31 protein-coding genes are annotated in these 42265 nt (G+C 45.6%); 20 read left to right on the forward strand and 11 right to left on the reverse strand.

The genetic code is table 11. The features are described from left to right. Nucleotides 1-211 precede the first annotated feature (211 nt). From GJ688_RS16280 to GJ688_RS16295, 4 genes are read left to right on the forward strand one after another with little or no spacing between them, the layout of a single operon-like run. Nucleotides 212-3442, forward strand: a complete 3231-nt coding sequence (locus GJ688_RS16280; protein WP_155477593.1) for a helicase-related protein — start codon at nucleotides 212-214, stop codon at nucleotides 3440-3442. A 10-nt stretch (nucleotides 3443-3452) separates the two neighbouring features. Beyond that, nucleotides 3453-4070 carry a DUF4391 domain-containing protein gene (locus GJ688_RS16285; RefSeq protein ID WP_155477594.1) on the forward strand — a complete coding sequence of 206 codons (618 nt, stop codon included), beginning with the start codon at nucleotides 3453-3455 and terminating at the stop codon, nucleotides 4068-4070. After that, nucleotides 4063-6006 (forward strand): site-specific DNA-methyltransferase, encoded by a 1944-nt coding sequence (locus GJ688_RS16290; RefSeq protein ID WP_155477595.1) that lies wholly within the window; start codon nucleotides 4063-4065, stop codon nucleotides 6004-6006. Before GJ688_RS16285 ends, GJ688_RS16290 begins: the two co-directional genes overlap by 8 nt. Continuing rightward, nucleotides 6007-9195: a type III restriction-modification system endonuclease gene (locus tag GJ688_RS16295; protein ID WP_155477596.1), complete on the forward strand. Its 3189-nt coding sequence runs from the start codon at nucleotides 6007-6009 to the stop codon at nucleotides 9193-9195. It abuts the gene before it with no gap. Nucleotides 9196-9584: 389 nt separating this feature from the next. On the opposite strand, the gene GJ688_RS16300 is transcribed toward GJ688_RS16295, so the two are convergent. After that, nucleotides 9585-13349: an AAA family ATPase gene (locus GJ688_RS16300; RefSeq protein ID WP_155477597.1), complete on the reverse strand. Its 3765-nt coding sequence runs from the start codon at nucleotides 13347-13349 to the stop codon at nucleotides 9585-9587. A 258-nt stretch (nucleotides 13350-13607) separates the two neighbouring features. Here GJ688_RS16300 and GJ688_RS16305 point away from each other — a divergent pair, with 258 nt between their 5' ends. After that, nucleotides 13608-14018, forward strand: a complete 411-nt coding sequence (locus tag GJ688_RS16305; RefSeq protein WP_155477598.1) for an HI0074 family nucleotidyltransferase substrate-binding subunit — start codon at nucleotides 13608-13610, stop codon at nucleotides 14016-14018. A gap of 53 nt (nucleotides 14019-14071) precedes the next feature. Here the strand turns inward: GJ688_RS16305 and GJ688_RS16310 are convergent, their stop codons facing one another. Then, the gene (locus GJ688_RS16310; RefSeq protein WP_155477599.1) at nucleotides 14072-16804 is read right to left on the reverse strand and encodes an ATP-binding domain-containing protein; all 2733 of its coding nucleotides are present in this window, start codon (nucleotides 16802-16804) and stop codon (nucleotides 14072-14074) included. Between the two features lie 471 nt (nucleotides 16805-17275). On the opposite strand from GJ688_RS16310, the gene GJ688_RS16315 reads away from it, so the two are divergent. Beyond that, nucleotides 17276-19297, forward strand: a complete 2022-nt coding sequence (locus GJ688_RS16315; RefSeq protein ID WP_155477600.1) for a P-loop NTPase family protein — start codon at nucleotides 17276-17278, stop codon at nucleotides 19295-19297. Nucleotides 19298-19455: 158 nt separating this feature from the next. Here the strand turns inward: GJ688_RS16315 and GJ688_RS16320 are convergent, their stop codons facing one another. Further along, entirely contained in the window at nucleotides 19456-19656 is a 201-nt protein-coding gene (locus GJ688_RS16320; protein WP_170292088.1) for a hypothetical protein, read from the reverse strand. A 728-nt stretch (nucleotides 19657-20384) separates the two neighbouring features. Here GJ688_RS16320 and GJ688_RS16330 point away from each other — a divergent pair. Both GJ688_RS16330 and GJ688_RS16335 read left to right on the forward strand, forming a co-directional pair. Then, complete coding sequence (locus GJ688_RS16330; RefSeq protein ID WP_155477603.1) at nucleotides 20385-23660, forward strand: DEAD/DEAH box helicase; 3276 nt, start codon at nucleotides 20385-20387, stop codon at nucleotides 23658-23660. 91 nt (nucleotides 23661-23751) lie between these two features. Further along, nucleotides 23752-24801 (forward strand): SWIM zinc finger family protein, encoded by a 1050-nt coding sequence (locus GJ688_RS16335; protein WP_155477604.1) that lies wholly within the window; start codon nucleotides 23752-23754, stop codon nucleotides 24799-24801. Between the two features lie 295 nt (nucleotides 24802-25096). Here GJ688_RS16335 and GJ688_RS16340 read toward each other — a convergent pair whose 3' ends face one another. From GJ688_RS16340 to GJ688_RS16350, 3 genes are all read right to left on the reverse strand, one after another. Then, a complete protein-coding gene (locus tag GJ688_RS16340) occupies nucleotides 25097-25249 on the reverse strand; it encodes a YvrJ family protein (protein WP_170291680.1) in 153 nt (50 codons plus the stop codon). A gap of 144 nt (nucleotides 25250-25393) precedes the next feature. After that, entirely contained in the window at nucleotides 25394-25618 is a 225-nt protein-coding gene (locus tag GJ688_RS16345; RefSeq protein WP_155475465.1) for a DUF2922 domain-containing protein, read from the reverse strand. 112 nt (nucleotides 25619-25730) lie between these two features. Then, complete coding sequence (locus GJ688_RS16350; RefSeq protein ID WP_155477605.1) at nucleotides 25731-25955, reverse strand: DUF1659 domain-containing protein; 225 nt, start codon at nucleotides 25953-25955, stop codon at nucleotides 25731-25733. 301 nt (nucleotides 25956-26256) lie between these two features. On the opposite strand from GJ688_RS16350, the gene GJ688_RS16355 reads away from it, so the two are divergent. From GJ688_RS16355 to GJ688_RS16370, 4 genes are all read left to right on the forward strand, one after another. Continuing rightward, on the forward strand, nucleotides 26257-26805 hold the full coding sequence (locus tag GJ688_RS16355; protein WP_207708831.1) for an SEC-C metal-binding domain-containing protein: 549 nt from the start codon (nucleotides 26257-26259) through the stop codon (nucleotides 26803-26805). Nucleotides 26806-27322: 517 nt separating this feature from the next. Continuing rightward, nucleotides 27323-29062, forward strand: coding sequence for a DUF262 domain-containing protein (locus GJ688_RS16360; protein WP_155477606.1), 1740 nt, complete (start codon nucleotides 27323-27325; stop codon nucleotides 29060-29062). Nucleotides 29063-29078: 16 nt separating this feature from the next. Continuing rightward, nucleotides 29079-29564, forward strand: a complete 486-nt coding sequence (locus tag GJ688_RS16365) for a hypothetical protein (RefSeq protein ID WP_155477607.1) — start codon at nucleotides 29079-29081, stop codon at nucleotides 29562-29564. Nucleotides 29565-29807: 243 nt separating this feature from the next. After that, a complete protein-coding gene (locus tag GJ688_RS16370) occupies nucleotides 29808-29969 on the forward strand; it encodes a hypothetical protein (RefSeq protein ID WP_155477608.1) in 162 nt (53 codons plus the stop codon). Between the two features lie 542 nt (nucleotides 29970-30511). Here the strand turns inward: GJ688_RS16370 and GJ688_RS16380 are convergent. Then, nucleotides 30512-32299, reverse strand: coding sequence for a methyl-accepting chemotaxis protein (locus GJ688_RS16380; protein ID WP_155477610.1), 1788 nt, complete (start codon nucleotides 32297-32299; stop codon nucleotides 30512-30514). Between the two features lie 402 nt (nucleotides 32300-32701). Here GJ688_RS16380 and GJ688_RS16385 point away from each other — a divergent pair, with 402 nt between their 5' ends. Together GJ688_RS16385 and GJ688_RS16390 are read left to right on the forward strand one after the other, a co-directional pair. Then, nucleotides 32702-32845, forward strand: coding sequence for a hypothetical protein (locus GJ688_RS16385; protein ID WP_155477611.1), 144 nt, complete (start codon nucleotides 32702-32704; stop codon nucleotides 32843-32845). 64 nt (nucleotides 32846-32909) lie between these two features. Next, nucleotides 32910-33149, forward strand: a complete 240-nt coding sequence (locus tag GJ688_RS16390) for a hypothetical protein (RefSeq protein ID WP_155477612.1) — start codon at nucleotides 32910-32912, stop codon at nucleotides 33147-33149. A 150-nt stretch (nucleotides 33150-33299) separates the two neighbouring features. Here GJ688_RS16390 and GJ688_RS16395 read toward each other — a convergent pair whose 3' ends face one another. After that, the gene (locus GJ688_RS16395) at nucleotides 33300-33494 is read right to left on the reverse strand and encodes a hypothetical protein (RefSeq protein WP_155477613.1); all 195 of its coding nucleotides are present in this window, start codon (nucleotides 33492-33494) and stop codon (nucleotides 33300-33302) included. A gap of 307 nt (nucleotides 33495-33801) precedes the next feature. Between GJ688_RS16395 and GJ688_RS16400 the strand changes: the two genes are divergently transcribed. The 6 genes from GJ688_RS16400 (at nucleotide 33802) to hepT (ending at nucleotide 37250) form a co-directional block, all read left to right on the forward strand. Further along, nucleotides 33802-34599: a hypothetical protein gene (locus GJ688_RS16400; RefSeq protein WP_170292089.1), complete on the forward strand. Its 798-nt coding sequence runs from the start codon at nucleotides 33802-33804 to the stop codon at nucleotides 34597-34599. A gap of 200 nt (nucleotides 34600-34799) precedes the next feature. Next, nucleotides 34800-35180 carry a ParA family protein gene (locus GJ688_RS16405; protein ID WP_155477615.1) on the forward strand — a complete coding sequence of 127 codons (381 nt, stop codon included), beginning with the start codon at nucleotides 34800-34802 and terminating at the stop codon, nucleotides 35178-35180. Nucleotides 35181-35320: 140 nt separating this feature from the next. Continuing rightward, nucleotides 35321-35539: a hypothetical protein gene (locus GJ688_RS16410; protein WP_155477616.1), complete on the forward strand. Its 219-nt coding sequence runs from the start codon at nucleotides 35321-35323 to the stop codon at nucleotides 35537-35539. A 5-nt stretch (nucleotides 35540-35544) separates the two neighbouring features. Next, entirely contained in the window at nucleotides 35545-36126 is a 582-nt protein-coding gene (locus GJ688_RS16415) for a hypothetical protein (protein ID WP_155477617.1), read from the forward strand. A gap of 253 nt (nucleotides 36127-36379) precedes the next feature. Continuing rightward, nucleotides 36380-36799, forward strand: coding sequence for a type VII toxin-antitoxin system MntA family adenylyltransferase antitoxin (mntA, locus tag GJ688_RS16420; protein ID WP_155477618.1), 420 nt, complete (start codon nucleotides 36380-36382; stop codon nucleotides 36797-36799). A gap of 25 nt (nucleotides 36800-36824) precedes the next feature. After that, a complete protein-coding gene (gene hepT, locus GJ688_RS16425) occupies nucleotides 36825-37250 on the forward strand; it encodes a type VII toxin-antitoxin system HepT family RNase toxin (RefSeq protein WP_155477619.1) in 426 nt (141 codons plus the stop codon). Between the two features lie 259 nt (nucleotides 37251-37509). Here hepT and GJ688_RS16430 read toward each other — a convergent pair whose 3' ends face one another. The 3 genes from GJ688_RS16430 to GJ688_RS16440 are packed head-to-tail and all read right to left on the reverse strand — an operon-like array spanning nucleotide 37510 to nucleotide 42076. Further along, nucleotides 37510-38802, reverse strand: a complete 1293-nt coding sequence (locus tag GJ688_RS16430; protein WP_155477620.1) for a Wadjet anti-phage system protein JetD domain-containing protein — start codon at nucleotides 38800-38802, stop codon at nucleotides 37510-37512. Nucleotides 38803-38805: 3 nt separating this feature from the next. Beyond that, nucleotides 38806-41679 carry an AAA family ATPase gene (locus GJ688_RS16435; protein WP_155477621.1) on the reverse strand — a complete coding sequence of 958 codons (2874 nt, stop codon included), beginning with the start codon at nucleotides 41677-41679 and terminating at the stop codon, nucleotides 38806-38808. Next, nucleotides 41672-42076 carry a hypothetical protein gene (locus tag GJ688_RS16440; protein WP_155477622.1) on the reverse strand — a complete coding sequence of 135 codons (405 nt, stop codon included), beginning with the start codon at nucleotides 42074-42076 and terminating at the stop codon, nucleotides 41672-41674. Before GJ688_RS16440 ends, GJ688_RS16435 begins: the two co-directional genes overlap by 8 nt. Nucleotides 42077-42265: the final 189 nt, after the last annotated feature.

Genomic DNA, 42265 nt, shown 5'->3' on the forward strand with positions numbered 1-42265 from the left:
TTATTGATGCCTCCAACATAAGCATTATTCTACTTATACTTTCGACATAATTATGAAAAAACCTTTAAATAACATTTATTACCATGCGATTACTAGTTAACCGAACACGAATGTAAGTTCAAGATATCTGAAGTAGATGCGTGGGTGGATAGAGGCAAAAGTGCAGAGATTGAGAAATAAATGAAAACCATTGTAAACGAGGGGGAAACATATGCAAATTCTTGATAACGTGAATAAAACCGTCAAAGACGACTTGGCGGCAACACTATCGAAAGGTGATAAGGTCTCGATAGCTGCAGCTTGTTTTTCAATATATGCTTATGAGGCACTTAAAAAACAACTGAACGGTATTGACGAGTTGCGCTTTGTTTTCACCTCGCCAACATTTCTGCAAGAAAAGGTCCCAAGGAGAAAGCGAGAATTTTATATTCCGCAGCTTAACCGAGAGCGTTCCCTATACGGAACTGAATTTGAAGTAAAACTTCGTAATGAACTGACTCAAAAGGCAATTGCTCGTGAGTGTGCTGAGTGGATACGGAAGAAGGTTAGTTTCCGTTCCAATGTGACAGGTGGAACCATGGGGAGTTTTTTAAGTGTCGTTAAGCCTTCCGAATCAATAGCGTATTCGCCGTTGAACTCATTTACAACCTCGGATTTAGGCTGCGAACGTGGAAACAATATAATGAATCTCGTTAACCGAATTGAAGCTCCTCTTGCGGACGAATATGTTAAGATGTTTGAACAAATATGGAATGACAAGAATCTGCTTCAGGATGTAACTGATCAAGTCATCGAAGGCATAACTGCAGCATATAACGAGAATTCTCCCGAGTTTGTTTACTTTGTCGCTATCTATAATATTTTTAATGAGTTTCTGTCCGATATTAGCGAGGATGTGTTGCCGAACGAAGCCACAGGATTTAAGGAATCAAAAATTTGGGGAAAGCTGTATGACTTCCAGAAGGATGCTGTTCTTGCTATAGTTAACAAACTTGAAAAGTTCAATGGATGTATTCTCGCAGACAGTGTTGGTTTAGGTAAAACCTTTACTGCTCTCGCTGTCATCAAATATTACGAGCTTCGCAATCGTAATGTACTTGTACTCTGCCCCAAGAAGCTTGGTGACAACTGGCGTACATTCAAAGAGAATTACCTTAATAACCCCATAGCGGAAGACCGCTTACGGTATGACGTTCTATATCATACTGACTTATCTCGTGAGCGTGGCTTTTCTGGCAGTATAGACCTTACTAAACTCAACTGGAGTAATTATGATCTTGTTGTTATTGATGAGAGCCATAATTTCCGCAATGGCGGTGATTATTCTGGACGGGGTGACACCAAGCGAGAGAACCGTTATCTGCAACTGTTAAACAAGGTTATCCGTAAAGGCATCAAGACGAAGGTGCTTATGCTTTCGGCGACTCCTGTCAACAATGGTTTCTCTGACCTGCGGCATCAGATCGAACTTGCTTATGAGGGAAATCCTGCACTGATAAATGACAAGCTGGATGCTGCAAAGCCGATTGATGTTATATTCCGCAACGCTCAGGCTGTTTTTAATAAGTGGAGTAAACTCGACCCTGAGGAGCGAACCACAGAAAATCTTCTGCGCTCTTTGGATTTCGACTTCTTCACTATGCTTGACAGCGTTACAATAGCTCGTTCGCGCAAACATATAGAGAAATATTACGACATGGCAGCGATAGGCAAATTTCCTGAAAGGCGTAAACCACTTGCTTTGCGACCAAAGCTAACAGACCTGCCTACGGCTATCGATTATGACGAGATTTATGATCTTTTAATGAAGCTTAACCTCGCTGTTTACGTACCGACCGATTTTTTACTCGACAGTAAGCGGGCCAAATATATTGACCCGAGCGTGAACATTGACCGTGCCGGACGTGAAAGTGGTATCCGTCGTTTAATGTGCATTAATCTTCTAAAGCGACTCGAAAGCTCTGTTTACTCTTTCCGTATTACGATCGAACGTGTGAAGAGCTTGATTGATAGCACTATCGCTACCATTTACGCTTATGAAAGCGGAAGTAAAAAAATTATAAATGCACAGGAAATATCCGAAAATGAATTCGACAGTGACGACCGCAATACGGATTTCTTCGAGAGCGGTGGCAAGAAGGTAGACATTGACCTTAGCGATATGGACTATGTCTCATGGCGTGAAAGGTTATCTGCAGATTCGGATATTCTCGAACTTTTGTCGACGATGATTAAAGATATTACACCCAAACATGATACAAAGTTACAGACGCTCCTTAACCTGATCGCTGAAAAAGTCAGGAATCCGTTTAATGAAGACAATAAAAAGGTACTGATTTTTTCGGCATTTTCGGATACCGTGGATTACCTCTACGCACAAGTCGCACCAATTATTAAAGAAAGTTTCAGACTTAACGTGGCAATGATAACCGGTACGACCGATGGCAAAACTACTGTGAAACTGAAACATACCGATATGAATACAATACTTACGCTCTTTTCACCGGTGTCAAAGGACAAGGCTCTGCTTATGCCTAACAACCATAATGAAATAGATATTCTTATTGCGACGGACTGCATCTCTGAAGGTCAGAATTTGCAGGACTGCGACTATTGTGTGAACTACGATATACATTGGAACCCGGTACGCATTATTCAGCGTTTCGGCCGTGTCGACCGTATCGGAAGCCGCAATGAAACGATTCAACTTGTAAACTTCTGGCCTAATATTGACTTGGACAAGTACCTTGAACTAAAAGGACGGGTGGAAGCCCGTATGAAAGCATCGGTGATGACTTCTACGGGTGACGATAACCCGATTGATCCAGCGGAGCAGGGTGATCTTGAATACCGTAAGGCACAGCTCAAAAAGTTGCAAAATGAGGTAGTAGATATTGAAGAGATGCAATCGGGTGTTTCAATTATGGACTTGGGCCTTAACGAGTTCAGGCTTGACCTGCTCGAATATGTCAAAAACCACGACAATTTAGATACAGTTCCATTTGGTCTTCACGCTGTCGTAAAAGGTAATGAAGACACACCGAACGGTACAATATTCGTATTGAAAAATCGAAATGCAAATATAAACGCACAGAACAAGAACCAATTGCACCCGTTTTACATGGTTTATGTCCGTGATGGCTCTGTCATTCATATCGATCACTTGCAGCCGAAAAAACTGCTCGATGCTTTTCGCAAGCTATGCAAGGGAAAAGCAGAGCCGAATCGTGAACTCTGTGGACAGTTCAATTCCGAGACAAAGGATGGAAGGAATATGCGGCATTACTCAGACCTTCTGTATTTTGCCGTGAAATCGATTGTAGAACTGAATGAGAATGACTCCATCGATGGCTTCCTTTCCGGCAAACAAATATCCCTTGCTGCAAACACGATTGACGGTTTGGACGATTTTGAACTGGTCTGCTTTCTTGCAGTGAAGTGAGGTGGGATAGATGTTCGGACTACCAAAATCTACGGAGATTAACAAGCTGCTCCCAAAGAAGGCTGTGTTTTACAAGTTCAAGCCAAACCCAGCCGACAGAAAGCTGTTTGACGAGCAAATAAGCCGCCTTGCGATAGTAGCGGAGATTTCACCGCAAACGGTAAGCGTTCCAGCGAGTGCGGATGTTTCAGCGGTGTATATCATTCTCGTCACACTGAAAACCGACGAGTGCGATAAGAAGAACATCGTTCTCCTATCTAAGTTGATTGATCAGCGTATGGTGTTTGCCCTGCAATATGAAGACACAATGCGTCTCGCTGTTTACCGTGCCGAGCGAGTGCTTATGTCAGAGAGAAAAAAGTTTGACGAATGGAAGCTCAACCTGCGAGGGCTTGACCTTGGTGTAGTATGGGAAAACATCATTGCTGAAATCGGCGGTATTGACCTCACGAGTGGCAAAGGCCTTGATGATACCATCGTAGCGAATGAACGTAAGGAAAAGCTGACAAAACAGATCGCCGCACTTGAAAAGAAGGCGATGAACGAAAGGCAGCCCCGCCGTAAATGGGAGCTTGCGAATGAAGTAAAAAAACTGAGAGCGAAATTGGAGGAAATAGTAAATGGATAAACTGAAAATGCAAACCCCAAACATTGCTGATGGCAAATTCGCCGCGCTTGCTGCGCTGTTCCCTAACGCCATCACCGAAACTATAGATGAAAACGGTGAGGTTGTTCGAGCGATTGACGCAGATGTACTTGCGCAGGAGATAAATAACCGAGTTGTTTCGGGTAAAGAGGAACGCTATCAGTTCACCTGGCCAGATAAAAAGAAGTCTGTGCTTTTGGCTAACGCACCAATTGCAGCAACTTTGCGTCCTTGCCGTGAGGAAAGCGTGGACTTTGTCAACACCGAAAATCTTTATATAGAGGGCGATAACCTTGATGTGCTGAAACTGCTCCGTGAGACTTATTTAAACCGTGTAAAGATGATATATATCGATCCACCCTATAACACAGGAAAGGACTTCATTTACGAGGATGATTTTGCTGAGGAAACTGGTGAATTCTTACGCCGCGACATGCAATACGACGAGCAGGGTAACCGCCTTACGCCAAATCTTGATAGTAATGGGCGTTTTCACACCGATTGGCTGAATATGATTTATCCACGGCTACGAATTGCGAGAGATCTACTGACTGATGATGGGGTTATTTTTATTTCTATTGACGATAATGAAGTGGAAAATTTAAAGAAAGTTTGCAACGAGGTGTTTGGAAGCGTAAATTTTGTAGGACAAATAGTAGTAAAAAGTAATCCTCGGGGCTCACAGTCCGAATCTCAGTTAGCTGGGTTACACGAATACATTATTGTTTTCTCAAAAAACATTCAACAGTCGGCTATTATCGGACATCAACTTTCTGAAGAAATGGAAAGTGAATATAAGTATTCAGAAAATGGCAGAGCATATAGACTTCTTGGTCTAAGACAACGTGGTGGATTCTGGCGCAGAAGTGAGCGTCCTAATTTGTATTTCCCTATATTTGCAAACCCTACGAATGGCAATGTTTCATTAATACAGAACTCCGAATATACCGAATCAGTTTTACCAATACAACCCTCAACAGGCGATGATGGCTCTTGGCGTTGGAGTAAAGAGAAAATAAAAACTTCAATAGACGAATTGATTGCAAAGCCGGTGCGTCGTAATGGCGAAGATGTTTGGGATATTTTCCAAAAAGACTTTCTTGACAGAGGAGCAGAAAGGCGCACAAAAGCAAAATCATTATGGGAGGAGAAAGAGATAAATTATCAGAACGGAACAATAGAGGTTAAGGAATTATTGGTCAGCGGTGCCTTTGATTATGCAAAGCCCGTTTATTTAGTTAAACGCTGTATTGAAATGTTAGATACAAGCGATAATCCAATTATCCTCGACTTCTTTTCAGGCTCCTCCACCACGGCTCACGCGGTAATGCAGCTCAACGCAGAGGACGGTGGCAAACGGAAATTTATTATGGTACAACTTCCAGTAATCTGTACGAATGATAGTGAAGCCTACAAAGCTGGATTCAAAAACATTTGTGATATTGGTAAGGAGCGCATACGTCGCGCCGGAAAGAAAATTAAAGAAGACAACAAGGACAAGGAAGGCATTGAAAATTTGGACACAGGCTTCCGCGTCCTTATACTCGACAGCAGCAATATGAAAGATGTGTACTATACTCCTGTAGGGTACGCTCAGATGAGCTTTGACTTAGAGGGTTTCATGGATAATATCAAGCCTGACCGTTCTGATGAGGACTTGCTCTTCCAGGTTATGCTTGATCTTGGAATACCGCTTTCGGCAAAAATCAAGCAGGATGGTAATACGTTTAATGTAGACGATAATTACCTGATTGCCTGCTTTGGGAAGGTTGATACAACCCTGATAACAGAGATTGCAAAGAAAAAACCGTACTACGCCGTATTCCGCGACAGCAGTTTTTTGAACGATAGCGCAATGGTCAACTTCGAGCAAGTGTTTTCCACCTACAGCCCGAGCACGATAAGGAGGGTACTGTAGATGAAATTCAAGTTTAAAATACAGCCTTTTCAGACAGAAGCTGCCGAAAGTGTAGTCAAGGTTTTTGCAGGCCAGCCAAACTACGGTATGAGCAAGTACCGACTTGACCTTGGTAAACGCAAGGGAACAATCATGCAAAAATCTGGGGAATCAAGCTTATTTGGTGAGACAGAGGAGGAAAAGCGGAATAGGCTTGCAGATAAATACTATAATACACGCGACGAACTGACTGCTGAAGAAACTGAAATTCTTGAAGCTGCTTACCGCAATGCCGACGTAGAACTCACGGCAGAGGAGTTGCTGAAGAATATACGTGCCGTCCAGACTGATAACAACATTAAATACTCGACGGGACTTGCCGCTGGGCTTGGCGCGGTATCTCTTGATGTCGAAATGGAAACAGGTACGGGCAAAACATATGTCTATATAAAGACAATGTTTGAACTCCACAAGGCATACGGATGGAGTAAGTATATCGTTGTTGTTCCGAGCATCGCTATCCGTGAGGGAGTAAAAAAATCATTCGAGATGATGCAGGAACACTTTATGGAATTATATGGAATTAAGGCTCGGTTTTTTGTGTATAATTCCTCGAATCTGCATCAGCTTGATGAGTTTTCGCAAAACTCCGGTATAAATGCAATGATCATTAATACACAAGCATTCAATACCACAATGAATGAGGATAAGAATGTCGAAGGCAGGAGCGGTAATGAGGCTGCTCGTATTATCTATACCAAGCGGGATGAGTTCGGTTCACGTCGCCCGATTGACGTAATCAAGGCGAACCGCCCGATTATTATTCTGGACGAACCGCAAAAAATGGGTGGAGTAGCGACGCAGAATGCATTGAAGAAAAACTTTAACCCACTGTTTTCGCTGAACTATTCTGCTACGCATAAGACATCCCATAATCTCGTTTACGTCCTTGATGCGCTTGACGCTTACAAAAAGAAGCTTGTTAAAAAAATTGAAGTAAAGGGCTTTGAACTAAAAAATCTCAGCGGTACGAACAGATATATGTATCTTACCGGCATCATTATCGACCGAAAGAAGCCGCCACGTGCCCGCTTGGAGTTAGAGGTAAAACGTGGCAGCGGCATTAAACGCGAAACACTAATCCTCGGCGTAGGTGACAGCCTGTATACTGCTTCAAACGGATTGGAGGAATATAGAGGTATTTCAGTTGCTGAAGTAGACCCGATACGATCCTTGGTTACGTTCTCTAATGGCGATAGCTTGGCAGCGGGTGAGGCAAGTGGAAATGTCAACGAGGACGATATCCGCCGTATCCAAATCCGTGAGACGATAGCTTCGCATTTCGATAAAGAGGAAAAGCTGTTTGAGCAAGGTATAAAGTGCTTGACTCTCTTCTTTATTGACGAGGTAGCAAACTACCGCCAATATGGTGAGGATGGAGAGGAAATCCTCGGCGAATATGGACGTATTTTTGAAGAAGAGTACACTGCAGCACTGAATGAACGAATGACCTTATTTCCTGCAGCGTATCAAGCGTACTTGCGGGAAATCGAAACCTACGAAACCCATCGAGGCTACTTTTCGATAGATAAAAAAGGGAGATCTGTGAACAGTACGGTCAAGCGTGGAAGCGAATTCTCGGACGATATTTCCGCTTATGATCTCATTCTTAAGAATAAGGAACGCTTGCTCTCCTTCGAAGAACCAACGAGGTTTATATTCTCGCACTCTGCACTTCGAGAGGGTTGGGATAATCCGAATGTATTTCAGATTTGTACATTGAAGCATTCGGATAATGCGACGGCAAAGCGGCAAGAAGTCGGCCGTGGCCTGCGGCTTTGTGTCAACAGTACTGGCGAGAGACAAGATCTTGACGTTTGCGGGGAGACACTTGTTCATGGAATAAACGTTCTGACGGTTATCGCAAGTGAAAGTTATGCAGGATTTGTTGCGGATTTACAGAGAGAAATTAAGTCCAACCTTTATGAGCGTCCGACTAAGGTAAGTCCCGAATATTTTGCCGGTAGGAATATCAAGATTGGAGAAGATACGCACACCATTACAGCTGCAGAGGCAACGGCCATATACCATTACCTTGCTTGTAACTATTATGTTAACGATACTGGCGGGGTTACAGATACCTACCGACTTGCCGTTGAAAGTGGGAATTTGGCTCCTCTTAAGCAGGAACTGGCCCCACTTGAAGAAAACATCCATAAGCTTGTACAGTCAATCTTCGACCCAAGTATCTTGAATGATATGACAGGAAATGGACATGAAACGAAGGTCAAAGATAACCCGATAAATGAAAACTGGAAAGACTTCAAAGAACTATGGGATCGAATCAACCAAAAATATGCTTATACTGTGGAATTCGACAGTGCGGAGCTCATTCAAAAATCTATTGCTGCCATAAATAGCGAACTGCGGGTAGCCAGTTTGACATATAGATTAATAAAAGGCGAGCAGACAGTCACAGAATTCAATGTAAAGCATACTGAAACAAAAAAACTTGATCGTGCGCAGGGTAGTTCTGCTGAGTATGATCTTATAGGGAAGATCGCTGAAGGCACGACTCTGACGCGCAAGACGACAACAGCAATTTTGAATGGCATCTCACGTGAAAAATTATGGATGTTCCGGGAAAACCCCGAGGAGTTTATTACAAAAGTCTCAGGCATTATCAACCGGCAAAAAGCATCAGTTGTGGTGGAACATATTACCTACACACCGAGTGCAGAGGGACCATACTCGCAGGCCATCTTCAATATGGGTCGAGCCTCCGATGAATATGCAAAGGCATTCAAGGCTAAGCATGCAATTCAGGATTACGTCTTTACGGATGGAACATCAACTGAAAGCGTTGAGCGACGATTCGTTGAGGATTTAGATACTGCAGATGAAGTAATAGTTTACGCGAAACTGCCGAGAGGGCCACGAGGGTTTTATATCCCAACTCCCGTAGGTAATTACTCCCCAGATTGGGCCATTTCGTTTAAAAAAGGTACTGTGAAGCATATTTTCTTTATCGCAGAGACTAAAGGTAGTATGAAATCAACAAAGTTCGGTGAGATGAGTCGTACTGATGAAATTGAAAAAGCTAAGATTTCATGCGCAAAGAAACTGTTCAATGAGATTTCCACAAGCGGTGTTAAGTACCATGATGTGGATAGTTACCAGACTTTGCTGAATGTAATAGAATCACTTTAGGTAAAACAAAAAAAGCCCATAATTTCGGTAAGAACACCGATGTTATGGGCTTAACATGCATGCATAAGGCTTGTGGTACTTGCTATTTCATTATAGCTACCATTTCCATACGTAATTAGTTTTTATAGCAAGAATAAACCTTTGTTGATCCGCATTATAAGGGTTTCTCTCAAAATTCGTATCGATCCCTTTTAGAAGCAGAAGAGTTTGGGATCTACTGCGAAGTAAACGGATCAGCAAGTACGATTCTCCGTTTTTGTAAGCAAGTGGTGAATATAGTCGGGCTGAGTGATGAGGATTGGGAAGTGGAAATGACGAATAAATAGGTTAAAATGCGTGGAGGGATAATAAAAGGTAGGGCAATTCAGTGAACGCCCTACCTTTTTGCATCAGTCATCGTCTTTTAATTCTTCAATAATCCGCTGTATCACCGCCGAGTCAATTCCACCCCGGGCGTCGTCCTCCGTTATGATAAGATTCCCGCCCTCTTCAATAGGAAAGATTCCCTTGGCTCTGTACCAAGCAAGCTTCGCTTCCCACCGTCGCTTATAGGCCGGATCGTGAAGCATGCCAAGATGTTCCCAGTAGTATATCGTTCCTGAATCATCATCTTCGATCGTAAAATCCGGAAGTTTCACGTCATCATCGATTTTTAATTCCTTTTCATAGGTGTAGTTTAGGTTGTGCATATGCAGAAGATCGGCGATGATCACTTCCGATTTCGAACGGACCAGCTCCCCACGGACTGTTCGATGGATTAGGCGGTCCTCTAAGTATATCCCTTTGAAGTTAAACATTTTTGGGGCTTCAAAGAGATTGGTGTAGCGCCGAGCCGTTTCGGAGTACTTGCTCGATGCATACTTGAGCATTTCCGTTCGGGGTCCCTGATGCAGGATGACGATTCTATTTTTTTGCCGGGTGAGGGCCGTATACAAAAGCTCTGGGGACAAGAGCTGTGAATGTTTCGGCATGATGAAGATGACAAGGCCAAATTCACTGCCTTGGGATTTATGTACCGTCAGGGCATAGGCCAGTTCGAGGAGGGGATTCCCTTCATCGCTAAAGTCAGAAGATTTAAATTCGTACGTATATCCCGGTTGAGAGGCAAACTCAACGTTGAAGTGGCTAGCATTTTTCGCAAACTGTCCGACGACTAATCCAATTTCCCCATTGGCGATGTAGCGAAGACCGTCTTTCGGATAAATATAATCTCTGCCGTGATTATAGGTGTTAATCACCTTATCGCCATAGACCAGTTTTTCTGGCCCCATGGGTTTGGGGAAGTACCGGTTAAATCTTTTTTGGGCAGAAGCCATTTTTTGTTTTCGAAAGGTTTGGTGGATGAAGCGGTTAATTCGTGTAACACCGAAGATAGAGTTGTTTACGGGGGAAAGAATCTGCCAGTTTTCCACGCCTTTGGCCGGGGAATGTTTTCCGTTTTCTTTCAGGTCCGTTTGAAAGGAGATATATTTGCCGTCGATGACTCCGCCGAGCGAAATGTCAAACTGGCGCTCATCCGTTTCATCGGTTAGGTTTAGTTCTTCAATGATCACCTGTTTTAATATCTCCGGAAGCTCTTCTTCTCGTTCCCATTGGATAAAGCGAAGATGCTCAGAATCGTTAAAAGAAAAACCGGGATCAAAAAGTTCATCTTCCGAGGGAGCTACCTTCTCTTGGGCAAACCATTGGGCGAGACGGAGGTCAGCGCGAAGGTTTCCGCCAGTGTCGTCATTTTTACTATCCACATCATTGTCGTCTTTGTCTTCGCTTTGGCGGCGAGGGATGGTTAACTGGCCGTATCCATTTCCGACTTTTGGGAAGGTCTGATTATTATTTTCCGGTGTTAAATAGGAAACGATATCTACGAAGGGACGCCCGGTTCCGATCGGAGGAAGTTGCTTGGGGTCACCGGCTAGGATAAGCCGCTTTACCCCTTCCATCGACTCAAGAAGAGCGCCTAACATATCTTCCGTTAACATGGAGGCTTCATCTACGATCACTGTCTCTGGAGTTGGTTCGCCTTTTTCATGTCGCAGGAAAAAGCGGCAGGTCTGGTAATCATAGCGCTTACGACGGCCCAAAAATTGTGCAACTGTATAGGCTTCGATTTTTGCTTCCTTTGCGACGGATTCTAAGCGGACACGGGCTTTTCCGGTCGGAGCGAGTAGGAGAACGCCGCCCTGGTGAATTTGCGCCTGCGATATGAGGACGGAAAGCAGCGTCGTCTTTCCGGTCCCGGCCGGGCCGATAAGTACAGAGAACCTCGACTCGGCCAGTTCCTTTAAAATCGCCGATTTTTCTATGCGAGCCTGTTCTTCGAGAGGATCCAGTTCGGTATCATCGGAATCGTTGTGACCATCGGTTTTATCCAGCTGGTCATTAAGCAATTGCCGCCAGTCTGCGTGGATGCTGTGGCGCTTTCCTTTCGTCCGTTTGCGAATCTTATCGCGAACAAGCGAGCCGATTTCTTCGTAGCGTTTTAGTTGATAGGCCCGTTCCCCGACTGCCATCTCCACAAAGACGATTTCTGGAGAAAAGCCAGGTTCTATGATGGCGATGATGTCATTATGAACGTGTTTTAATGTAGGAATCGGCAGGTTTTGAATTGCTGCAATCACGTCTGATTTGGGAAGGAGACTGTGACCGCTTTCGGCGGCCTCTTCCAGGATCTGAATGGCTGCGGCGCGGATTCTTCGTGGATCAAAATCAGATTGTAAGGCCGATGGTTCTGGGATTGGATATTTTGTTTGGATGCTTTCGTCTGGGAGCATCCCTTTATCGATGGTCCAGAAAGAAACCGGTTCGAGGAGGAGCCGGGTTTGCTCATAAATCAGATAGGGATTCTCGATGATCTGTTCATCGGTAGTAGCTAATCCTTGCTTTCTTCGGAGTTCCGGAATATAGAGCAAGCAGGCTTGAGCTATCGTCAGGTTGAACCGGCACAGCAGTTGAAAGAGGCTGCGGCGCGTAGGTGGTAATGACTGCCACGCCTTTTGAAGTTCAGGCCCGACATTTTTGACGAGGGCAGGCGGCAGCAAGGACGAGGGATCACGGAACAGCTGATCGACCAAATCCCAGATCGACTGATCTTCTGTAAGGTTTTCATGGAGAGCTTGGGCGACGAAGTTCCCCAGTTTAATCCCAAACGCCGTAAGGCATGCACCTAGACCGGGGAAGGGGCCGCGAGCCTGCCAAATTTCCGAGATGCGCTCGTCAATCCATTGCAGACATTGATCCCAAGGGCCCTCAAACTCTTTTTTGATGGCATGAAGCGCTTCCGCACAGGTGATGAGGCATTCGATTGCTGTATCTTGACTAACATGTTCGCTGGTATAGGAGAACTCCAGCATTTTTTCTACCGGCGCAAAGGCGATCATGGGGGTATAGTCGAAGTCAGGCTGCTCTTTTACGCGAGCAAAGATTTCTTGATAAGGGAAGATAAAACCGTCGGTAAAGTCGGGACGAATGCTGTGCTGTACCATGGTCTCCCAAAGAGACGCTCCGAAGTCATTAGAACCATTGGTCTCATATTCGATGGCTTCACCGATGTGGTTTATTCGGCCAATCCCAATGATAACCCGCCGGTGATCTTCCACAAAGGGGACTTGTTTCGCGTATAAAAAACAGAGAGAGCCCGGCTGTAGGTGACTGTGAAAGCAGTCGAGAAGTTGTTTTTGGTTCGATTTTTCTTGCCACCAGTTATTTTTGAAGTTCAGTGGCGGTTCTCTGTTTTCATCTAGCTGTAGAGGATAAACCGATTCAAGCTCGTCTTTGCTCACTTTGAGCATCCAGCGAAAGGGGACGGACGCGACAGAATAGGGGGGATATCGAAGTGGAGTAGGCCGAAAATGACCGTGAGTTTGCCTATTGAATTCAGCCAGAGGATGCTTGGCGATTCTGTGATATTCAAAGTCGGCCATAAACATTCCACGCTCGAGCGCACAAGGAGGCCATTGTTCGTTCGGGAGGTCGGCGATGCTCTTCCCAGCAACGGCTAATTCTTGGGCATCATCTTTTTCTTCGCTGATTCGTTTCAATCGTAGACAACTGGTATTTTCTTGTGGATGCGTACATACGGTTCCGTTCCATCCACCGTCATGCCATGGAACTCTTACGGAAAGGTGCATGAATGGAAAGGGCATTTGATGGTCCAATGATGACACCCCTTTTATATGAAGTAAAGATAAGATGTGGTCCCATAATGGTATATTACAAAATAATTCCAAGTAATGCTAGCAACATCTTTAGTTTATCCTACCACCGGTGTTCTGGGCTTGCATTGATACTTGGAGCAGGTTTAACTACGTTGAACACGTCAACTATGCCGAGTTCCCAGGCGAAATATTTCTGTGATGGGGTAAAAGCTTATAAAAGCGACTTGCTGACCAAAAGTATAAGGGGGGAGAGAATTATTGAACCCAAAAGAGATGCGCTGGCGTCAACGGTTTGAGAATTTCCACAAAGCCTATGGTCAGTTTCAAGAGGCGATCGTAGCTTATGATCAACTGAATTTGCTCGAGAAAGAAGGTTTAATTCAGCGGTTTAAATACGCCTTAGAATTAGCTTGGAAAACATTAAAGGATTATCTCGAGGCCAAAGAAGTCATAGCCAATTTCCCCAGGGATGTGATAGAGGAAGCATGCCGCTGTGAGCTGATTGGAGACGGTGATACATGGACGGAAATGTTAGAAAGCAGGCGTACCCTTATCTATACGTTCAATGAAGAGCGGCTTAACTTGGCTTTATATCAAATCAAAGGCGATTACTATAAAGCTTTATCCCAAGTTCATCAGCGGCTTCAAAACGATTTCGAAAGGAAATGATAAGACGAGTTTTGGGCCGTTTCAAGTTTAGGGGACTTTTTTTCGCCTCCATACTACACATTTTCCACCGTAATCCCCCGATAAAATTTCAGACATATATACGCCATCGTCTCTACGGCCCAAAGGTGGAATTCATCTGGCGAAATGAACTCATCGCTCTTTCGCTTGAAAAACAGTTGAATATATCCGGAGTATTTTGTACGTTCTAACTTTGTTCCCGCTTTTTTCTCCAGGGAAGATCCATAACGCCTCGTGATTATTTGGCAATAGTGCTCATTTCGGGAACGGTCTTTGCACTCAAGGTGGATTCCTACCGTTAAAGCTTTTTCCCGCTGCTGAAATGACCATTCAAAATATACCCCGGAGGTATTGGTGGAAATTTGATAAGAAGTAGAGTGAGTACCTGCAGGAGGTAGCTTCAGTGTAATTTTTTGCTGTGTGAGCTTCTGCTGGAGCAACTGTCGTAAATGTTCAAAAATATTTACTTGCAGTGCGACGGGATTGAGCTTTTCCTTAACGGCTGGGATTACTTCAGGGGGAACGGAGGAGCCAAGACTGGAAGACAGGCTAGCAGGTACGAGGGGTGAAGGAGGACCGATATGTACGATCATGAGTTCATGAAGTGCCCGTGTGAAGACGAAGTGCAAACGCTTTCTGTCTTCATCGGTATCTTTGTAATTCGTACTGGAAACATCCCAGGCGATGACGGCATCTAATTCTAATCCTTTGGCCTGATAACTATCGATAATCAGGCAGGGGGTGTTTCGCTCCGATGTCTGTGAAGAGGCAAATGTATAGGTGTTAACGCCATTGGGCTGATGCTGCAGCTCTGCATAGACTTGCCGGCTTTCCCGAATGCTCCCTGTGATGATGGCGATCCAGAAGTGCTGTTTATGCGTAAGCCATGTTCGAATCGTCCGATGGGCGGTGATGATTGCCTGCTCAAAGGTTTCGGCTTTTTGATACATCGGGGCTAACCCTGAACGGGGAAAGGGATTGCTCTTTTGGGTATTTTCCGGGAGGACTTGGTTGGCTAAGGTGGTAATTTCCTGGGTGGAACGGTAGTTGGTCGTTAAGGAGAAAAACAGCGCTTTTTTCTCTCCGAAGAAGGGAAGATCGCATAGCCCATGCCAAACGTTACCGAGGCCGCGGTGGGGAACCGTATTTTGGGCAGGATCCCCGACGAGCGTAAACCGTGGTTTGTTCATACAGAGCGAAAGGGTTTGAAGCTCGAGCGGATTCATATCCTGGACTTCGTCAATGGCGATGTGTTGAAAGGTCCGGTGGCTTCCATTCAACCATAGGTGGATATAGCAAATGGGGGCAAGGTCTTCGCGGCGAATTTTTCCTGCTTTCAACAAATCGATTGTGAGTCCCCAATCGGACACCGGTTGATGTAAATACTCTTGACCGATTAAAGATATTAGGAAATCCATATAGACCCGGATAGGAGATGGACGAGGGAAACCATCCAGATAGGGATGCCACCTTTTATGGAATTCATCGATGGCCTCAGTAGCTTTTTGCTCATCCTCTTCGAGCGGGTTTCCGGTGAGGACAAAGCTTGAAAAGCGTTTATGGATGAACTCTTGAATTTTTTTGATGCGATGAGTAAAGGGTTGGGTAGGAATTTGCTCTTCCCATAGACGCAATTGTTCTTCTCGAGTAAGCATAAAGATGCCTCGATATGTTGGAAAAACGATGTCTCTTACATAGGTAACATATTCTTTGTGCGTATAAGCGACGAGGAACGCTGCAATTCGTTCCCCAAATTCCAGAGATCCCTTAACGCGGGAAGTGGTGATCGAATGGTTAATCCAATGGGTAAGAATCTGCGGATGGGGAATGTCTGTAGATAAGATTTCATAATGATCTTCCATCAGAACCACAGCTAATTCGGTGACCGATAGTACGAAGTCTTCATAGGTAGCCCATTGAATTTTTGACGGAGTAAAACCCGGCACATTGATGCCCGCCATATACTGAGACAGTAAACGCGTTGGGCTTATCACGAGTGTTTGCTCTAAGGCCAGTTGATTGTTGAGATATAGGTAGGCCAGGCGGTGTAGAAGCACTGCGGTTTTTCCGGAACCGACCGTCCCTTGAAGAAGAATGCTTCGCCCAAATGGGGCAGAGATGATCTTCATCTGTTCGGCTTGAACGGTGGCAATAATTTTCCGGGCATGGGGATATGTATTGCTCCGCAATACTTCATTTAAAAAAGAATCGCCTGATTCAGAACGACTGAGGTTATGAACCTCGAGGAGCATGCCCTTTTCGATGCGAATCCGACGTTTTAGGGATGTACACCCGGATATCGGTTTGCCAAGATTGTTGTAATAACGAATTCGCCCGATACCGGCTTGAGACCGTATCGCTGCGGCAAAAGGACTGTGCCATGAGGTGAGTTGGAATTGAATCAGTGGATTTTGATCGAAAGACATGAGTGTTTTTTCTAAGCTTTCCCGAGTGCGCAGATCCTGCTCTGTCACATATACTATAAGTTTCGTGTTATGACCGTCTTCGAGAAAATCGGCACGCATCAAATAGGGCGATTGAGAAAGGCGCTCGACAAATTGTTGTAGGGAAAGGTGATCTTGATCTTTCTTCCGTAGCCAACGGTTGGTTGTCTCATCGTAGGGGTTATCCATGATCTTAAGTTTTTCGATTTCTGCTCCATGTTGCTTTATGATTTTTTGGAGCTCCGACTGTACTTTGGACAGTCGGGTCTGCTCTTCAATAAACGGAGACGTTTTTTTCCCTTGCTTGCGTTCAGCTTTCGGCATGGGCGAACTCCCCTTTGCAAAAGTGGAGTAAAAAGCACAGTGACCGTAAGGGATTACCTTGAGGGATTATATTATAATTTATCCATAATTTTCAATATTCTTTCTGAGCTAGAGTGTTAGTTTGTAAAGCCCTGTCGCCGATCCTATGGAACGCTGATATAGATATGTAGAAAACAAAAAAGAGGTTTTGCTTGTGAGCAAGACCTCTTTCCTATTTTACATATTTCCTATAGCCTCGGTCGGTAGATGCCGGTTGCAAACGCGCTGTATATCCGTCTCACGATGGTACACGGGAAGAGCTTAATGTAGTGCTCCACTTGGATAGCCCATACCAACAGTCTTGAAATGGATAAGCCGTCATAAGATAAATACCGGAAAGGTTTGTCTACTATCGTACTGTACTGCCGAAGTTAGCTACCCTAAGAATAGTGCTTTCAAACGGTACGAACGAGACGAAAGGAGCCAATGAACATGGAAGTAAGCAGCCAGAGAACCCCCATAGAAATCAGAAACTCCTTCATTCCGTTGCCATCAAAGGAAGAAGGATATTCAACAGTCCTATTACTTGGCGTCACTGGGGCAGGAAAAACAACGTTGCTTCGCCAGATGATTGGATCGCACCCAAAGAAGGATCGGTTTCCTTCAACTGCTCCGGGAAAAACCACCGTATGCGATATGGAACTGATCATTCAAGAAACAATTGAATACAACGTCATTGTCACATTCTTTTCCATTGAAAAAATCCGAACGTACATAAGCGAGTGCTTGATGAACGCAGCAAAAGCCCACATAGAAGGGGAATCAGACCATAAGGTTGTGCAACGTTTTATCGTTCACCCGGAAGAGCGATTTCGTCTGAACTATATCCTAGGAAACGTTAAACTGGAAAAAGACCAGGGACTGATAGACGACGATGATGACGAGGATGGAAATGATGATGATTTTGATGAAACGGAAACCACTTCAAAGATACGGCGAGAACAAGAAGAAAGGCTCAAAGTTTTAATTGATGAACTAAAATCCAAAAGCACAGATGCTTGGAATAAACTTCAAGGTTCCTTTGACGGTGATGGGAGTCCAAGCGGTACGGAACAACTGGAGCTGTCCTTTTCAAGCGATGAAGAAAAGTTTTTACGGTTTGAGGAAACGTTTTCAACGAGCCCTACCTTTCGTATGATCCTGGAAAGCGTACTCATTGAAGTGAAGAAAAGGTTTGACTATATCACCACCGGTAACTGGGAAATCGGCCCAGAGGAATGGCCGGTGTGCTGGACCTTCACCAGCACAAATCGAAGTGAAGTCATTGATATTCTGAAACGGATCACCGGGAATCACAAGTCCTACCATGGTGAACTACTTACTCCACTTGTCCAAGGCGTTCGGCTCAGCGGGCCTTTCAAACCGATTTGGCATGACGAAGGTTATCCAAAGCTTGTTTTCATGGATGGGGAAGGACTATTTCACCAGGCCTCAGACAATACAGCCCTGCCGACGGAACTTATTAAAAAAATTGAACAAGTAGACGCCGTACTGTTAGTAGATAACGCCACACAAGCGGTCACGCCGGGTCCAACCGCGCTCATCAAAGAAATGGTCTCCAGCGGGCAAGAAGATAAGTTATTTATTTGCTTCACTCACTTTGATGGCGTCAAAGGGGATAGTCTACCCGGTGTTATGGCAAGACGGGAACACGTGCTCAGTTCTCTCGAAAACGGCATCACCCACATCGCTGCGTTATGTGGACCATCGGCGATTCGAAGCCTTCGGCACCGTCTGGATGAAAGGGTATTTTTCGTCGGTTCCATTCAAAAAATCGTTTCGCCTAAAGGAAATGCAGCCACTGTAAGCGAGCTGCGAAAGCTAATGAAATCCCTTAGCCAAGCAGGGTTAGTGCCCCAAAAGGAGATTGGGCGGAACGTACAAAGAGAGATTATCTCTATTGTCGATGAGCATAAGTTACATCTGCTCTTTCGCCGGAATATGAAAGACTTTTATAATAAGTGGGATGGGATCCTTGGCTTAAACGTCAACAGCACATATCGAAAAGAAAACTACACACGGATAAAGGCGATGACAAAACGGATAATGAATACTGAGTATGGATACGACGGACTATACCCGGCCACGGATATGCTAGATAAGGCTAAGGAGACGATCGCTCAGTTTATCGATGAGTATGTAACTTTCCAGGATGGAGCCTCGGAAAAAGATCAGGATGCGCTCAAATCCGAAATGAGGCGGGCGATCAGCACGCAGTTAAATCGATTTGTGATTGAGGAATTGATTCATGAACCAAAGCCCGACTGGACCACTGCCTATCAACGCAGAGGCACCGGATCTTCCACACTAAGGGCGAGAGACGTTAAGAAAATATTCGAAAATGTTATTGGTGAATTGGTCGAAGAAGATGACCCGCTGTTCTTATCGGTAAGGGATATTCTTTTTCAGGAGATCCGGGATGTAAATACGACGGAAGGCGCGGATAAGCCGTAAACAAATCGCCAAAGAGAGAACGCAACCTAATCTATGGGAATGGCCGCAGCAAAATAGAATATTCAATATGTGCTTCCAGACCATGAAGTATGGGGCTCCCCTCGGGAATAAATAAGCTCGCCGTAATCCGGCGGGCTTTTAAATCATTTGACTATATTTTACACGACCCCAATAATCGCCGCCGTTGCCGTCAAATGAAAGGCCGCCATCCCGAGCAGCCGACCCTCCTCCGGGTAGGTAATAAAGGTCAACTTGACAAGTACGTCCGGTATGGCCGTCGAACCAGATGCGGATGGCTGTGTGATGTCGCTGGCCGATGACTTTGATGATGACGCCAAATGATTGGCGGAAAACAACATTATTTTACTAATGGATGGTGTGAAGATCTGTGAATTGCTTCTAAGAAGAATGCTTACCAGTTTCTAAAGTCATTTATTTTTCCCTGTAAAAGTGCTAAACGTAAATGGATTCTTACTTCGCTGATGCTGGAGTTACCTTAAATCCTTTGACTTCAAGCAAACGGATCATATGAGCTTCCCGTCGTTTCTCTTTCTCTTGACAAAAACGTTCGAGGTAGTCTGCGCCTAGCTCGATATATGGTTTTTTGGTCAGAAGAATATGAAATATGATGCGAAGTATTGTATGACCCAAAGCTACGAGCGCTTTCTTTTTGCCAAGTCGCTTTATCCAATTCCAGTAACGAGCAGACATCGAGTATTACGAGTTACAGAAGCTGCCTGCTCATTGATGCCTGGAATTGTGTCCTCCGTGTGAAATCTATGAACCGGAATGACAACCTGAAAAATAAAAATTTTATCCGGACTCGCAGTCCTATATCCTGTGCTTCAACGGTTGCCTGAACAGTTTTATTTGCCTTCAAAACCCTGCGTATATAATAAGGGATCGAAATGAATTTAAGTAAAAAAAGGAAATTTTTTGGCAATGATATGGAAATAAAGTTCATTATACAATTGAACTTGCCTGGTTTTTTCTGAATATAGAGTAGGTGTATGCATAAATAAGTCGAATGAAATAAACATCTACAAAAAGATTTACAAAAAGGTCTGACTACAGAGAGGATAGGGCTATGATTATCCTGCACGCCGGTTTTTATGATGAACAGTTATTGCTCTGGGGAGAAAGGCGACCCGATGACGACTGGCAACCGTTGAAACGTCGCGGGCGAAAACCGAAAGAGCCACGGCTGGAACCGTTTCCCTTTGATGTGGGTGCAGCCCATCTGGGAGATATTTTGAAGGCAGCTGAGGATGGGTGGCCAAGGGGGGGCTCCCTCCATGCATTACCTAAAAAGGTAACCCTCTGGGTTCCTTCAACAGAAGCAGGGCCGATCCCCTCGAGCTCGCTCATGGGGGATGTGCCAACCGAAGACACCATCGCGCTCCGGCCATGGAGTCTTTCCGCCCTCGCCTTCTCCGGCGGGGATATGGGGAAACTGCTCTGCGCTTTTGCCGAGAAATCCTTGTGGACGCCGGGCGTGATCATCGGTGACGATTTGCGGTACTGGACGGAGGCGAGCCGTTTTGCTGCGGTCTTGATCGCGAAACAACAGTACTTGCCGCAGATAGAGCCGGTTGGTGATGACTATCAAGCCCTTTGGCGCCCGCTCTATCTGGGAGAGAGTGCCGCCCAACGGTTGCAGTTGGCTCACGCCATGCCCCCCGTTTGTCGAGCGTTGACACCGGGAGACCAAAACGGTGAACCGGATCGGTCTTCCCTCGCGGTGCTGACGGAGTTTACCGGCACATTGGTGGATCTCTGGGCAAGAGAGCAGGATCTTTCTCAAAAACCGGCGATCGCGCCAGGTGCGGTGGGCAAGCCAAAGACGGTAAAAGCTTCAAAGGGACAGACCGGCACCGTTCATGATGCATGGATAGAAGCGTTGACTGGCCCTAACCGGATCCTTCGAGGAGACAAAGATGAGATTAAGCGGCTCATCGAACAGAACTATGATTGGCAACGCCGTCTCTACCAGCTGGCATCGGCACCGATGCGACTCACCTTCCGCCTCGAAGAGCCCCAAACGGGAGTTATCCCTGACGGCGGTAGCGAGAGCGGCATTAGCGATAGAGACATTAGTGATAGTGGCCTTCGCGAACGTGGCAGTAAGGAAAATTCCCGTAAGGCAGTAAAAAAAGCAGCCCCTGCAGCGCCTGCAGGGTGGTACGTTCGTTTCTTGCTGCAAGGACGCCATGATGGAAGTCTGCTTTTTCCTGTTGAATCAATCTGGAAAAAGACCTGGCGTTACAAGCTGCCATTGGAAGAGAGAGGCAGCGCCTGGACTCCTGGTCAAGTCCGGGAACTGGCACTGCAGGCGCTTGGACAAGCTTCCGGCCTCTGTCCCCCCGTCGAACAAAGCTTGCATGACCCGGCGCCGGCCGGGTTTGAACTGGACACCGACAAGGCCTATGCATTTCTCACGAACGATGGGCCTGCGTTGGAGGCAGCAGGATTTGGCGTACAGCTTCCAGCGTGGTGGACGCCGAAAGGAACGAAGATGCGCCTGCGGGCTCGAGCCCATGTTCAGAGTCCTTCCTTGCAAGGGGGAGGGGGGCTGTCCTTGTCCGATCTCGTCCAAGTGGATTGGCAGCTTCTATTGGGGGACGACTCGATCTCGGTCACAGAGTTGCAAGAATTGGCCCGGTTGAAATCACCGCTCATCCAGTACCGGGGACAGTGGATTCAACTGGATGCGGCTGAGATGGCTAAAACGCTGGACTATTGGAAGAAAAAAAGCGCTCACCCAAGCACGGTGCGCGATGTTATCGAGATGACGCTCGGCGTCAAAGAGATTCCGTTGCCCATTGACCTCGAAGGCGTAACGGCAGAGGGGGAAATGGGGCAACTGCTCGATCAGTTGCAAGGGAATGTGCCCTTTGCGGAATTGCCGGAACCGGAAGATTTTCACGGTACCTTACGGCCCTATCAGCGACGGGGCTACTCTTGGCTCACCTTTCTCCAACGATGGGGACTGGGTGCCTGTCTGGCTGATGACATGGGCTTGGGGAAAACCGTTCAAACACTGGCTCTGCTCCAGCGCTATCGTCAATCCACTGCGGAACCTCGCCCTGTACTGCTGATCTGTCCCACCTCGGTCATCGGCAACTGGCAAAAAGAGGCGGCCCGGTTCACGCCGGATCTGCCGGTCGTCGTCCATCACGGTGCTGACCGCCGGCGGGGAGACCTCTTCCGGGAAGATGTCGACCGGTCAGCGCTGGTCATTTCCAGCTATGCCTTAGTCCAGCGGGATTTGGAGGCGCTGCGTTCGGTGGAGTGGGGTGGAATTATTCTGGATGAAGCCCAAAACATCAAAAATGCCGAAACGAAACAAGCGAAAGCGTCTCGCAGTTTGCAGGCGGGATTTCGCATCGCCTTGACAGGGACGCCCGTGGAAAACAACGTCGGCGATCTCTGGTCGATCATGGAGTTTCTCAATCCGGGATTCTTGGGGGTAATCAGTGAATTTCGCCGCAAATTCTTTTTGCCCATTCAAAAATCTCGTGATGCCGAAGCGATGGAGCGCTTGAAAAAATTGACGAGTCCCTTTGTGCTGCGCCGCCTCAAGAGTGATCCGTCGATCATCCGCGATTTGCCCGATAAGCTGGAAATGAAAGTCTACTGCACACTGACGAAAGAACAATCCTTCCTTTATGCAGCAGTTCTGCAGGATGCCATGGAGGAACTCGAAGGCAGTGACGGAATTCGGCGCAAAGGGATCATCTTGCGTTTGTTATCGCTGTTCAAGCAGATCTGCAACCATCCGGCACAGTTTTTAGGTGATAACTCCGATCTCGGCGGTCGTTCCGGAAAACTCGCGCGGTTGACAGAAATGGTGGAAGAAGTTCTCGCTACGGGAGAGCGGGCGCTCATCTTCACCCAGTTTACCGAGATGGGTCACATTTTGAAAAAACATCTGGAAGAAACCTTCGGTCGAGAAGTGCTTTTCCTGCATGGCGGAGTACCCAAAAAGCGGCGCGACGAAATGGTCGAACGCTTTCAAAATGCAGCCGATGGACCGCCTCTGTTCCTCTTGTCGCTCAAAGCCGGTGGAACCGGTTTGAACCTGACCCGCGCCAATCACGTCTTCCATTATGACCGCTGGTGGAACCCGGCGGTTGAAAATCAGGCGACAGACCGGGCGTACCGCATCGGACAAAAGAACAACGTACAGGTGCATAAGTTCATCTGTGCCGGAACGATGGAAGAAAAAGTCGATGAAATGATCCAGCGGAAACAGGAACTGGCCGAACAAGTCGTAGGCACCGGGGAAGATTGGCTGACCGAACTGTCCACTGCGGAGCTACGGGATCTCTTCGCATTGCGCGGCGAAGCCCTCGGTGTGTAAGTGAGCGCGAGCATGGCGATGCAAATAAGTAAGAGGGAATCAGGTCAAGCAAGTAAGGTGAAAGCAAGTAAGGTAAAAGCGAGGTGATATCATGGGCCGTTGGGATGATTTTTATTATCGTCCATCGAAGCCAAAAGCGGTGACCGGAGGCATCAAAGCACAATCCCAGCGCGGTGCCATTGGCAAGAACTGGTGGACTCGCCAGTGGATCCAGTCCTTAGAACGGTTGATGGACAGTGGACGGCTGAGCCGCGGTCGAACTTATGCGCGAAAGGGACAAGTGCTCTCTATCGACATTGACAACGGGACGATCCATGCGAAAGTACAAGGTTCCCGCACAACGCCCTATAAAGTGCGCATCCAAATGCGGGCCTTTACTGCGACGGAGTGGAAACAGACCGTACAAATCCTGTCAGAAAAGGTAGTCTATGCGGCCAAACTGCTTTCCGGTCAGATGCCGGCGGATATCGATCAGGTTTTCCAGGAAAAGAAACTATCCCTTTTTCCTTATCGAACGGATGACCTGAAGACAGACTGTTCCTGTCCCGATTGGGCTAATCCTTGTAAACATGTTGCCGCAGTCTACTACCTGCTTGGAGAGGAGCTGGATCGGGATCCGTTTTTGCTCTTCCGGCTGCGTGGGAAGTCCTGGGCTGAGCTGGCGCCACTGTTGAACCTCGGAGATGCCAGTTCCGAGAAAAAGAATAGGGCTGCGATGAGTCCCGACCAAGCCATTGCGGGTGAATCGAGCCCCCTTGAGGCAGAAGGCACTTCGAGCAAACGAAAACATACCCAAGGAAGCAAAAGCCCTCGGCAAAAGGGGACCCATTGCGATTCCGACGCTCCGATAACAGAACAACGGAAGGAATGGGTCTTCAAGGAGCAATTTCCGAGAGAGGGTCTCCCGGCAGATCCGAAAGCCTTCTGGGGAGGGCAAGCTTTGCCTGAAAATTTTTGGGGAGAACTGCCGAGGTCGAGCCAAACGGCACCCTTAATCAAGCAACTGGGGCCCTTTCCTCTCTGGCGTGGACAGAAACCGCTGGAGGAATCTCTGGAACCTGCCTACCGGCGTGCATCGCAAAGAGGAAGAGATTTGGTTCAAAGTCCCCAGAGCTTCCTCAGTGGCGGGAGTGAACTGTAACTTGTTCGAGCAATGGCGCCGCGGGCTGCTTCCGACTATTTCGCTCCGGGGAAAACCACCGTATGCGATATGGAACTGATCAGTGCTGAAATTCTATCCGTCTTCAATTATGTGAAACAGCTACGATTATTGTAGACACCGAATGAAGTACGAAAACCAGTTAGTTAACCAGCCTAGTTTTTGATAAAGAATATCCGTTGGCGTCCATTCCGTTTAACTTAGAAAGGTGCTCAAAAACAGTTAACCACTACAAAAGAAAAGCCCCTGCTAATCTTTCGCAGGAGCTTACGACTTGTTACACCTGTTCTTTTAGGATTTCCACGTTCTTAGCCAGTTCGCTGATGGCACTGCTCAGCGTTTCGAGCCTTCCCTCCATGCGAATGAGCAGGTATGAGGCGATTGCCACGGGAAACCCCACATTGGCCACGGACTGTAGGAGACCGTCCACGTTTTTTGCACCTCCTTGATGTCATTTGAAATGAAAGAGATTTAAGCTGAAGATCAGAGAGGACCGGGAACGATGTCTATCTTTCAGTTCCCGGTCCCTTTTTATGGGGATGGTTCTTTCTCTGCCCTATCCCCGGGTCTATTCTTACGGGTTGTACAGGTCGGTCACGTTGGAGGAGACCATGCGGACGTCTTTTTTGCCGATCAGGTCTCCACCAGAGGTCGTGAAAACGTTGTTAGCGATGATGGTGTCCATGACGGTAGTTACTTCGTCCGTTGTGAGGCCCGCTTTAGGGTCGCGGACCCGCAGTACTACGTCACGGCCCAGTTGGTTGGTAAAGACCAGTTCAAGGGTTTCTTTCGTTGCCATCGAATTGTCACCTCCTTGAGAGGCCGGGCGGGGGATGCTGAATTCCGCCCGGTCGAGTTTTATGTGCGTTGAGTTACGGTTATGAAAGGGGTTGTCCCAGTTTCACCGGGCTTTAGGCTTCCACTAAGGCGTTTTGGTCGATCCGGGAGATGCGGCTGACAGGGATACTCATCAGGCTTGCCAGGGCTTGAGCGGTGGTAAAGACATTTACGTCGGTGGCACCGGGCTTCAAGCCTTTGTAATCCCGGTTTTGCACCAGCGGCTCACCTTTGCTGTTCGTGCCCGTTTGGACCGATAAGCGCAGGCTGGCGGTGACAGCGGATTTGTTGATAGCCATTTTTTCTGACCTCCTTTCCGAACATTTGTTTGCGCCGGCTACGGTTTTAATGTACCAGAGGAATGGAAATTGGACAAACCCTCTGAGGGCGGATTAGGCCTAATGATTAGCACATACGTTCCAATACCTCCCAATATCTCCTGAAATCTCAAGAACACACGTTCGATAAATCGAGCTGGTTCTTCTTTTTTTGAGGTTAAGTGATAAGGTACTCGGTAAAAGGAGTTGTACAGGCATACCCTATAGATGAAGAAGGCATTAGAAATAAAGTTAAAACGCAGTAGATTTTGAACCACTAAACTTGATTCATGATAATTATTTTGTAGCTGAAGCGATTATGATGCTTCGCGAGTTTGAAGAGAAATTACGGCAGCGTAAGGGTAAGCCCTTCTATATTCCGAAGCAAGAAGAGCTTTTAAAATACAAAGAAGAATCATACTTTGAAGTTACGAAAGAGTATGAGGCTTTACGAAGTTATCTAACCCTAAACATCTTTGAGGGTGATGAGGCTAAAGCAGAAAAACTGTGTGAAGAAGTCCAAGGCATATGTGAAAATTGTTTTTCAATGGAACTCATTTTTGACGTGTTTAATCGTGAAGATGTGATCTTTAAGAATGAAGACCAAGTAAATGAAGTGCTGCAACGAGTCATGGCTTTGGCAAACAACACAAGGATTTGGGAAAACAATGGACATACGCCGAGCGAGATATTTAACATGATGGAAAGGCCTAATTTACGGCCTCTTCCTAAGAGCGGGAAATTCAACAAAATCGGCAGAAACGATCCATGTCCTTGCGGCAGTGGCAAGAAATATAAAAAGTGTTGTGGCAATTTGTACTCGCCGGAATGAAGTCTACCGCTATAAGATCATCAACGAGAACAAGAAAAGGCCCTGTGAGAAAGAAGGAGGTCTCACAGGGCCTTTTGCTGCAGTTAAACTAAGCAAGGCATCCCCCATATGGCGATAGCTTTTTCTTTTTCCACGGTGGCGATGGAGACATGAATCTATTGTCTGGGAGAGAATCTTGGGTGGTCCGGAGAGAACATTGAACATCTGAGGAGAACTCGAACAATTGAAGAGAACTTTGAACAGCCACAGAGAACCTAATATAGCTTGAAGAGAAGCGAATTCAGATTCAAGAGAACCACAATCATATCCGACTCGTCACTATAGACTTTGCTCAGCGATTTGAAAGTATTGGTTAGGATCATTTTTTGAAGAAGCGATTAGAGTTACAAGTCCCTTCTTCTCAAGGTTACTTAAGATTCTTAGCGTGAGTTCCCCTCTGGTGAAGGCGCCTTGTGGCAGGAATATTCGACGCATCGTAGAAGGGAGTTATTCAAGTAGAAGAAAGGAGAACCGTACCATGTCCGGAAAAGGAGAAATCAAAAGCGAAAAAATCCTGATCAAAGATATTTTTTCTCATATGTGGTTTCGCATCCCTGAGTACCAACGCCCCTATGTGTGGGGAGCCGATGAAGTGGTCGAACTCCTCGATGATCTCACCTATGCCATGATGGAAAAGCCCGATTCGGAGTACTTTCTGGGCTCCTTTGTCTTCCAGGCCAAAGCGGCCAACCCGGCGATGGGACAAGCATTTGATGAGAATGACTTGTTGGATGGACAGCAGCGGATGACAACGTTGCTGCTGCTTTTTGCCGTCATCCGCGACCTGGCCGATGATCCCGATGCCAAGGATGATTGCCAGAAGTGTATCTACCAGAAATCGAGCAAGTACAAGAATATCCCTGAGCGGACACGTTTGGTCTATGCCATACGGGATTCGGCGCAAGCCTTCATTGAGAACTACATTAAGACCACAGGCGGTACAGCAAAAGAGGCTGACTTGACGAAGTGCGGCGAGAAAGATGAAGATCTGTCGGCGCAGAATATGGCCAAAGCGGTCCTGCGCTTGCGCAAGTTTTTTCAGGAAAACCCGGCCCACAAGCCGGAAGAATTGCTGCAATTTCTGTTGAACAGGGTGCTCTTGATCTATGTTTCCACGGAAGATCTCGATGACGCTTTCCGGTTGTTCACCATTCTCAATGATCGCGGCATTCCGCTTCGCAACAGCGATATCCTGAAGAGCCTGAACCTGGGGGCCTTAACCACATCGGCCGAGAAAGCCAAGTATGCCCGCCTGTGGGAAGAGGCGGAAGGGGAACTGGGTGAGGATTTTGATCGCTTTTTGAATCACGTTCGCACCGTTTTGGTGAAAGAGAAAGCCCGTCTGAACCTGCTTCAAGAATATGAGGATAAAATCTATGACCCGAAAGAAAGGGATAAGGCGACAGGACAGAGAAAGCCGGTGCTGCTTCGCAAAGGTCGCGAAACATTTGAACTGATCGAACGGTATCTGTCGCACTACCGGACGCTTTTGGGCGGACAGAACTATGACGAAACGGGACAGAGCTTCGCCTTTGACAACCTCGTGAAGGTAATGCAGACCGGCTTGCCGGCGACAGATTGGATGCCGCCATTGCTGCGTTATTATAACAAGTTTGGCTACAGTAACTTGCTGGTCTTTTTACAAAAATTAGATAACAAGTTCTCAGCCGATTGGATCGGTCAATATGCGCCAACTGATCGGATCGAAGCGATGAACCGTGTTCTGAAGGTCATCGATGATGCCGCTTCTGAACAAGACGTGTTCAATTCCGGTTGCTTTGACATTGATCGTGACGCCTTTGTCCGGGTGCTCGACGGTCCTGTATATGGACGGCGATTCGCCAAGTATATCTTGTTGAAACTCGATTATCTCTATCAGAATCATGACCAGCGCATGCATTTTGAGACCCTGTCTGTTGAACATGTGCTGCCGCAGAATCCCGACGGAGCGAGTCAATGGGTGAAAGACTTTACCCCGAGTGAACGCGAAGAGTGGGTGAATAGGCTGGGCAATTTGGTGCTCATCACGCGGCGGAAAAACACCTCGCAGGGGCGAATGGATTACCTGGATAAGAAGAAGCGTTATTTTGACAAGTGTATTGATACCTGTCCCAACTCCCTGCGGGTATTGCGGACTTATGACCGCTGGACACCGGCAGAGCTTCTGCAGAATCATCGTGTTGTGCTGAATGCAGTGCTTAAACACTACGGTGTTTAGAAAAAGGAGAAAAGATTTGAGCTTATTTAGATTCATCGCTTCAGACAAACCCTTGCCGGAAGTCGATCAAAGTGGTTTTACGAAACTGAAGGTGAGGGATTTAAAGAGGATGATCCAAGAGAAAATAATCCCGATGCCGAAATCACCACTACCTCTGGATAAACTTGATGACGATTCGGAAGTGTTATATGCAGCGAGTGAATCCGACATTGGCGGGTTAAAGATTTCAATCTGCAAGAATCCACCTACCGGATTGGAGCGTTATATAACCAAGGAATACATCTACTGGATGGAAGGAAGATTAGATTCCAAGTGCATCAATCAGCTAAAGATGTATTTGAAGACAAATTTGCAAAAAGAGAATAAGGTTGAGCTTTGGTCGATCCTTTTCGGTGACGAATTCGTAACTAACGTGAGCCAAAAAACCCCACTCATGGAACTCACTGATGCCGATCTGGTGTGGCTACGAGATCATGAGTGCTGCTGCTTAACAGTAGAATGAAAAATGTTAAGCGCTTAATAAGTCTACTTAGAAAAGACTACCTCGAATTATGCGATGTAGTCTTTATTTTTTATATACATGCAACCGTTCTTAGCTTTATACGTACCTTTTGAAAGTGTGTGTAAGAACTCTACTTTTGCAGGTGCACTCTTCGCCGCGGCGAAACTAGGTGATGAATCTTGAAAAATGATATCAAAATCAACGTGGGAGGGATTTAGATGGGACATCGCACGGAGGGAATACTTGCAATTAATTGTACAACATCAAAAAAATATAAATTTTGCAGAAAAATCGAGAAAAAAACTTGAACAAGAGCTGATTGAGGCACGACGTGCCAGCCAAAAGGCAAACGAAGAGCCTTGCATAAAGCGCGAAGATGGGACTAACGAACGATACGCTGGCTAAACTCTGAACAGGGTAAAAGAAAGAACGTAGACGATGCGAGCCCGACCTATGTCCTGGCACCTTACAGCCGTATTGACTTCAATGTATATAGTTGAAAATCAGTGGATGAAACAGATAGTATTAAGATGGCTGCGGCATATCAATGGAAGAGCACCCAACTCTTATATGAGTATTGGTGCTTTGTGAAAACGGTGGACGCACTTCAAGAGATCGGGTTTCGCCCCGAAACGGGTTGGGTCTTTTCAAACAAATCGAATTTCGGGGATCCCCTATTCATTCCCCAACTTGAACCGGGAACAAAGGTTGTTTTTACAGGCGATGGGAACACCAGATCTCCCTGGTGAAACTGGCACCGGGCGAGTCATACGATCACTATCGAAATTTACTGGAGCAGCTGTTGAAAAATTAGTTGGACAAGTACAGGGATTTTCAAACGATGCAGAAAAGCCGTCTCCTGCTAAATGCAAGCAGGAGACGGCTTTTTTCATCGATCTGGGCAGCATAGGGCCACAAGTTTGAGGTCAGGATGTTTTCGAGTGCGATTAGAATTTGAAGCCAGTCACTAGATCATTCAGGCTATCCAAATAAGTGATGGTATCGTTAGACATTTTTCTTATTGTATTTACGTTGTTCAATATGTCTGAGGTCTGAGTTGCCACTTGGGATATCCCGTCGGCGCTTTCCCCGGTGCTCACAGTGATTTGATTCATCGCTCGCGTAATATGGGTCATCGTCTGGGTGATCTGTTCGCAAGTCGACTGAAACTCTTGCATAAATGCTTCTAAATGTTTCGCATCAGCGTCATATTGGTCACCGATGGTAAGGAGTTTTCCATAACTGCTTATAATTTCATGATCCATAAATTCGATCGCTTTCCCCGATGTTTCGGCTAGATTCGTTACGGAGGAAAGAGCTACATTTACAATCTGTTGGATATTTGTTACTGTCTTCGCGGATTCTTCGGCAAGTTTACGGATCTCTCCCGCAACGACAGCAAAGCCTTGGCCCACTTCGCCTGCTCGTGCTGCTTCAATCGCCGCGTTTAAAGCTAAAAGGTTTGTTTGTTCAGTAATTCGAAGAATCGTATTGGCTAAATCGTTTATTTTCTCAACTTGTTGAGATTCTTTCATTGCAGATGTTAATTGGGATTTGATGTTGAAGAAGACCTCTTTTGCCTGTTCGTTCGAAGCATGGGCTTCATCCTTAAGAATTGCTGCCCTTTGTTCTATGTGTTGAGTGATCTCAACCCCGTGAGATGCTCTTTGATTCATCTTTTGGGTGCGGTCATAAATCTCTTCAATCGTCGAGTTAATCTCTTGTGTAGCGGCAGCCGATTCTTCCATCGCCGCGTTAATTTGTTGTGTGATGGTCGATGTCGTAAAGGAACTACGGTTTAGCTGTTCGCAAGACAGGTTTACTTCTTTAACGTTTCCTGTAATCTGTGCGGAAGAATCGATCACCTGTTGAACAAAATAGTGAACTTGTCCAGTCATATCATTTACCGCCGCAGCTAGATCGCCAATTTCATCCTGACTTTGTACGTTCGCTTTTCGAATCGTGATTTTTCCGAGATCGTCCCGCTCGATACTTTCCATCATGATGCTGAGGGAATCGGTGATTTTACGACTCAAAAACAGACCGACAGCACCTGAAATCAACAGGGAGATGCAAGAAAAGAACATCAGAACAGTGATTTGCCTTTTAGTCGCATCCCATGATTCTTGCTTCGCTTGGTCAACGATCAAATCAATATCATCGACATAGTTACCAGTACTAATCACCCAACCCCATTCGGTAAAGAGCTTAGAGTAAGCCCGTTTTGGGGTAAGTTTGCCGGTACCCACATCTTCAGGTTTCTCCCAGAGATATTCTGAAAAACCATTATTTTTACCCTGGGCAGCTTTGATAACTTCCTGGATCACAAAGACGCCCTTAGGGTCTTTACTGTCTTTCCGATTCGATCCTTCTTGTTTGGTTAACATAGGGTGAGCAATTAAGGTGTAATCAAGGGCATCTATCCAAAAATAACCGTCTTTCTTTTCACCGTAACGGAGGGATTTGATGGTGTCGTAGGCGAGTTTCTTTGCTTGAACTTCGGATAATTCCCCGCTGATTTGTTTGTTATATGCGTAGACGAAGAGTCCATACGCCTGATCGACTTGGTTTTTAATCAGATTATCATACTGGATAAATAGTTGTTTCTTTTGGTTCATTAAATCTTCTTGAGATTTTTGATAAGCATTCCAAACAGATGAACCGCCAATAAATAGGGTTAATAAAAACGTAGTTACCATAATCGCTGCCATGATTTTATGCTTTATCTTTCTCAACTTTTGTACCTCCTTGCAAAAACAATACAATTAACTTAGCATAAATTCCTCAAAAGGTTAAAATATCCTCTATTCTTTCTATTGATTTCATAAGAAATTAATATTTGTAATTTTACGAAATTTCAAAAATGATACCTACATCATTGATGTCGATCATGTTCTTTCAGGATTTCCACGTTTTTGGCCAGTTCGCTGATGGCGCTGCTCAGCATCTCGAGCCGACCCTCCATGCGAATGAGCAGGTACTTTATTGCTTGACTACGTAATTTCTCTCACGCATCTGTATGGTTTGGTCCATAAGAATAAAGTGATCGATATTTATAACCTGCAAAATGATGACAAGGTTGATATAGAGATGATCTTAGAGCTTATTTAGCCCCGAAAAGGAATTTGACAACAAATATGCAAAAGGAAGACAAGGTGGAGCTTTGGTCGATCGGCCTTCGTTTTTCTCACTATTTCGAACGTTGTCGAACTACCGTAGGCGTAACGTTAGGCGTCAAATCCAGTGCAGCCACAGTCGTAACGGCGAAAGAAACGTGCTAAACTGGGAAAGAAACGTGCTATACTGGATGTACTTGAAAAGTAGCCCCCTGGGAGGGATTTAAGGGTGAACAATGAGGAGTTTCAACGCATTGTGCTCCAAGAATTGAAGGAGCTAAAAGAAGGCCAAAAGGAAATACATCGTCGCTTGGATCGCATGGAGCGTAGCCAAGAAGACGATATCGTGGGGATGCTGAAAACCATCAGTCGTAAGATTGACGATCTTCAAGAGGATCAGCGATCCATGACTGCAATCATAGGTGAGCATGAAGTTAAAATCCGTACTCTTTCCAGAAGGCCCGTTTAGGAGAATAAAGTCGCATTGTGGACATACATTTCCCGGCAAACAAACTGGACCACTTCTTGTATCGGTACAGACAAGAAGGTCCAGTTTTTCTTTATTTGCTCTCCGTTATAGCATTGCACCCCGGCGACGTGGTTACCATCCCTCCCGTGGTCAAGCACTGGCATGGCGCGGCGAGTGTCGGAAGGTAAAGCGATCCAAATGATTCTCGATGCGAAATATAAAAATCCGGTGACCGACGGTACCGTGAAACCGGCCCAATCGGATTTCAAAAAGAGGGTTGTCCACTTCGAGCAACAGACTGAAATCGCCTTGAACGATGATCGGGTTTGATGGCTGATAGCTCATAAGAAGGCATGTGCTCCTTGCCTGGAATTTATGTTCTTGAATTGTTGGTATGATTATAGTATAGATGGGGCAACTCGTGTATTTTTACCTGTTCTCCGCTTAAATACGCGGTGGGATAGGTCGAAAGATCATTGGCGGTGATTCAAACAATTTCTTCAGAGCGATAACAGGTTCATCCTTTTGGAGAGTAGAATTATTATTAGAAGATAAAATAGTCGGCAATCGAAATGGGTAGACCTGTCTTTATCATTAGTGTAACTATGGAATTGTGGCTGCTTCAATGCTGGCGGAAGGGATTGGAACGATTATGATACCTACATTTAAACTCAACAAATACACAAGCACACTGCTGCTTACGATGTTCTTGTCTCTGCCCTTATTTGTTGCTGTACCCATAGCGGCCTCAGTGGATCCGGTTGCACAGGCAGAAGCCGCGGGCATAGAGGATTTTCAAAATGCGCCAGAGACTTCTCAACGTCTGTCTTATCTTGATGACTCCCTAGAAAATAAGGGTTCGTCTGAAATAAAAAATCCCGATATAACGCGGGATGTTGTCATCGGACTTCTCAAAGCACAAGGAGCACAGAAAGAATATTTTTGGGATGGCCTCTATTTTAAAACATTCGATATCGACGGTGATGGCGATGAAGAAATCATCGCTAAAATTGACGGTGCCGTTCACCTCGGTGAATTTTTTATTTTTGACCGACAAATGGACGGCCAATACCGGCTCGTCGCTGAAGAGCCTTGGAAAGTAGAATCCTTTAATGACCTTACACCGATAGAAGTAGGCCGGAAAAAAATCTATGAAGTCGTTCAACGGGATGGTGGTACAGGGCTTGATGTATTTACAGCCCATTTGGTGTACTTTGAAAAGGGGGTTCTTCACAAGGTCTGGCAAGGGACGCTGATGGAGCGGGTAGCTATGTGGCCCCACGAAAACCGGTTAACCGTCGGCGGCTACCGTTATGATTCACTCAGTCAGAATCTTTACGTCTGGAAAACCAGCTTGCCTATGGATCAAAACGGCGAAGATATAATTGAGGGAAGCGGCCAAAGCACATTCGAAATGCTTCATTTTAATGGCTCGATTTTTACCAAGTAGAAGACCTAATCCCAAGGTCAACAAGAATCCCCTGTCGCCTCATAACGAAGTGATAGGGGATTCTTGTTTTCACTTTAATTCTGCCGGTACAAATCCAATACAATATCTCCCTTTCTTTCCCAGGCCAGGACAAGCTATGCGTTGCTTCTTTATCTCATAACAATTAGACAGGCACACCTGGTGAAGGGGGAAACCAATAGATGATCATATCGGTTATCAATTATAAAGGCGGTGTAGGTAAGACAACCATGACCGCCAATATTGCGGCTGAGATGGCTTACCGTGGCAAAAAAGTACTTGTTCTTGACTTAGATCCGCAGACAAATTTGACCTTTTCTTTTTTGACGGTAGAGCAATGGCAGCATTCTTATCAACATCAAACGATTAAACGTTGGTATGATGCATTCATTGATAAGGACGAGGAACTGGACTTGAAAGATTTTATCACCCGACCGGAACGAGCCCATAAACGATTGCGAGCATTAGAAGCGACTGGAATCTTGGACTTAATCCCGTCTCACTTGGACTGCTCATTCCGGCGAAACCGGACTATCTATCTACCTTGGGAATTAGCGAATTAAAGCAGCATTTGAATCAATTGATTGAAGATTACAATTCAAAGGCGCAAATGGAGCCTTATGGATACAAACCCATTTGTCCCTATTGGCTCGGGGTTGTTTTTACGATGGTAGGCTTGTGAAAAAACGAGCCCTACCAAACGTTGCAGGATTATATCGATAGGGTAAAACGCCAGCAAATCGGTACTTTTGAAACGCTCATCACCGAAAACAAAACCGATTATAGTGAAGCCCCAGAAAAGGGTATCCCCGTCGTACTTACGCCGGCAAGTAAGGATAGATATGCCTCGATCCACATGCGATTAAAAGCATTGACGAGCGAAGTGGAGGCGAAAATTCAACAAATGAAGAGCGGGAGATGAAGTGAATGACCCACAGAAAGGATGAGTTATCGAATCTATTGATGACATTTGCGGTTGCGTTACAGGAAATTTCCCCAGAAGAATATGAGCAACTTAGCCAAGGAAAAGGGAGTTGGCGATTCGTCTCAAACCGTTATCATCAATGCCCGCGAGAACCAAATCCAAAGGAAACGATACTATCTGATGATCCCGTGGAGGGATCTATCGAGGAACGAGAGAATGGTTTTATGGATAGTTCCGATTCGCATCGTCAAAAAACAAAAGAAAAACCGCAACGAAGGAAGACCAAAGGGGAATCGAAATCGACAACTCAAAAAGATTCTCTAATGGTAAATGAAGAATTAATTCAGCAATCGGCAAACTTGTTGCTTACCTATGATAAACGTGAAGAAGCTCGTCGTTACATCATGAATGCAAAACATCTCTCGAAAAAAGCGGATTTAGAGAAACTGGCTGGCCTATTGAACATTCGTATCCGAAAATCAGAAGCCAAGTCAAATATCCTCGATCGAATTGTGGAAGCGACGGCGGGGCTAAAAGCAAACACGATGGCTATTGAAATGACGAACGTAAGACGAAGGGATTGAGTTCCCTCTACCGAAAGAGAATTGACCCATGGACATCCGTCCGATTATTTATCGGCCGGTGCGCTTTCTTACTTAATTGTGACCTGCAAGAAGGAGACTTTGAAAAAAGAAGCCCTCTTGCAAGTCGCTTATGTTTTAGAAGAACGGTTACCTAGTAGCAATAGTCATAAATATATGGTAAAATATAGAAATATTGAACTGGCTTTTTAAAAGATAGTGTATAAACAAGTGAGTTTTAACGGAAGTGAAATTCATGAGCATGGAAAAAGTCATCGAAGAAGTGAAAAATGTTTTGTATCAAGAACAAACAGTGAGTTCCGCTTACCTTTTTGGTTCTATCGCCAAAGGGCGCTATCGGGCGGACAGTGACTTGGATATCGCCGTTTTATTTGTACCTGGTTTGAATAAATTGAAGCGGTTTGAGCTTCGTCTCGAGCTGATGGGTTTGCTTGAGGAAATTTGCCAGCGAAGGGTCGATTTAATAGACTTACTTGAGGCACCCCTTTTTCTACAACATCAAGTTCGTAAGTATGGAAAACTAATCGTAGAAAAAGATCATGCCTACCGCGTAAGATATGAGGTGCAATCGAGAAGAGAATATTTTGACTTACAACCCGTCTTAGAACGCCGCCAAAGAGCTTTATTAAAAGGATTTGTAAAGGATTCTTTATGAATAGTCGCTAAGAGGTGATAGAGCTATGGTTGATCAGCGATTGATGTCTCAAAAAATAAGCCTTCTTGTAGAATATCTGCAAGATCTAAAAGAAGTTCGTGATGATGAGGCCCTTTCTCTTCCGGTTTTTCAAGCAGACAAGAAATTAAAACGCTATGTGGAGAGGACTCTGCACTTGGCAATTGAATGCTGTTTAGATATAGGGAGTCACATCATAGCGGATGAAAGATTCAGAGAGCCAATGAGCAACAAAGATATTTTTGTTGTTTTAGCAGAGGAGGGTGTCATTAATAGAGAGTCCCTATCATCACTTCAAGGTATGGCGAAATTTAGAAACATCTTAGTTCACGACTACGCAAAAATTGATTCGGAAATCATCTACGGCGTCCTCAAAAAGAACTTATCAGATATCGAAAATTACGTAGAACAATTGGTTAAGAAATACTTGTAAGGCCGATAATTATATTCTGTACCCTGAAACCACGAGGGCTTGGTTTTATCGGTTAAGTATACTTTTAATTAACATCGTAAAACTAGAATTGGCTTGAACGGGCCGTTGATGATGGAATTCAAATTGAGTTTTGCCCGGTAAGCCGCCCGGATCAAAAACGTTGGTTACGTCTTTATGGACAAAGTCTGAGAGATTTTTGGGAAGTGCTGTGGCTGAAAACCACGGCTTTTTTGTTTGTCGAGGTTTAGGTTGTCGAGGATCAGGGCAATCGGTCCCGGATAGCTTCATAGTAAAGTAGAAGCTCTTCCTGCTCCATGTTCTTTCCGTCCTTAACGAAGTCAATGACGTCTGCAAACCAATGGGATAGTTCGTCATCTTCTAATAAAAGACGATTGCATCCTTGATATTTACCAGAACTTAAGGCGAGCTCGTTAGCGGTCATGAGTACAGGCTTTGCCACCCATCCCTGTCTCTGTACATGACGGATGATGTCTAGCGCTATTTGGAGTCCTTCGGCATCTAAGTCGGACCACACATGCACAGGTACCTGGGTCATCTCCAAGACCTTATTGAGAAACTGCTTTTTCAGTGTGGACATGTAGCCTTCACTATAGAGAAGCAGAATGTCCGGTGAATCAACATATCTTTTTTGCAGCAACTTTAAGAATGGGGCTAGGTTTTCGATGACGAGGATAGTCGATATTTTGGCTTCGACAGGCTTTAGGCCTTTGGCTGTTTCTTCCGTGATGATGACTGGGAATCCGGCGAGCCCTGACAGGGGGTGTCCGTGAAAGGTAAAGGAGATATCACCATGGAAGTAGATTTGTTCCGGTGTTAGGTTTAGTTTTATGGAGCTATCGATATACTGATGGGCTAGCTTAGTAAGTTCATGCTTAAAACGTTCGAGAATTTTACTTTTACCCCATACCCGTTGGGAAATGATCCGAAGGGGTTCATCGACATTCTTTTCGTAGTTGTAGAGAAGGTAGGCCAATGCGAGGATGATTGACCGAAATGTAATCCATGCCTTTGGGGTAACAGAAAAATCTTCGGTCGGGCCAGCTATCTTTTCATTATGGACGAAGTCTTGTAGTGTTGAAGAAAAGGGATGCTTGATACCTCGGAGGATGCTTTTAATCTCACTTTCTAATGCTTCCAGATCTTTTTTGGGGTTCCTAGAGTCTTTGTGGGTTGCGGTAAGTTCTTCTTGTGCTCTGAGATCGAGTTCAATGATTTTCTCTATCCAGAGACGTCCTTTTTGGGGCTTCTTGTTCTCATAGATAATGGTGATGATCCCTTCCGCTAATAGCAATGCAAGAGCCTCTTGAAGGCGGTGTGCGGAAAACGATTTGGACCCCTTTTTGAATAGGGCATTGTGATATTTTTTCCCCTTCAGTAATTCATCGATAATGAATTTCATCTCGTGCTGGAACCCGTGGGGTTTTTCCATGCTTTTGAACACACCAGGGTACACGAGGCTGCTGCGAATCATCTGAAAGGGATACCGATAGCCATCTCGGTAGACTAGATCTTCTTTAATATGGTTGTCCATCGGCTACATCCGTTTTCGCTGAAAAATCATCGGGTCGGCAAAGTCTTTCCCGGCATGGCAGACTTTGCAATGATACGCGTGATCGATCCAATTGACCGTCTTGAGGGACTCCCCTTGTTGATGGGTAATGAAGTACTGAATGTCCGTCGCTTGAAGGAGTTGGCCGACCTCGTTGCCGCGATCGTCGTCAACGCGGGCTTTTGGTTCATCGAGAAACATGATAGGGATCTTCTTGTGTTCCTTCCGATTGTTTACGGCAGCCAAAAGTAACAACAGGCTCGTGCATGCTTTCTGTCCGGAAGATAGTTCGCCAGAGTCGATCGGGACCGGTTCTTTGCCGTCGAAGCCGATAGACATGTGCAGTTCCCACAAGTCTGGGTTTTCACCGACTTCGATGATGCGACCCTTACCTTTGGCCTGAAGTAGTTCGGCAAACGAGGAAAACTCATGGGTATATTCATTAAATTCCGATTTGATAAAACCTTTGAGTTCATGTAAGGCGTCATCGGCGTTTTTTTGCAGTTCAACTCGTTTTTCTTCTAATTCATTGAGGTGCAGCTTCAACCGTTCCACCCGATCGACGCTTACTTCGAGGTTTTGCAAGGTGGCCTCATTGATGTCCGGGTATTGCGTTGCAAAAAAGCTCGTTTTTTGCTCCAAATGGGTTTTTTCTGTGAATAGTTCCGAAGATGTTAGAAGATTCCCGTTTGTATCTTTAAACTTCTGACTGTGGATATCTTGGGGAATGAAATCGATATCATTATCGGTAAGACCTAGCTGTAAGAGTGCTTCTTTTTGCTGTTGCCGTGAACTTTCCTTTTCAACGAGATATTTGCTTTTGCTGGTGATGATGTCGTTAATCTGTTTCTGATCGGTTTTAGTGCTTGTTTCTTCGAGATTTGTTCTCGTCAGTTTTCCATTGTGATCAGATTGGAGGTTATAGAGGTGATGTAGTTTATCGGCGGTCTGTTTTTGTTGTAGCCGTAATGAAGCAAGCTCTTTGTTGAGAGAAGAAAAGTGTTGTTGCAGATGTTCCAGCTCGGTGACTTTCTCCGGAAGCTCTTGCAGCTCTTGCTGCAGGGTAATTTCCTTTTCCAGGCCTTCTATTCTTGTTTCAGCTTCATCGAACTTGGATTTCAAAGCACGCTCTTCTTCGGTTTTAGCGGCAAGTAAAGCCTGCGTATTTTCGATCTCTGCCTGGATGGCCAGCGTCCCACAGCAAAGACCTTTTGGATCACGGAATATTGCCCCATCTCCGTCTTGCTGTAATCCTTTTTGGGTGATGCTGACGATTCCTTTTTTGGCGAGTTCATGACCTTGTTCGACCGTGTCTACTAGAAATACAGAGTGAAGACGGGTAAGGTAACCCCCTACTTTCTCTTTTTCGGATATCTCAAGGACGGAGAGTATGGAAGGATAGGGAACATCGTGCGTAGGCAGGAAGGGCGTCATTTTGCGGTATTCACTGACCCTCGCCGTATACCGATGTGTTTCTTGCAGCTTTTTCGCGGCGACGAATTGGTTCGGGGAGACGATAATTCGAAATCGCTCTTGGCCCAGATAAGCTTCTACCGCTTGCTGCCACTTTTTGAACTCAGGTTTGATGCGAATCGCTTCGGCAAGGAGCAGGTGTTCGATTCCTTCTTGTTGGAGCGTGCGGACAAAAGGGGATACATACTTGGGATAGACTGGACGATTGCTTTGAAGTGTGTGAAGGCGCTGGTGTAGTTCGGTCAGAGTGTCCTTCGCTTGGGTATGATCATAACTGCAATGGTGGTAATGCTCTTTCGCTTCTTCATATTGACGATGCAACTCGTCGAGGTTTTGCGTAGGAAATTGGGATAAGCGATTCACCGTAGCGGAAAGATTGGTGATATCCACGTTCAATGAGCCGATATTCTCGGAAAGGGATGGGATTTTCTCATTTGTTTCTGTCTCTGTTTTTCTCAGTTGGCTGATTTGGGCGTTTAGGTTGTCTAGACTCTCCTGGAATTGTTTTTTTTCGAGGCGAATCCGGTGGATTTTGTCGATGGTATGGTTCAGCTTGTCTCTTTCTTGAGATATCTCGAACTGCAATCTCTCCATATCCTGCATGAGTTCCCAGAAGTGAATAATCCCATGGGTTTTACGGACCTGCTCCAGGGCAAGAAGCTCTTCTTGATATTCATGAAAAAGTTTGGCTTTTCGCTGGAGGTCTTTTACGATTAACTCTTTTTCTTTGAGTTCCTTTTCTTCGCTTTCAATCGTGATTTGGTGTTGCTCGTATCGTTCCCGCGCGGTTTGCCAGCGATCTTTGATGTCTTTTAATCCTTTCAGTTCAAAGATGCGCTGGAACAAGGTGCTTGGCGACAGTTCTACCATGTTTTTGACGGAGTCGGGATTCATGGCCATGAGCTTCCGAAATGCAGGAGTGATGCCCAAACAATCTTCCAGCATATCTCGGTAGTCGTCCTGGGTCATCAAGGCTTCTTTATATGCCTTCGGGTTTCGGGCCAACTCATTGATGTCATAGAACGCACCGTCGAATACGCTGTATTCTTTATGGAATCGACCATCGCTGTGTTTGAAGACGCGACAGCATACGGTAACCTCATCACTGCGGTATCCGTGCCTCTCAAAAGGACGAACCCCATTGACCGGTTCGTTGTGAAAAGCGACCCGAACGATGGCCCAGTTGCTTTTTTTGTGGATATAATGGGCAACTGTCCGTTTGCTCTCGAATGTGGTATCGCCTAAGACCATCCGAATCCCATCAAAGATGGTGGTTTTTCCGTGGCCGCTGGAACCGACAAATGCGTTTACCCGAGGATTTGCCGGATAGGGTTGTTTTGTCGTGGGCAAATATCCCCAATAGGCGGTCGAAAAGTCTTTAATCATTAACTGTGATCACCTCTTCACGATGTACACGATCTTTTCGATCGTCATTTTCTTCCGTAGGTTTATCGACGGATTCAGCCATTGCTCCCGGATATCCCATCGTCATCCCTACGAGCACCGATTGATAGACGGAGGACACTAAGTCGCCGTGCAGGGTGTACAAGGCCGGGCCGGGTCGGACGATATCGTTCGTAAGGGTAACATAAAAAAACTTTTTCAGTGTTTTTAACAGTGATTTCATGACGACCATGGCGTTTCGTTGCCTACGCTCCAGAAATTTTTCGCCATAGTTGAGCCCGAGTTCTTCGACCGTGACAAAGAGATCTTTTTCCGCCTCGACGTGCCCTTCCTTTTTCGGGAGGATCAGTTTGGCATAGAGAATCGTTAACAGGGCCATGTGTTTCTTATTAACTCAAGTTTCGCACACAGAAATAGGCAAGTAAGCCTTGATATAGTTGGGTAAAGAGCCAATCCATTTCTGGAGTTGACTTTTAATCAAAGCGGCTAACTTCTTGTTGCAGTTTTTAACGACATCATCAATAATCGACCAAAGTTGTTGAAGAGCCACCGCCCATTCCAAATCATT

The organism is Heliobacterium mobile (assembly GCF_009720735.1).
In the GTDB taxonomy this organism is placed as follows: Bacteria; Bacillota; Desulfitobacteriia; order Heliobacteriales; family Heliobacteriaceae; genus Heliobacterium; species Heliobacterium mobile.

What these genes read in the sequence shown, in the direction of transcription:
- GJ688_RS16285 (WP_155477594.1), top strand. Translation starts at nt 3,453, where the DNA reads ATGTTCGGACTACCAAAATCTACGGAGATTAACAAGCTGCTCCCAAAG.
- GJ688_RS16280 (WP_155477593.1), top strand. Translation starts at nt 212, where the DNA reads ATGCAAATTCTTGATAACGTGAATAAAACCGTCAAAGACGACTTGGCG.
- GJ688_RS16430 (WP_155477620.1), bottom strand. Translation starts at nt 38,802, where the DNA reads ATGGACAACCATATTAAAGAAGATCTAGTCTACCGAGATGGCTATCGG.
- GJ688_RS16385 (WP_155477611.1), top strand. Translation starts at nt 32,702, where the DNA reads ATGCAAAAGGAAGACAAGGTGGAGCTTTGGTCGATCGGCCTTCGTTTT.
- GJ688_RS16330 (WP_155477603.1), top strand. Translation starts at nt 20,385, where the DNA reads ATGATTATCCTGCACGCCGGTTTTTATGATGAACAGTTATTGCTCTGG.
- GJ688_RS16295 (WP_155477596.1), top strand. Translation starts at nt 6,007, where the DNA reads ATGAAATTCAAGTTTAAAATACAGCCTTTTCAGACAGAAGCTGCCGAA.
- GJ688_RS16435 (WP_155477621.1), bottom strand. Translation starts at nt 41,679, where the DNA reads ATGATTAAAGACTTTTCGACCGCCTATTGGGGATATTTGCCCACGACA.
- GJ688_RS16335 (WP_155477604.1), top strand. Translation starts at nt 23,752, where the DNA reads ATGGGCCGTTGGGATGATTTTTATTATCGTCCATCGAAGCCAAAAGCG.
- GJ688_RS16395 (WP_155477613.1), bottom strand. Translation starts at nt 33,494, where the DNA reads ATGAGCTATCAGCCATCAAACCCGATCATCGTTCAAGGCGATTTCAGT.
- GJ688_RS16315 (WP_155477600.1), top strand. Translation starts at nt 17,276, where the DNA reads ATGGAAGTAAGCAGCCAGAGAACCCCCATAGAAATCAGAAACTCCTTC.
- GJ688_RS16405 (WP_155477615.1), top strand. Translation starts at nt 34,800, where the DNA reads ATGATCATATCGGTTATCAATTATAAAGGCGGTGTAGGTAAGACAACC.
- GJ688_RS16440 (WP_155477622.1), bottom strand. Translation starts at nt 42,076, where the DNA reads ATGGCCCTGTTAACGATTCTCTATGCCAAACTGATCCTCCCGAAAAAG.
- GJ688_RS16360 (WP_155477606.1), top strand. Translation starts at nt 27,323, where the DNA reads ATGTCCGGAAAAGGAGAAATCAAAAGCGAAAAAATCCTGATCAAAGAT.
- mntA (WP_155477618.1), top strand. Translation starts at nt 36,380, where the DNA reads ATGAGCATGGAAAAAGTCATCGAAGAAGTGAAAAATGTTTTGTATCAA.
- GJ688_RS16415 (WP_155477617.1), top strand. Translation starts at nt 35,545, where the DNA reads ATGACCCACAGAAAGGATGAGTTATCGAATCTATTGATGACATTTGCG.
- GJ688_RS16290 (WP_155477595.1), top strand. Translation starts at nt 4,063, where the DNA reads ATGGATAAACTGAAAATGCAAACCCCAAACATTGCTGATGGCAAATTC.
- GJ688_RS16310 (WP_155477599.1), bottom strand. Translation starts at nt 16,804, where the DNA reads ATGCCGAAAGCTGAACGCAAGCAAGGGAAAAAAACGTCTCCGTTTATT.
- GJ688_RS16400 (WP_170292089.1), top strand. Translation starts at nt 33,802, where the DNA reads ATGATACCTACATTTAAACTCAACAAATACACAAGCACACTGCTGCTT.
- GJ688_RS16345 (WP_155475465.1), bottom strand. Translation starts at nt 25,618, where the DNA reads ATGGCAACGAAAGAAACCCTTGAACTGGTCTTTACCAACCAACTGGGC.
- GJ688_RS16350 (WP_155477605.1), bottom strand. Translation starts at nt 25,955, where the DNA reads ATGGCTATCAACAAATCCGCTGTCACCGCCAGCCTGCGCTTATCGGTC.
- hepT (WP_155477619.1), top strand. Translation starts at nt 36,825, where the DNA reads ATGGTTGATCAGCGATTGATGTCTCAAAAAATAAGCCTTCTTGTAGAA.
- GJ688_RS16320 (WP_170292088.1), bottom strand. Translation starts at nt 19,656, where the DNA reads ATGTTGTTTTCCGCCAATCATTTGGCGTCATCATCAAAGTCATCGGCC.